51 protein-coding genes and 1 pseudogene are annotated in these 57671 nt (G+C 72.4%); 29 read left to right on the forward strand and 23 right to left on the reverse strand.

Going from position 1 to position 57671, the window contains the following annotated elements:
• The 3 genes from ABZ783_RS23800 to ABZ783_RS23810 all read left to right on the forward strand — a co-directional run.
• Positions 1-1407 (forward strand): carbohydrate-binding protein (locus ABZ783_RS23800; protein ID WP_357441848.1); only part of this gene is annotated, 1407 nt, incomplete at its 5' end.
• 13 nt (positions 1408-1420) lie between these two features.
• Positions 1421-2578, forward strand: a complete 1158-nt coding sequence (locus ABZ783_RS23805) for a ThuA domain-containing protein (protein WP_357441850.1) — start codon at positions 1421-1423, stop codon at positions 2576-2578.
• Between the two features lie 258 nt (positions 2579-2836).
• Positions 2837-4000: an IS110 family transposase gene (locus ABZ783_RS23810; protein WP_357441852.1), complete on the forward strand. Its 1164-nt coding sequence runs from the start codon at positions 2837-2839 to the stop codon at positions 3998-4000.
• Positions 4001-4106: 106 nt separating this feature from the next.
• On the opposite strand, the gene ABZ783_RS23815 is transcribed toward ABZ783_RS23810, so the two are convergent.
• Positions 4107-4502: a hypothetical protein gene (locus ABZ783_RS23815; protein WP_357441854.1), complete on the reverse strand. Its 396-nt coding sequence runs from the start codon at positions 4500-4502 to the stop codon at positions 4107-4109.
• Between the two features lie 762 nt (positions 4503-5264).
• On the opposite strand from ABZ783_RS23815, the gene ABZ783_RS23820 reads away from it, so the two are divergent.
• The 3 genes from ABZ783_RS23820 (at position 5265) to ABZ783_RS23830 (ending at position 6619) form a co-directional block, all read left to right on the forward strand.
• Positions 5265-5795 carry a hypothetical protein gene (locus ABZ783_RS23820; RefSeq protein WP_357441855.1) on the forward strand — a complete coding sequence of 177 codons (531 nt, stop codon included), beginning with the start codon at positions 5265-5267 and terminating at the stop codon, positions 5793-5795.
• Positions 5796-5810: 15 nt separating this feature from the next.
• Positions 5811-5975 carry a hypothetical protein gene (locus tag ABZ783_RS23825; protein ID WP_357441856.1) on the forward strand — a complete coding sequence of 55 codons (165 nt, stop codon included), beginning with the start codon at positions 5811-5813 and terminating at the stop codon, positions 5973-5975.
• Between the two features lie 365 nt (positions 5976-6340).
• The gene (locus ABZ783_RS23830) at positions 6341-6619 is read left to right on the forward strand and encodes a hypothetical protein (protein WP_073835706.1); all 279 of its coding nucleotides are present in this window, start codon (positions 6341-6343) and stop codon (positions 6617-6619) included.
• 326 nt (positions 6620-6945) lie between these two features.
• On the opposite strand, the gene ABZ783_RS23835 is transcribed toward ABZ783_RS23830, so the two are convergent.
• Positions 6946-7347, reverse strand: a complete 402-nt coding sequence (locus ABZ783_RS23835; protein ID WP_357441858.1) for a GntR family transcriptional regulator — start codon at positions 7345-7347, stop codon at positions 6946-6948.
• 37 nt (positions 7348-7384) lie between these two features.
• Between ABZ783_RS23835 and ABZ783_RS23840 the strand changes: the two genes are divergently transcribed.
• The 4 genes and pseudogenes from ABZ783_RS23840 (at position 7385) to ABZ783_RS23855 (ending at position 9155) form a co-directional block, all read left to right on the forward strand.
• Positions 7385-7855: a hypothetical protein gene (locus ABZ783_RS23840; RefSeq protein ID WP_357441996.1), complete on the forward strand. Its 471-nt coding sequence runs from the start codon at positions 7385-7387 to the stop codon at positions 7853-7855.
• Positions 7852-8160: a hypothetical protein gene (locus tag ABZ783_RS23845; protein WP_357441860.1), complete on the forward strand. Its 309-nt coding sequence runs from the start codon at positions 7852-7854 to the stop codon at positions 8158-8160. The genes ABZ783_RS23840 and ABZ783_RS23845 overlap by 4 nt, the downstream gene beginning before the upstream one ends.
• A 212-nt stretch (positions 8161-8372) precedes the next feature.
• Positions 8373-8834: pseudogene (locus ABZ783_RS23850) on the forward strand (hypothetical protein); the annotation flags it as partial.
• Positions 8835-8864: 30 nt separating this feature from the next.
• A complete protein-coding gene (locus ABZ783_RS23855; protein ID WP_357441861.1) occupies positions 8865-9155 on the forward strand; it encodes a hypothetical protein in 291 nt (96 codons plus the stop codon).
• Here the strand turns inward: ABZ783_RS23855 and ABZ783_RS23860 are convergent.
• Positions 9149-9949 carry an SDR family oxidoreductase gene (locus tag ABZ783_RS23860; protein ID WP_357441862.1) on the reverse strand — a complete coding sequence of 267 codons (801 nt, stop codon included), beginning with the start codon at positions 9947-9949 and terminating at the stop codon, positions 9149-9151. The genes ABZ783_RS23855 and ABZ783_RS23860 overlap by 7 nt on opposite strands.
• A 1-nt stretch (position 9950) precedes the next feature.
• Entirely contained in the window at positions 9951-10922 is a 972-nt protein-coding gene (locus ABZ783_RS23865) for an LLM class F420-dependent oxidoreductase (RefSeq protein ID WP_357441997.1), read from the reverse strand.
• 159 nt (positions 10923-11081) lie between these two features.
• Between ABZ783_RS23865 and ABZ783_RS23870 the strand changes: the two genes are divergently transcribed.
• The 3 genes from ABZ783_RS23870 (at position 11082) to ABZ783_RS23880 (ending at position 14607) form a co-directional block, all read left to right on the forward strand.
• Positions 11082-12296 carry a low temperature requirement protein A gene (locus ABZ783_RS23870; RefSeq protein ID WP_357441863.1) on the forward strand — a complete coding sequence of 405 codons (1215 nt, stop codon included), beginning with the start codon at positions 11082-11084 and terminating at the stop codon, positions 12294-12296.
• A gap of 169 nt (positions 12297-12465) precedes the next feature.
• Complete coding sequence (locus ABZ783_RS23875; RefSeq protein ID WP_357441865.1) at positions 12466-13701, forward strand: low temperature requirement protein A; 1236 nt, start codon at positions 12466-12468, stop codon at positions 13699-13701.
• Positions 13702-13761: 60 nt separating this feature from the next.
• The gene (locus tag ABZ783_RS23880) at positions 13762-14607 is read left to right on the forward strand and encodes a DUF1028 domain-containing protein (RefSeq protein WP_357441866.1); all 846 of its coding nucleotides are present in this window, start codon (positions 13762-13764) and stop codon (positions 14605-14607) included.
• A 74-nt stretch (positions 14608-14681) separates the two neighbouring features.
• Here the strand turns inward: ABZ783_RS23880 and ABZ783_RS23885 are convergent, their stop codons facing one another.
• The gene (locus tag ABZ783_RS23885; RefSeq protein WP_357441868.1) at positions 14682-15353 is read right to left on the reverse strand and encodes a maleylpyruvate isomerase N-terminal domain-containing protein; all 672 of its coding nucleotides are present in this window, start codon (positions 15351-15353) and stop codon (positions 14682-14684) included.
• Positions 15354-15463: 110 nt separating this feature from the next.
• On the opposite strand from ABZ783_RS23885, the gene ABZ783_RS23890 reads away from it, so the two are divergent.
• Positions 15464-15916 (forward strand): YbhB/YbcL family Raf kinase inhibitor-like protein, encoded by a 453-nt coding sequence (locus ABZ783_RS23890; RefSeq protein ID WP_357441870.1) that lies wholly within the window; start codon positions 15464-15466, stop codon positions 15914-15916.
• On the opposite strand, the gene ABZ783_RS23895 is transcribed toward ABZ783_RS23890, so the two are convergent.
• Positions 15917-16804, reverse strand: coding sequence for a phosphatase PAP2 family protein (locus ABZ783_RS23895; RefSeq protein WP_357441871.1), 888 nt, complete (start codon positions 16802-16804; stop codon positions 15917-15919).
• An 85-nt stretch (positions 16805-16889) separates the two neighbouring features.
• Here ABZ783_RS23895 and ABZ783_RS23900 point away from each other — a divergent pair, with 85 nt between their 5' ends.
• Positions 16890-17573: a DUF3159 domain-containing protein gene (locus ABZ783_RS23900; protein WP_357441873.1), complete on the forward strand. Its 684-nt coding sequence runs from the start codon at positions 16890-16892 to the stop codon at positions 17571-17573.
• A gap of 286 nt (positions 17574-17859) precedes the next feature.
• On the opposite strand, the gene ABZ783_RS23905 is transcribed toward ABZ783_RS23900, so the two are convergent.
• Positions 17860-20757 carry a glycoside hydrolase family 48 protein gene (locus ABZ783_RS23905; protein WP_357441998.1) on the reverse strand — a complete coding sequence of 966 codons (2898 nt, stop codon included), beginning with the start codon at positions 20755-20757 and terminating at the stop codon, positions 17860-17862.
• An 846-nt stretch (positions 20758-21603) separates the two neighbouring features.
• Here ABZ783_RS23905 and ABZ783_RS23910 point away from each other — a divergent pair.
• On the forward strand, positions 21604-23097 hold the full coding sequence (locus ABZ783_RS23910) for a GH1 family beta-glucosidase (protein ID WP_357441874.1): 1494 nt from the start codon (positions 21604-21606) through the stop codon (positions 23095-23097).
• 47 nt (positions 23098-23144) lie between these two features.
• On the opposite strand, the gene ABZ783_RS23915 is transcribed toward ABZ783_RS23910, so the two are convergent.
• The 3 genes from ABZ783_RS23915 to ABZ783_RS23925 all read right to left on the reverse strand — a co-directional run bounded on the left by ABZ783_RS23915 (position 23145) and on the right by ABZ783_RS23925 (position 27703).
• Positions 23145-23558, reverse strand: coding sequence for a roadblock/LC7 domain-containing protein (locus ABZ783_RS23915; RefSeq protein WP_218012428.1), 414 nt, complete (start codon positions 23556-23558; stop codon positions 23145-23147).
• Positions 23559-23563: 5 nt separating this feature from the next.
• Entirely contained in the window at positions 23564-26194 is a 2631-nt protein-coding gene (locus tag ABZ783_RS23920; RefSeq protein WP_357441875.1) for a nitrate- and nitrite sensing domain-containing protein, read from the reverse strand.
• A gap of 105 nt (positions 26195-26299) precedes the next feature.
• Positions 26300-27703, reverse strand: coding sequence for an FGGY family carbohydrate kinase (locus tag ABZ783_RS23925; protein ID WP_357441877.1), 1404 nt, complete (start codon positions 27701-27703; stop codon positions 26300-26302).
• Between the two features lie 263 nt (positions 27704-27966).
• Between ABZ783_RS23925 and ABZ783_RS23930 the strand changes: the two genes are divergently transcribed.
• Positions 27967-29904 carry a chorismate-binding protein gene (locus tag ABZ783_RS23930; protein ID WP_357441878.1) on the forward strand — a complete coding sequence of 646 codons (1938 nt, stop codon included), beginning with the start codon at positions 27967-27969 and terminating at the stop codon, positions 29902-29904.
• Positions 29905-29965: 61 nt separating this feature from the next.
• On the opposite strand, the gene wrbA is transcribed toward ABZ783_RS23930, so the two are convergent.
• Positions 29966-30583, reverse strand: a complete 618-nt coding sequence (gene wrbA / locus ABZ783_RS23935; RefSeq protein ID WP_357441879.1) for an NAD(P)H:quinone oxidoreductase — start codon at positions 30581-30583, stop codon at positions 29966-29968.
• Between the two features lie 371 nt (positions 30584-30954).
• Here wrbA and ABZ783_RS23940 point away from each other — a divergent pair, with 371 nt between their 5' ends.
• The gene (locus ABZ783_RS23940) at positions 30955-31680 is read left to right on the forward strand and encodes a YsnF/AvaK domain-containing protein (protein ID WP_357441880.1); all 726 of its coding nucleotides are present in this window, start codon (positions 30955-30957) and stop codon (positions 31678-31680) included.
• 109 nt (positions 31681-31789) lie between these two features.
• Complete coding sequence (locus ABZ783_RS23945; RefSeq protein WP_357441882.1) at positions 31790-32887, forward strand: winged helix DNA-binding domain-containing protein; 1098 nt, start codon at positions 31790-31792, stop codon at positions 32885-32887.
• Positions 32888-32944: 57 nt separating this feature from the next.
• On the opposite strand, the gene ABZ783_RS23950 is transcribed toward ABZ783_RS23945, so the two are convergent.
• Positions 32945-33526 carry an NTP transferase domain-containing protein gene (locus tag ABZ783_RS23950; RefSeq protein WP_357441884.1) on the reverse strand — a complete coding sequence of 194 codons (582 nt, stop codon included), beginning with the start codon at positions 33524-33526 and terminating at the stop codon, positions 32945-32947.
• Positions 33523-34626 (reverse strand): XdhC family protein, encoded by a 1104-nt coding sequence (locus ABZ783_RS23955; RefSeq protein ID WP_357441886.1) that lies wholly within the window; start codon positions 34624-34626, stop codon positions 33523-33525. Before ABZ783_RS23955 ends, ABZ783_RS23950 begins: the two co-directional genes overlap by 4 nt.
• A gap of 132 nt (positions 34627-34758) precedes the next feature.
• On the opposite strand from ABZ783_RS23955, the gene ABZ783_RS23960 reads away from it, so the two are divergent.
• The 3 genes from ABZ783_RS23960 to ABZ783_RS23970 are packed head-to-tail and all read left to right on the forward strand — an operon-like array spanning position 34759 to position 38341.
• On the forward strand, positions 34759-35256 hold the full coding sequence (locus ABZ783_RS23960; RefSeq protein ID WP_357441999.1) for a 2Fe-2S iron-sulfur cluster-binding protein: 498 nt from the start codon (positions 34759-34761) through the stop codon (positions 35254-35256).
• On the forward strand, positions 35253-36245 hold the full coding sequence (locus tag ABZ783_RS23965) for a xanthine dehydrogenase family protein subunit M (protein ID WP_357441888.1): 993 nt from the start codon (positions 35253-35255) through the stop codon (positions 36243-36245). Before ABZ783_RS23960 ends, ABZ783_RS23965 begins: the two co-directional genes overlap by 4 nt.
• Entirely contained in the window at positions 36242-38341 is a 2100-nt protein-coding gene (locus ABZ783_RS23970) for a xanthine dehydrogenase family protein molybdopterin-binding subunit (protein ID WP_357441890.1), read from the forward strand. Before ABZ783_RS23965 ends, ABZ783_RS23970 begins: the two co-directional genes overlap by 4 nt.
• 40 nt (positions 38342-38381) lie before the next feature.
• On the opposite strand, the gene ugpC is transcribed toward ABZ783_RS23970, so the two are convergent.
• From ugpC to ABZ783_RS23990, 4 genes are read right to left on the reverse strand one after another with little or no spacing between them, the layout of a single operon-like run.
• Positions 38382-39590 (reverse strand): sn-glycerol-3-phosphate ABC transporter ATP-binding protein UgpC, encoded by a 1209-nt coding sequence (gene ugpC, locus ABZ783_RS23975; RefSeq protein WP_357441892.1) that lies wholly within the window; start codon positions 39588-39590, stop codon positions 38382-38384.
• An 11-nt stretch (positions 39591-39601) separates the two neighbouring features.
• On the reverse strand, positions 39602-40438 hold the full coding sequence (locus tag ABZ783_RS23980) for a carbohydrate ABC transporter permease (protein WP_357441894.1): 837 nt from the start codon (positions 40436-40438) through the stop codon (positions 39602-39604).
• Between the two features lies 1 nt (position 40439).
• Complete coding sequence (locus ABZ783_RS23985) at positions 40440-41435, reverse strand: sugar ABC transporter permease (RefSeq protein ID WP_357441895.1); 996 nt, start codon at positions 41433-41435, stop codon at positions 40440-40442.
• 43 nt (positions 41436-41478) lie between these two features.
• Complete coding sequence (locus ABZ783_RS23990) at positions 41479-42768, reverse strand: ABC transporter substrate-binding protein (RefSeq protein ID WP_357441897.1); 1290 nt, start codon at positions 42766-42768, stop codon at positions 41479-41481.
• A 329-nt stretch (positions 42769-43097) separates the two neighbouring features.
• On the opposite strand from ABZ783_RS23990, the gene ABZ783_RS23995 reads away from it, so the two are divergent.
• The 3 genes from ABZ783_RS23995 (at position 43098) to ABZ783_RS24005 (ending at position 44741) form a co-directional block, all read left to right on the forward strand.
• Complete coding sequence (locus tag ABZ783_RS23995) at positions 43098-43802, forward strand: VOC family protein (protein WP_357441899.1); 705 nt, start codon at positions 43098-43100, stop codon at positions 43800-43802.
• A 185-nt stretch (positions 43803-43987) separates the two neighbouring features.
• Positions 43988-44422 carry a hypothetical protein gene (locus ABZ783_RS24000; RefSeq protein ID WP_357441900.1) on the forward strand — a complete coding sequence of 145 codons (435 nt, stop codon included), beginning with the start codon at positions 43988-43990 and terminating at the stop codon, positions 44420-44422.
• Positions 44423-44468: 46 nt separating this feature from the next.
• A complete protein-coding gene (locus tag ABZ783_RS24005) occupies positions 44469-44741 on the forward strand; it encodes a hypothetical protein (RefSeq protein WP_073836709.1) in 273 nt (90 codons plus the stop codon).
• Between the two features lie 60 nt (positions 44742-44801).
• On the opposite strand, the gene ABZ783_RS24010 is transcribed toward ABZ783_RS24005, so the two are convergent.
• From ABZ783_RS24010 to ABZ783_RS24035, 6 genes are all read right to left on the reverse strand, one after another.
• Positions 44802-45476 (reverse strand): hypothetical protein, encoded by a 675-nt coding sequence (locus tag ABZ783_RS24010; protein ID WP_357441902.1) that lies wholly within the window; start codon positions 45474-45476, stop codon positions 44802-44804.
• Positions 45477-45545: 69 nt separating this feature from the next.
• Entirely contained in the window at positions 45546-46478 is a 933-nt protein-coding gene (locus ABZ783_RS24015) for a rhomboid family intramembrane serine protease (RefSeq protein WP_357441903.1), read from the reverse strand.
• Positions 46479-46588: 110 nt separating this feature from the next.
• Positions 46589-47377, reverse strand: coding sequence for a L,D-transpeptidase family protein (locus ABZ783_RS24020; protein WP_357441904.1), 789 nt, complete (start codon positions 47375-47377; stop codon positions 46589-46591).
• Positions 47378-47799: 422 nt separating this feature from the next.
• Entirely contained in the window at positions 47800-48591 is a 792-nt protein-coding gene (locus ABZ783_RS24025; RefSeq protein ID WP_357441906.1) for a DUF4184 family protein, read from the reverse strand.
• 21 nt (positions 48592-48612) lie between these two features.
• On the reverse strand, positions 48613-49311 hold the full coding sequence (locus ABZ783_RS24030; RefSeq protein WP_357441908.1) for an HAD family hydrolase: 699 nt from the start codon (positions 49309-49311) through the stop codon (positions 48613-48615).
• A gap of 85 nt (positions 49312-49396) precedes the next feature.
• Positions 49397-52084 (reverse strand): glucosidase, encoded by a 2688-nt coding sequence (locus ABZ783_RS24035; RefSeq protein ID WP_357441910.1) that lies wholly within the window; start codon positions 52082-52084, stop codon positions 49397-49399.
• 87 nt (positions 52085-52171) lie between these two features.
• Here ABZ783_RS24035 and ABZ783_RS24040 point away from each other — a divergent pair, with 87 nt between their 5' ends.
• From ABZ783_RS24040 to ABZ783_RS24055, 4 genes are all read left to right on the forward strand, one after another.
• Positions 52172-54109 carry an amylo-alpha-1,6-glucosidase gene (locus tag ABZ783_RS24040; RefSeq protein ID WP_357441911.1) on the forward strand — a complete coding sequence of 646 codons (1938 nt, stop codon included), beginning with the start codon at positions 52172-52174 and terminating at the stop codon, positions 54107-54109.
• Positions 54110-54255: 146 nt separating this feature from the next.
• The gene (locus ABZ783_RS24045) at positions 54256-55581 is read left to right on the forward strand and encodes a glycosyltransferase family 4 protein (protein ID WP_357441913.1); all 1326 of its coding nucleotides are present in this window, start codon (positions 54256-54258) and stop codon (positions 55579-55581) included.
• Positions 55582-55767: 186 nt separating this feature from the next.
• Complete coding sequence (locus tag ABZ783_RS24050) at positions 55768-56577, forward strand: metal-dependent hydrolase (protein WP_357441914.1); 810 nt, start codon at positions 55768-55770, stop codon at positions 56575-56577.
• Between the two features lie 83 nt (positions 56578-56660).
• Positions 56661-57524 carry an amidohydrolase family protein gene (locus ABZ783_RS24055; RefSeq protein ID WP_357442000.1) on the forward strand — a complete coding sequence of 288 codons (864 nt, stop codon included), beginning with the start codon at positions 56661-56663 and terminating at the stop codon, positions 57522-57524.
• The last annotated feature ends 147 nt before the right edge of the window (positions 57525-57671 follow it).

The following is a 57671-nucleotide window of genomic DNA, read 5'->3' on the forward strand; positions in this document are numbered from 1 at the left end:
GGCGACGCCAACTCGGCGCTCTACCGCTACGACCACGTCGGCACCGGCGGTAACCGCGCACCGACCGCCGTGGCGAGCGCGAACCGCACCTCCGGTGCCGCGCCGCTGGCCGTGACCTTCTCCTCGGCCGGCTCATCCGACCCGGAGGGCGGGGCACTGACCTACTCGTGGGCGTTCGGCGACGGCGGCACCTCCACCACCGCCAACCCATCGCACACATACACCACCAACGGCAACTACACCGCCACCCTCACAGTGCGCGACCCGCAGGGCGCCACCGGCACGGCCAGCGTGCCAATCAGCGTCGGCAACACCGCCCCGACCGTCACCGTCAACAGCCCCACCGCCGGGCAACTGGCCGCCTTCGGCGACAGCGTCCCATGGAGCGTCACGGTCACCGACCCGGAGGACGGCACGATCGACTGCACCAAGGTCACCATGGCCTACCTGATCGGGCACGACCAGCACGCCCACCAGATCACCTCGCAGACCGGCTGCTCCGGCACGATCACCATCCCGGCGGACGGCGAGCACGACGACGCGGCGAACATCTTCCCAATCTTCGACGCGTCCTACACCGACAAGGGCGGCCTCACCACCCACGCACAGAACATCCTGGCGCCGAAGCACCGGCAGGCCGAGCACTACAAGACCTCCTCGGGCGTCAACAAGTTCGCCAAGACCACGGCCGAGGGCGGCATGACCGTCGGAGACATCAACAACGGCGACTGGATCCAGTTCGACCCGTACAAGCTCAACAACGCCACCTCGTTCACCGCCCGGGTCTCCTCCGCCGGTGCGGGCGGCACGCTGCAGTTCCGCACCGGCTCCCCGACCGGCACGATCATCGGCTCGGCCGCCGTCACACCGACCGGATCGTGGGAGACGTTCACCACCGTGAACGGCACCGTCAGCGGCGCACCGGCGGCCACCACCTCGCTGTACGTCACCTTCGCCGGCACCGGCACCGGCGCGCTGTTCGACCTGGACAGCTTCACGTTCGTCACCGGCAGCGCACCGGCGACGAACCTGGCCCTGAACAAGCCGGCCACGGCGTCCAGCGTGGAGAACGCCAGCTTCCCGGCCGCCAACGCGGTGGACGCGTCACCGACCACGCGCTGGTCGAGCGCGTTTTCCGACCCGCAGTGGATCCAGGTGGACCTGGGCGCCACCTACACCGTCAACCGGGTCCGCCTGCTGTGGGAAGCGGCGTACGGCTCCGCGTACCAGATCCAGACGTCCGCCAACGGCACCACCTGGACCACGGTCCGCTCGGTCACCGGCGGCAACGGCGGTGAGGACGACAACACCGGCCTGAACGCCTCGGCACGGTACGTGCGCATCTACGGCACGGCCCGCGGCACCGGGTACGGCTACTCGCTGTTCAGCTTCGAAGTCTACGGCTAAGGAAGTATCGATCATGTTGGGCAGACTGGCCTTCTTCTGCGTCGCCCTGGTCACCGCCGCGCTCGGCCTCGCCGCCGTGCCGGCCCAGGCGGCACCGGACTTCACCGTGCTCGTCTTCAGCAAGACCGCCGGATTCCGCCACGACTCCATCCCCACCGGCATCCAGACGATCCGCGACCTGGGCACGGCGAACAACTTCGCCGTCGAGGCCACGGAGGACGCCACCCAGTTCAACACGACCAACCTGGCCCGATTCAAGGCGGTCATCTGGCTGTCCACCACCGGCGACGTACTCAACGCGACACAGCAGACCGCGTTCGAGAACTACATCCGCGCCGGCGGCGGCTACGTCGGCGTGCACGCGGCGGCCGACACGGAGTACGACTGGGCCTGGTACGGCGGCCTCGTCGGAGCGTACTTCGCCAGCCACCCGGCGATCCAGCCCGCGACTGTCCGGATCGCCGACACCACCCACCCGTCCACGGCCGGCCTGCCGGTCGCGTGGAACCGCACCGACGAGTGGTACAACTACCGCACCAACCCCCGCCCGCAGGTGCACGTCCTCGCCACCCTCGACGAGTCCACCTACACCGGCGGCACCATGGGCAGCGACCATCCCATCTCATGGTGCCGGGCCTACGACGGCGGCCGGTCCTTCTACACCGGCATGGGCCACACCATCGGCAGCTACGGCGAAGCCAACTACCGCACCCACCTGCTCGGCGGCATCCGCTACGCCGCACAGGGCACCGGCAACTGCCCGGTCGACACCACGCCACCGCCGGCCGACCTGGCGCTGAACCACCCGGCGACGGCCTCCAGTGTGGAGAACGCCTCGTTCCCCGCCTCGAACGCCGTGGACGCGTCCACCACCACGCGGTGGTCGAGCGCGTTCTCGGACCCGCAGTGGATCCGGGTCGACCTCGGCGCCACCCACACGATCAACCGGGTGCGGCTGGTGTGGGAGGCCGCCTACGGCAAGAACTACCAGATTCAGACCTCGGCCGACGGGAACACCTGGACCACGATCCAGACCGTCACCAACGGCAACGGCGGTGAGGACGACAACACCGGCCTGAACGCCTCGGCGCGGTACGTGCGCATCTACGGCACGGCCCGCGGCACCCAGTGGGGCTACTCGCTGTATACCTTCCAGGTGTACGGCACGTGAGACCGGCCGGCCCGGGAACCTCGCGGCTCCCGGGCCGGCACTCCGGAATCCATCGGTTGCCGGGCGTCCCGGACGGTGATGCGCCGCACCCCGGCTGTGTCACAGCGCCGGTCCCAGAAGCGGTTGAAGTTGCGCGGCTCGACCGGCCGTAGCGGGTGGTGAAGACCAGGTCCGAGGGCTGCCAGGCGGGGCCGGCGGCGGTGTTCGTCGTGTCTCCTGGCACCGCCGAGAGGGCGGCCGACGCCGGAGGGCGGAATCGTGGACTTGCCACTTCCCGCCGATGGGTCATGTCCTTCACGCACGTGGACTGATGAGGGCCGGCACGCGCGGGTCGTCATGGAGTCAACCAGCGATTACTGGAAGGGCGTGTTCTACCTGCTCGAGGCGGAGGGCTTCGAGTGCTGGCTGGTCAACGCCCGCGACGTGAAGAACGTGCCCGGGCGGGCCAAGACCGACAAGGCCGACGCGGTGTGGTTGGCCAAGGTCGCCGAGCGGGGCATGTGCCGGCCGTCGCTGGTGCATCCCCAACCCATTCGGGAGCTGCGCAACCTGACTCGCTACCGGCGTTCGCTCATCCGCGACCGCACTCGTGAGATGCAGCGGGTGGAGAAACTGCTCGAGGACGCCCAGATCAAGATCACCGCTGTGGTGAGCGACGTGTTCGGGGTGTCCGGGCGGCTGATACTTCAGGCGCTCATCGACGGGCAGCGCGACCCGGTGGTTCTCGCGCAGATGGCCAGGGGCCGACTGCGTGTGAAGATCGCGCAATTGCAGGAGGCGCTGCGGGGGTTCTTCACCGATCACCACGGCGCGATCCTGGCGATGATGCTGGACAACATCGACCGGCTCAGCGCACAGGTCGCCGCTTTGGACACCGCGGTTGCCGAGGCGGTCGCCCCTTTCGCCCACCAGGTGGCCCAGCTGGCTGAGATCACCGCGGTTGGCCCCACCGCCGCACAGGAACTGATCGCCGAGTTGGGCGTGGACATGACCCGCTTCCCGTCCGACGCGCACCTGGTGTCGTGGGCCAAGTTCTGCCCCCAGACCCACGAGTCCGCTGGAAAGAAGAAGAACAAGGGCCGATCAAAAGGCAGCCCGTGGCTGGCCGCCACGTTGGGCAACATCGCCGGCAGCGCTTGCCGCACCGATACCTTCCTCGGCGCACGACACCGACGCATCGCCAAACGCCGCGGCAAACAGAAGGCGATCGTAGCCACCGGCAACGCGGTCCTGGTCATCGTCTACCACCTGCTGTCCAACCCCACGATCCGATTCCGCGATCTCGGCGCCAACCATTTCGCTACACGCATCGATAAACAGCGCCGGGCCCGCAACCTCGCCGCCCAACTCCAGGCCGTCACTGGTCAACAGATCACCATCCGCGACGGCAAAGCCGTCATCGCCGAACCCAAAGCCGCCTGACCCCACCCACCCAAACCCGGCTCCGCTGCGCTGCGCCGGGGGCTGCCGCCTGCCCACTCACCGTTGGATTTTCGGGTCTGAGGCTATGCGCCTTCCAAACTGAGGGTCAGGGCCGGCGCTGGGCTCGCCTCGCCGATACGAAGTCCGCATAGTCCTCCCCGGCAACCCCGTGGTTGACCCACCGATCCGGGGAGGCCCCAGTGTCCCGCTCCGCTAGTTCCAACGCTTCGGCCGGGTCGTGAACGTGGCCGATCACGCGGCCGTAGCCCGTGTCGTCTTCGTCTTCGGGGGCGAGGGACGGGAACACGGACAGATCGTTGTAGTGCTCGTCGTCCAGGTCCTGTACGTCATGGACGGACACGTTGTAGCCGCCCTGCCAGGGCCAGACCGAGACCCAGCGGATGCCACGGACACCCCCCAGCGTGATGGGTCCGACGAACTGCTCTACTTCCTTCCTGCGGCCGAGCGCCCCCAGGACGAACGACCGGGTGAGGTAACGCATGCCCGGAGGCTATCCCGGATGCCCAGGAGCCGAGCTGGGTGACGAACTGAGTGACAACCGGGGAGCACAGCCATGGACGGCCACGGACGCCAGCGGAAGGAGTCCGCAGCTAGACCACCCTGGCGATCCAGGTCAGCGGCCCGTGTTGGTTGCCTGGGGGTCAAGTGCTGCTGACGGTCGTAGGAGCATCGGGAGACTTTAAGTCTCGTCCCGCTGCCGCCGTTCTAGCTCCCAGAGCCTCGCGCGATCGCGGTAGTAGATCTCGTCCTGGCGATGCATCACCTCGACCAGGGCTTTGATGCCGGCGCTACGCCCGAAGCATTCTGCGTGGACGAGCCGAAGTGGGTTGGTCCGAGAGTCGTATACGTACGGCACCCACCGAGCCGGGCTCCACTCGGAGCCGCTGCCGGGTCTACGGTCCTGGCTTACTGCGGGTCCGTCGGGATCGATCGGATTGCCGCACTCGGGGCATATGAGCGACGACATTCGAACAGTATGGGCTCTGGGTCGCTTCGGGGCCGTCGCTGGGCCGTCTGGGCCGCAACCGGGCCGTCAAAGGCCGACCAATTACGACCGACAACGACCAGCAGTACCCGGAGAAACAGCAGGCCAGCCGCCATGTGACAGCGGCGACCTGGTGGGCGACGGACGAGTCGACCTGTACGCCAGATTCTGGGCTGGCTCGCGGTCCAGCCGGGCCTTGCTGCCGGTTCTGTCGGCCCGTGAGACAGAAGGGTGGCGGGCCGCTGCCATGATGGCGCGGTGAAGCTCGACCGAATCACAAGGAAGCTCCTGGTCGGCTGCCTCATCGCCGGAGCCGGAGCCATGCTCCTCTCCGTTGCCGCAATCGTCCTGGCGAAGAACGTGCCTATGCCGAACCTGAAAGCCTCCGACTTCATCGCCCTGTTCGCCCTGCTGGTCAGCGCCGCCGCGCTCGGTCGCCCGTGGTGGAACGAGCGCCTGGCATCGATCGAGGTGCGCAGCGAAGAGTATCGTCGGATTCGTGGGGACCGGGTCTCCAGTGAGTATCGATACGTGGTGAAAAACCACGGCCCAGCCCAAGCCCGCTCAGTCGAGATCACGTTCTTTCAGGCCGACAAGCCGGTGGAGATGCATGTTGTGGGCTTGAACCATCGGACCAGTACGCCGCTCCTGCATCCCGGTGAAGAGATGCACATGAACATGGTCATGACTTACGGCCAAGAGCTGCCCGAGAAGGTAGTCGTGACGTGGCGAGATCGCCGGGTCGGCCACCAGTCGCAGGAGTTCTACCCGAGCCTTCGGGACTTGTAAGCCGGAGGAGGCTGAATGGAGTACCCGATTTGCCAGAACTGCGGCGCGGCCATTGGTGACAAGAGGCTGCATGACCGGTGGCACGCGAACCTTGACCGGGAGTTGAAGAACAAGGTCGCCGAGGTCATGAGGGAGATTGACCGGCAGATTGCGCGAGCGCGGCTCGGCCGTTCGCGGTGAGCTCAGAGGGCCTTCGGTACGTCCGGGGGCCCAGGAGGCAAGATCCGGAACATACGCGGAATGATCAAGCACATCGCTGGCGAGCCGTCAAGCGTACGTCCTGGTAGGACGAGGGATCCCCCAGCAGGCGCTGCACCCTTCCTAAACCGTTTGTATGTCGACTCGGCCGGGACGGGGCCGCCTGCTCGTCCGCAGGTCCTCGTGACGGGCCATTGCGAGCTGCTGGCGCCCCTGCGCTGTTGTTCGACCTCTGCGACGATGTGGCCGTGTCTCTCCTCGCACGGACGCCGAAGCGACAGTGCGACCGCGCTGTGAAGCGAGCGCGGCGGGAGCTTGCTCGCGGCGGTACCGATCTCTTCTCGTCCGTGTTCTGGTACGGAGCTGTCGACATCGACCGCAAGCACCTCGTCGTCTGGGTCTTGCTCGCCGGTTCCCCGTCCCGTTTGCCCGCCTGGTACTTCCCGAGCAAGGACCGCGCCGACTACCGGTACGACCCGGAACTGCTGGCAGAGATCGAACGTATGCGTGACACGGTCGTCGCTTGCTTCGCTCAAGAGGGTTGGCCGGATTCTGAGCGTGTCGACGTAGGTTTCGACTCAGAGGCCCGAGTGACAGACGGCGGCGGGTGGCATTACTTCAAGTAGCACCTGGCACAGGCCCCAGGGCTCCCAGACCCGCCTACGGAGCAGGCCGGCGGGAACCGTCGACAGCAACGCCGACAGCAACCGCACCAAACGGCGGCGCACCAGCGAGTGCGGAGACGGACAGTACTCCGAGCTAGCGAGCACCCCCGGACAAGGACGGACGTGCTGCACAGAGCTTGTAAGCGAGACGTCAGGGTCCCGCCGAGCAGCCAAGCGAGCAGCCAAACCGGCGAGCATGAGCGGACGATCACGGACGGCGACACCGTGTTGGGGCACGAGGACCAGGCGGTGGACCAGGGCCGGGCCACCGACTCGTAATGCGCGGGTCAGCGGCCGACCCGGATGCGGTCGGCGGGGTACACCTCGCGGGAGCCGTCGGCGCGGAAGATCACCAGCACGGGGACACCTTCGCCGATATCCAGTTCCTTGCGTTCCGCGGGGGTGGGCATCCGGGCTGAGGCGGTGTCGCCCTTGAGTAGGGTTACCGTCTCGGTCGGTTCCATGCTGCGGACGAAGGTGCCGCGCGGGGGTTGGACGATCACGAGCCCTTCCGACCGGAGTAGGGAGATGGCCTGCCGGACGCTTGTCCGGCTCAGTCCATACTCCTGAGCCAGTCGCAGCTCGCTGGGCAGCGACGCGCCGGGCGCGAGGTCGCCGGACGTGATCAGGTTCCGCAGTAGGTCGGCGAGCTGCCGAAACACTGCGCGATCCGCGCTGGGGTCGATCACGAATGTGACGCTACGTGTCCAACAGTTCTACAGGTTATTGTATCTACAGTCCTACGTATGTACTGTGATCTGGCAGGTGCGGCGGTCGGATGACCAGCCAAGGCCCGCGTCCCCGTGCCGTCGGCCATGCCCAAGGGGGAGATCCAGTGCGGCGTGTCTCGTACGAGGACTACCTGCTCGCCGTCGCTATGGCCTTGGCGCGGCGGCATCGGCCGGTCTGGAGTTGGCGGCGTTGGCGGCGGGTGTGCCGGTGCGGAGCCGAGCTGCCGTGTCGCGCCCGGCACCGGATTCCGATCAATCGTGGCCATTGGCCGACGGAGGGGGAGCAGTGAACGACGGTCAGGAGCGGGCCATCCTCGCGGTGCATGTCCGCGGGGCCGATGGCATGTGCGCCGGCTGCCGCGCATGGTGGTCGCGGCTGACTCCGTACCCGTGCTGGCAGGTGGATTGGGCGACCAACCGGCAGGCTCGGACCATCACCGCCCGGTTCCTTGAGGGTGTGCGGTGACCACCCACGGCCCGGTCATGCCGATCTGGAGCTGCGGAGGCTGCGACCTGCCCTGGCCCTGCCCAACACGGAAGCTGGAGCTGCGGGCGGAGTACGCCGATGCTCCGGTGTCGTTGGCCCTCTACCTCGGGAGCTATCTCGTCCAGGCCGCCGAGGACATGCCCTGGACGCCGGCCGGCGTGTTGCACTGCCGCTTCCTCGGCTGGACCAGACGGGGCGAGCGATCGACGCCAGCAGTACATCAGTGGAGTACAGCAACCGCGCCAGCCGAACCGGACCGAGAAGCCCGCCAGCAGGCCGGATGACCTCGTGCCGCACCCGATCCGGCCGGCTCGCCGGCAATCCAGGCGTCCAGGCGGACCGGGCTCAACCCACCGGAACGCGGAATGCCGATCACCTTGCTCAGCCGAGCAACACTGACGACATGCACCCGCCTGTCTGGGCGGCCACCACCGCCCTCGCCGCCGTCCTCCTGGCCATCGCCGGGTGGCGGTGGCGCATGCGCCGCCGCGTCCCTCGCGAGCTGACCGACGCGCTGCGGCTGGCCGGTCACCCGGCCGGCGACGACCTGGCGGCGGCCGAGGTGGCCGCGCAGGCCCGCCGCACCCTGGCCGAGGCCCGGGCCGCGCAGAGCGGGGCGAGCGAACCGGCCGAGCAGAGGCGGTCGGATGCGGGATTCCCCGCCGCAGGGCCGGTGGCGTCGGGTCCGGCCGGTAGCCACCCGAGTTCCAGCCCCGGCAGCGTGCCGGCCGGGACACGAACCCGGTAGCCGGGCAGCGACCTGCCCGGCGGCGAGGCCGACGAGCTGGCCGGACTGCTCAACCAGGTGGCGTTCGCCCCGAGCACGGCGACCCCCGCCCAGGCGGACCGGGCGGCGACGCTGGCCGGCGGCTACGTCTCGGCGCTGCGCGCGGCCCGCCCGTGGTGGCAGCGGCTGCTGTGGACGGTGCATCCGGGCCCACTGCGCTGGCGCCGCTGACGCCTTGCCCGCCGGTCCTACCGTCAGGGCATGCCCGCACCTGTCTGGGCGATCCTTGCCACCCTCGCCACAGCTCTCCTGGTCACCGCCGGCTGGCGGTGGCGCGTGCGTACCCGTGACCGCCGCGAGCTGACCCGGGAGGAGAAGCTCGCCGCCGCCCGCAAGGCGGCCCGGCAGCTGCACCGCTCCGGCCCGCGCCCGCACCGGGACGCCTTCGATCCGGGCGCCCCGCCCACTGACCATTCCCTGCTGAGCAGCGCCGACGGCTACAGCGGCGGATCCGACAGCGGTGGCGGGAGCGACGGGGGCGCCTCCTACTGACCCGCGGCGCGCAGCTTGCGGACCAGTTTGCGCAGGCCGGCCTGCCAGCCGTCCGGGTCCTCGGCCCGGCGGCGCGCGTACGTGGCGACCTCCGGATGCGGGAGGATCAGGAACCGCTCCTCGGCCAGCCCGGCAATGGTGGCCTCGGCGACCTCGTCGGGGCTGAGCACCGCCCCGGAAGCGGCGATCACCCGGGCACCCAGGTGCCCGGCGACCAGACCGTCGGCGAGCATCGGCGTGTCCACACCCTGCGGGCAGAGCGCGCTGACCCGGATGCCGGCGTCCCGGTAGGTGACCGACAGCCACTCCGCGAAACCGACCGCCGCGTGCTTCGTCGCGGTGTACGGGGCGTCGCCGACCGCGGTCAGCACCCCCGCCGCAGAGCAGGTGAACAACAGGTACCCCTGACCGCGGCGGAGCATCGCGGGCAGCACCGCCCGGGCGGTGTGCACGTGGGCCATGACATTGACCTGCCAGGCCCGCTCCCAGTCCGAGTCCGGTGCGTCCACTCCCCCACCGGTGGCCACGCCGGCGTTGGCGCAGAACAGGTCGATCCGCCCGTACCGCTGCTCGGTCTCGTCGACCAGCGCGTGGACCTGCGCCTCGTCGGTGACGTCCAGCCCGACGGCGTGCGCGACGGGTCCGATCCCCTCGGCGACTGTGCGGGCCGCGTCGGCGTCCAGGTCGGCGAGGACAACGACGGCGGCGCCCTCGGCGGCGAACCGGCGGCCGAGCGCCGCGCCGATGCCACCCGCGCCACCGGTGATCACGGCCACCCGATCGGTCAGGTTCATCTCAGGTCACCTCCGTGCCGAGCCGGGGGATCAGCGCAGCCAGCGCCGCGGCGCCACCGGCGGCCAGCTCCGGGGTGGGCAGCAGCGCCAGCACCGGCACGTCCACCCCCTGCTCGGCGTACCGGCGGACCTGCGCGACGCAGTCCTCGGGTGAGCCGTGCAGCACCAGCGCGTCGACCACCTCGTCCGGCACGGCCGCGGCGGCGCCCCGCCGGTCGCCGGCCGCCCACGCCGCCCACATCGGCCCGAGCAGCGGATCCCGGCCCAGCCAGCGGTGGAAGGCCGCGTACGCGGGGACGGTGAGGTAGCCGGCGACCAGGCGGCGGCCCAGCGCCCGGGCGTGCGCGGCGTCCTCGGTCGGGCAGACGAAGATCCGGGCGACAACCTCGAAGCCGGGCCGGCGCTCGCCCAGCTCGGCAAGGGCGGTAGGCACGTCGGCGGCGGACAGCCAGTTGAGGATCACTCCGTCGGCCTCGGCGGCGGCGAGCCGCAGCATGCCAGGACGCAGCGCGGCCACCAGCACCGGCGGCGGCACGGCCGGAGGGCGTTCCAGGGTGAACCGGCGGACGGTGAACGTGTCGTACGCCCCGTCGACCGTCTCCCCCCGCAGCGCGGCGCGCAGGAAGCGCAGCACGTCCCGGGTCCGCTGGTACGGCTCCTCGAACCGGCCGGCGTTCCAGTCGCGGACGAGCACCGGCGAGGACGCGCCGATGCCGAGGGCGAACCGGCCAGGGGCGGCCTCGGCGAGCGCGGCGGCGCTCATCGCGAGCAGCCCGGGTCCCCGGGTGAAGACCGGGGTGATCGCCGTGCCGAGGCGCAGCCGGGGTTGCCACGCGGCGGCGAGCGCCAGCGGCGTGAACGCGTCGGTCCCGGCGACCTCCGACGACCAGACGTCGGTGAAGCCGGCCCGGTCGAGGGCCGCGTAGACCGGGGCGTGGTCGGCGAGCGGGATGCCGCTCAACGGAACCGTCATGCCCCATCTGATCGTCACTGGTCGATCGTGCCCGCTCGCCGTCCCCCTGAGCAAGATCCGAACCGGTCCCGACCCGATCGAAAAGCACGATAGACGCCAACAGAACCGGAAAGAGTGTTACGACTGCCAGATGGGCTGGACCGACGGGGGGAGGCGACCATGACGGCCGCCGAACCGCCGGGTCTGCTGCAAAGCGAGGACGCCGCGAAGCGGGCGACGTTCCTTGAACTCTTCTTCGACCTGGTGTTCGTCTTCGCGCTCGCCCGGATCGGGACCCGCGCCTTCGAGGACCTGGCGGTGGCGCCGGGGCACGGAATCGTGTGGCGGGCGGTCACCGACAGCGGCAAGACCCTGCTGCTGGGCCTCGCGCTCTGGGCGATCTGGCAGGGCACCGCCTGGACGACCAGCCAGTACGACGCGTACCACACCTCGATCCAGGCGATCGTGATCATCGCCCTGGTGGGCAGCATGGTGATGGGGGTGGCGATCCCCCGGGCGTTCGCCCAGGCCGGGCTCGCCTTCGCCGTCGCGTACGTGGTGACGCAGGTGAGCCGGCCGGTGATCCTGCTGGCGGCGCTGGGCGGGCACCCGTACCGCCGGGTGAAACAACGCATGCTGATCACGTTCGGGGTGACCGGCGTGCTCTGGTTGACCGGGGCGTTCCTGCCCACCGTGCCGCGGGTGGCGCTCTGGGCGACCGCCCTCGCCCTGGAGGGTCTGGCGATGCGGACCGGCTGGCCGGTGCCCATGATGGGCCGCTCTGCCATCTCCCGCTGGGACATCGCCGGGGAGCACCTGGCCGAGCGGTACCAGCAGTTGTTCCTGGTCGCGCTCGCCGAGTCGATCCTCGTCGCCGGCCTGGAATTCAGCGAGCGGCCCCCCGGCCTGTACCGGGCTGCCGCCTTCGCCACAGCGCTCGTCACGTCGGTGCTGCTGTGGCGGATCTACGTGCAGCGGGCCGGGCAGATCCTGGCCGAGGCGGTGACGAAGGTGGCGCATCCCGCCACCATCGGCCGGTCGGCCGCCGACACCCATCTGGTGATGGTGATCGGCGTGGTCGCCACCGCGATCGGCTTCGAGCTGGTCGCCGACCATCCGGCGGGGCACAGCCACAGCGTGTGGGTCGCGATGACCCTCGGGGGCCCGGCGCTCTTCCTGGCCGGTCGGGCCCGCTTCGAGTACGAGGTCTTCGGCCGTGTGTCGCCGTCGCGCTGGGTGGCCATTCTGGTTCTCCTGGCGTCGGCGCCGCTGCTGCTGCACGTGGTGACCCTGGCGTCCGGGGTGGCTGCCGCCGTGGTGCTGTTCGGGGTGGCGGTGGCCGACGCCCGCCGGGCTCGGGGGCGCCCACCCGAGGAGGCCGCCCCACCGTTCTGAGGGGGATGCCGCCTCCGACCGGCGTCCCTGCCACCCGGGCGAGTGGACCGCGGCGTGCCGGCGAGCCGGTACCGCCCGGTGGCGGCAATCCAGGCGATACCGGCCGGAGCGCCGGAGGCGCGTGTTACGACTGCCAGGTGGCCTGGAGCTACGGCGGGAACTGCCGACCATGACGACCGGTGACGAGACCGGTGGGCAGGTCGAACGCGAAGAGCGCACGGGCGCTGCGGCGGTGTCGACCCGCGCCACGTTCCTGGAGCTCTTCTTCGACCTGGTGTTCGTCTTCGCGCTCACCCGCATCACCGCTCGTTCCTTCGAGGATCTGGCCTTGGAGCTGGGCGGGACCACGGGGTTCACGCCGATCACCGGCGGCGGCAAGACCCTGCTGCTGCTGTTGGCGCTGTACACGGTGTGGCAGGGCACCGCCTGGACCACCAGCCGATACGACCCGTACCGACCCGGGTTGCAACTCGTCGTGATCATCGCCCTGGTGGGCAGCATGGTCATGGGCGTGGCCATCCCCCGCGCCTTCAAAGTGTCCGGCCTGGCGTTCGCGATCGCGTACGTGGTCACGCAGGTCTCCCGACCGCTGATCCTGCTCACCACCCTCGGTCACCATCAGAACCGACCACTCAAGGTCCGGATGCTGATCACATACTCCACGACCGGCGTACTCTGGCTGGTCGGGGCATTCGTGCCAACCAACCCCCGGGTGGTCCTGTGGGCGGTGGCATTGGGCATCGAGTACCTGGCAGGCCGAACGGGCTGGCCGGTGCCCGGACTGGGACGCTCCGCCGTCTCCCGGTGGGACATCGCCGGGGAGCACCTGGCCGAGCGCTACCGCCAGTTCTTCCTGGTCGCGCTCGGCGAGACGATCCTCGTCGCCGGCTTCTCCTACAGCGCGCGTCCGTTCAGCGCCAACCCCACCATCGCCTTCGCCCTCGCGCTGCTCACCTCGATCCTGCTCTGGCGGATCTACTTCCAGCGGGCCGGACAGATCCTCGGCGAGGCGGTCCTCAAGGCGAAGCATCCCGCGACGATCGGCCGGTCCGCGGCCGACACCCACGGGGTCATGCTGGTCGGCACCGCCGCCATCGCCATCGGCTACCAGCTGACCATCGAACATCCCCTTCACCGGACCGAGGCGGCCTGGGTCGTGTTGATCATCCTCGGCCCGGCAGTTTTTCTGGCCGGTCGCGCCCGGTTCGAGTACGAGGTTTTCGGCCGCGTCTCGCCGTCCCGGTGGATCGCGATGCTGGTCCTGCTCGCCTCGGTGCCGCTGCTCCTGCGCTACCCGCCGCTGATCGCCTCGGTCGTGGCCGCCGTCGTGCTTTTCGCGGTCGCGGTGGCCGACGCTCTCCGGGCGCGGGGCAAACCGCCGGAGGCGGCCAAGCCGCCGTTCTGAACCATCGCCCAGCGGCCCTCGCGGGATCGTCCGAACCGGCACCGGCGCTACCATCCGCGCGTGACCTTCTCGATCGTGGCGCGCTCCGCCGACGGGCGCCTGCACGGCGTGGCCGTGGCCAGCAAGTTCCTCGCCGCTGGTGCGCTGGTCCCGGCCGCCGAGGCCGAGGTGGGCGCCGTGGCCACCCAGGCGCACGTCAACCTGGCCTACCGGTCGCAGGGGCTGGCGCTGCTGCGCACCGGCGTGGCCCCGGCGGACGTGGTGGCCGGCCTGGTCGCCGCCGATCCTGGCCGGGACGACCGGCAGCTCGGCGTCGTCGGGACGACCGGCGACGGGGCCACCTGGACCGGACCGCGGTGCCACCCGTGGTCCGGCGGCCAGGCCGGGGACGGCTGGGCGGCACAGGGAAACATCCTGGCCGGGCCGCAGGTCATCGACGCGATCCGGGACGCGTGGCTGGGCGGGGCCGAGCTGCCCTTCCCCCGGCGGCTGCTGGCCGCGCTGCACGCCGGTGACCGGGCCGGCGGTGACCGGCGCGGCCGGCAGAGCGCCGGCCTGCTGGTGGTGCAGCACCGTGGCGGCTACGCCGGCACCGGCGACGAGCTGGTCGACCTGCGGGTGGACGACCACCCCGACCCGGTCACCGAGCTGGGCCGCCTGCTCGACACGCACACCATGCTCTTCGGCAAGCCCGATCCGGCCACCCTGCAAGACCTCGCCGGCCCGCTCGCCGACGAGGTGGCCGCGCGCCTGGCCGCCGCCGGCCACCCGGTCGACCCGGCCGGCCTGGACGACGCGCTCGCCTCCTGGGCCGGGGTGGAGAACCTTGAGGAGCGCCTCGTCCCCGGCCGGATCGATCCGATCGTCCTGGACCACCTGCGGCGCATCACCCCGGCCGCCCGCTGACCCGCCGGCCAGCGCCGCCGGCCGCCAGGCGAGCGCTGCCGCCTGACGGCGCCCGGCGTCGGCCTTGCCGAAAGTCAGCCGCCGAAGGAGAGCCAGCGGAACCCGGACCGGTCGACCAGGGTCCGCTCCCGGTCGGTGAGCGGTGCCCGGCCGGTGGCCTTGCGGACCAGGGTCAGCGGGTCCCAGCCGAGCCCGTCCGGCACCGGCCGGCCGTTGGTCAGCAGGTCCGCCACCACCTGCGCCGCCGTCGCGGTCAGCCAGGGCCGCCGGTCCAGCGCGTCGGCCAGGTCCAGGCCGTGCACCCCGACCTCCACCACCCGGGTACGCAGGAACTCCGTGAGCGTCATCGCGTCGCCGTGCCGGGTGCGGACCAGCCGCCCCGGCGGCTGCGCGGCGACCGCCGCGTCGACCGCCCGCCAGGCCCGCGCGAAGCCGTCCGCCACCTCGGGTACGCCGGCCAGCTGGCGCGCCTCCCGTCGGGCACTGTCGATCCGGGCGCCGTCCACCTCCGGGGTGAACTTGGCGGCCCCGAAGTAGCCGGCGGCGTCCACCTCCGCCCGCTCGGGTGCCGGGGCGGCGAGCATGTCAACGAGGCGTCCCGCACCGGTCGACACGTGTGCCAGCAGGTCGCGGACCGCCCAGGGCGGGCAGGGCGTGGGCCGCTCCAGGTCCGCCTCGGTCAGGCCCCGCATCACCTCCTCCAGCCGCCCGCACTCGTCCCGGAACGCCACTCGTACGGTCTCCATGCGCCCTCCCCGTCGGCTGCCTGGCCCTGCCCGGTCAGCCTGCCACCCGCCGTTTCGTCGCCCACCCGCCGGGTACGCGCGGCGGGACGACGAGGAGGAGGCGCGGAAAGATGGCCGGCATCATGCTGCGGAGCACCGCCTTCAACGACCACGACCTGCTACCGGGACGCTTCTCCCGCGAGGGCGGAAACGTCTCGCCACCCCTGGAGTGGTCCCAGGTCCCCGACGCGGCCTGCGAGCTCGTGCTGTACGTCGAGGACCCGGACGCCGGAAAGACACCTTTCCTGCACTGGCTGGTGACCGGGATCTCGCCCCGGTCCGACGGGGTCGCCGAGGGCGGCGTGCCGCTGGGCGGCCGAGAATGGCCCAACGACTTCGGCAGCACCGGGTGGGGCGGCCCGCACCCGCCGGCGCACGAGGACCCGCACCGGTACTTCTTCCGCCTCTACGCCCTCGAGCGATCGCTGGAGCTGCCGGAGACACCCCAGGTCACCGACGTGCAGCGGGCGCTGACCGACAAGGAGATCGCCAGCGGCACCATGGTCGGCACCTACTACCGCTGATCAACCCTTGTGGCGGGGCACCAGACGGTGCACCAGCGCGAGGACCAGCGCGGCCACCACCGCGATCGTCCCAGCGATGCCGGCCGCGCTGCCCGCGTACCCGATGAAGAGGGGCCGGCGGGCGAGTTCGTCGGCGGGCGTGTCGGAGAGTCGGGCCAGCCAGAGCAGGGCCAGCGCGGACGCGACGAGCGCGAGCGCGCCGCCCAGGCCGAGCACGGCGGCGGCCTTCGGGTGTGCGTCGGCCGGGGAGATCTTCGCCTGTTCCCGCTGGAAGACGAGGAGCAGCAGGCCGGCGACCGCCGCCCAGATCCCGACCAGGAGATATGCGGCGACGGCGTCGCTGGGTCGGTGCCAGCCGGCGGAGAGGGTGGCCACTCCGGCGGCGGCGGCGTAGCCGGCGCCGAGGAACGCGCCCACCGCCCGCACCTTCGGTGGCAGCACCAGGATCAGCGCGACGGCCACCGAGGCGGCCACCGTGGTGTGGCCGCTGGGCAGGCTGTTGCCGACGGCTGCCCGCGCCGGGTCGATGCCGAAGTCGGGGCGGGTCAGGCTGTGCTTGAGCAGTTGGGTGCTGAGGTTGGCGCCGGCGATCAGCAGGGTGGCGGTGACGGCGAGGGCCTTGCGGCCGCGGATCAGCGCGATGAAGCCGATCACCGCGGTCGCGGCCAGCAGGGACACCACCGACATGGCGTTGAGGATCCGGTCCACCGGGCCGTCGATGCGGCTCTGGCCGATTTGGTTGCCGGTCAACGCGACCGTGTCGATCCACTGGCCCGACAAGGTGTGCACGGCGACGCGCCACACCACCAGGAACGCGGCGGCGTGTGCCAGGGCCAGTACGACCAACCAGACCGCCGTCCCGCCCCTCGCCGTCGTGCGCACCCGCACAACTTAACGGCCGGCCGCATCCGGCGCTCGTTGGGTGGCCGTCGCGCCTCTGGTTATGTTGGGGATCGATCGGAGGGGGTGGCGGGTGACCAGCACGCCGGAGCGGGAGCGGCCGGCCCGCGAGCGGCCGGAGTCCCTGGCGGACCTGCTCGGTGGTCGGCGGGGAGCGCTCGACGCGACCCTGCCGCCGGTGGCGTTCGCGGTGGGCTGGCTGGCCGCCGGGCTGTGGGGCGGTGTGCTGGCGGCGCTGGTGGGCGGGGCGGCGGTGGCCGGCTGGCGGCTGCGGCGCGGGGACCGTCCGCGGTCGGTGTTGATCGGGCTGCTCGCCGTCTGCGTGGCCGCGCTGATCGCCCTGCGCACCGGGCGGGCCAGCGACTTCTTCCTGGTGCAGTTGGTGTCCAACGCGGCCAGCGCGCTGGCCTGGATGGTCAGCGTCGTGGTGCGTTGGCCGCTGCTCGGGGTGGTGGTGGGCGCGGCGCTCGGGCAGCGCGTCCGCTGGCGTCGCGATCCGGCGCTGCTGCGGGCGTACGGCCGGGCTAGCTGGGTGTGGGTGGCCACCTATCTGCTGCGGTTGGTGGTCTTCGTGCCGTTGTGGCTCGGCGGTCAGGTGGTCGCGCTGGTGGTGGCCCGGGTGGCGTTGACCTGGCCGCTGGTCGCGGCGGCGTTGGCGGTGAGCTGGCTGGTGATCCGGCGTTCGCTGCCGTCCGGTCATCCGGGGCTGCGGCACCCGGTCGTGCCGTCCGATGGGGACGGCGGGCGGGAGCAATAAGAGAGAGGCCGCCACGGGGGGAGCGGCCTCTCTGGTGATGTACGTTACTCCGTCCGGGGCCGTCGTGTGATCCCGTGACGGCTGGATTTTCTCGGGCGTTTTCGCGGCAAGTTCGTCTTTGGGCGTGGTGGTGGGCCGGTCCGTCCGCTGCGTCGGTCGGACGGCCGGCCCGCCCGGCCTGACCGTGGGGTGTCAGGCCGTCCGTCGGCCGGGCGATGTGGTTCCTTCCGGGCCCGGTCGACCGCCGCCACGGGTGGGCCGGGCCACCCGTGGCGGCGCCGTCACCTCATCCCGCGGGGAAGTAGGTGCCGTAGTCGGCGTACGCCATGGCGACGTCCGCCTGGGCCCAGAACCGGTGGTAGTTGAACGTGGGCGCGGGTCCGCCCTTGAGGTACGCGTCGACCTTCGGCCAGTCCGGGTCGTTCTTGTAGAACGAGCGGATGTCCAGGAAGCTCTTGCCCGCGGCGATGGCGTCGCCGTTGGGCATCTTGCCGGTCCAGCCCGGCGGGATGTAGAGGCCCTGGCCGTTGCTGGCGTTGTAGACGTCGTCGAAGCGGTTGTAGTCCTCCCGCGTCTCGGGGCGGGAGACGCCCTTGGCGTCGGCGGCGGCGGACAGGGCGTCGAGCAGACCCTTGGCGGTGTTCTTGGCGGCGGTGTTGCCGGACTTGGCCGCGTAGGCGATCAGGGTCCGGGCGTAGGCGGCGGCGATGCCGACGTCCTGGCCGCCCTTGGTCACCGTGACGTGCAGGTTGGTGTTCGGCAGCGGGTTGGTCGGGTTCCAGGTGTTGGGCTGGCCGGTCCACTGCAGGTCGGACGGGATCGACCAGTTGGTGCCCAGGGTGGTGTTGGCGATGGCCCAGGGGACCCACTTGTCCAGCAGCGCCTTGGCCTTGGTGTTGCCGGTCTGCAGGTACAGCTCGGCGATGCGCTGCATGGACCAGGCCTGCATGCCGAACCACTGGTTGGACGGCGGGTCCCGGTAGACCGGGGCGACGTCGTAGAACATGCCGTAGAAGGTGGGCGTGCCGGCCGGCGGCTGGGAGTAGCTGCCGTCCCAGCTGTTGGTGGCGCCGCCGGCGATGCCGCCCTCGGCGGACTGGAGCCAGGTGTAGAACTCCAGCTGCCGGTCGAAGCTCTGCTGCCAGTCGGCGACCGCGGTCGGCGACTGGGGTTTGAGTTCCGGCACGTTGGTCAGGGCCCAGGCGGCGAGCGGGTTCTGGTAGCCGAAGTGGTTGTGGCTGGAGCCGATGCGCCAGGACCAGTTCTGGCTGGGGTCGTATGCGCCGCCCCAGGCGTAGTACCAGGAGAGCAGGTAGTGCGCCGAGTCGCGGCCGGTGCCGGCGGGGCAGGTGGTCGGGCCGACGCAGTTGCCGATCTTCTTGAAGTACTTGTCGAACAGGGAGTACCGCAGGTAGTCGCCCATCTTGGCGGCCTTGGCCACGGTCGCTGCGACGTCGGCTTGCTTGCCCTGCGCCTTGGCCCAGGTCAGCGCCCAGTAGGCGGCCTGTACGGCGCGGGCGTCGGCGTCCGGGGCGTTGGTGTACTTCCACTGCTTGGCCGGGGCGTTGGCTTCCTTGATGAACAGGTCGAGGTAGCCGTTCGGGCCGCCGTGCTTGAACGTGTCGCAGGTCGGTTGCGGCACGGTCTCCCACACCGACTCCTGCGGGCCGCGCTGGAAGGTGTTGATGTACGCCGGGCGGGTGGTGCCGTCGCCGCAGCGGCCGTAGCCGTAGGTGTTGTCGACGTCGAGCAGCCAGTGCATGCCGTAGATGTCGCCGGTGCCGTAGGTGGACTGCAGTTCGGAGCGGAGCGGGTCCTGGCCGACCGGCACGTTCGGCTGCAGCTGCGACGGGTACTGGCTGGGTTGGTTGTACTCGGCCGCGTACTGCGGGGTGCCCGGGGCGCCGGCCGTCGGCTGATCTAAATGATTCGGAATTATGTATTTTTCCATCACGGTCCAGGCGCTGTTGAACGGCGCCCAGTTCTGGGTGACCCGGCCGTACTGCGCCTCGAGCCAGAGCCAGAAGCTGAACGCCTCCGAGGTGGTCTCGTGGCCGTGGTCGGGTGCCTCGACGATCAGCGTCTCGATCGAGTGGTACGGCACGCCCTCCGGGCTAAAGTAGCCCGAGTTTTTGATCTTTCCGTACTGGTCGAGGAACTTCTTGATGTAGGCGTTGTCCCCGCCCGGCACATCGTTGTCGACCTCGGTGACGGTGATCGTCACGGGGGTGTGGCCGGTGGCCGAGGCGGTGATGGTCGCGGTGCCGCTGACGGTGTCGGCGTCCTCCGCCGCCGCGACCGTGACGGTGACGCCGGTGTTCCAGTTGGCCGGCGTCAGCGTCACCGTGCTCGGCGAGACGGTGATGTCGGGGTCACCGCCGCGGGTCAGCGTCACCGGCACGTTGCCGCTCGGTGCGGCGCTCAGCTTCAGGTTGACCGTGGCGGTGCCGCCCTCGTTCACGCTCAGCGTGGCCGGGGTGGCCACCAGGGCCGGCCCCGTGGCCGGGTTGACCGTGAAGGACTTCTCCGCCACCGCGCTGGCGCCGAGGTTGTCGTACGCCTTGGCCTGCACCGTGTAGCTGCCAGCCGGCAGACTGTCCACCGTGTACGCGTACGGAGCGGTGGTGTCGGTGTTGACCAGCAGGCCGTTGCGGTAGAACTCGACCTTGCTGATCGTCCCGTCCGGGTCGCTGGCGGTCGCGGTCAACGGCACGGTCGCCGGCGCCGTGAAGGGCCCGGCCGGCACGTCGAGCGAGACCGTGGGTGGCTGGTTGACGGGGGTGCCGTTGCAGGCCACACCGTTGAGGGTGAACCCGGTGGGCTTCGGGTTGGCGCCGGTGTAGGAGCCGTTGAAGCCGATGTTGGCGGTGGCGCCGGTGCCGAGGCCGCCGTTCCACGTCTCGTTGGTCGCGGTGACCTCACTGCCGGTCTGGCTCCACCGGGCCGACCAGCCCTGGGTCACCCGCTGGGTGCTGTTCGGGAAGGTGAACTTGAGCGTCCAGCCGTTGATCGGGTCGCCCAGGTTCTTGACGTCGAGGTTGGCGGTGAAGCCGCCACCCCAGTCGTTCACCGTGTAGACGACGTCGCAGGCGGGGGCGGCCTGGGCGGCGCCGGCCGGTAGGGCCACCCCGCCTATGGCGAGGGCGGTGGCGGCGAACATCGCCGTGCGGCGACGTCTGGCCATGAGTCTCATGTGCGCGGTGTCTCCTCGGACCAGGCCGGAACCCGTACGGCTCCGGCGAGGCGCCTCCACGCGACGGACGTGCGCGGGGGACGGAGGCGCCCGGGAAGGTGGTCGACCCGGCTGTGCCGGGGGATCGGGCGCCGCGCCGGGCGTACCCCGGCTGCCCTCGGCGGCCCACGCTCGCACGAGCTGGCTCCACGTCGCGACTGAGAGTCTGCCATGGAAGCGCTCCCACCACAATGCCGACGAGATTTGTCCAGCCCGATGTTTCGATCTCGTTCAGGGGCTTTCACAAACCCGTGACGGGCGTTACAGTCGCAAGCATCGTCGATGGGAGCGCTTCCATCGACGGAGATCCAAGTGCCAGACCGCCGGGACCGTTCCTGCCCGGCGCCTCGACCCAGGAGGCTGACGACGGGCCAGCCCGGACGCCGCCGTCAGCCATCGCCCACCGACACATCGGAGGGAGGTGGAACCAGAGCCACTCGCGTGGCCCGGCTCCCGCGCGACACGCACGACCGGACGCCAATTCCACTCGTGCGTGTGTGCATCACAGGTGGGGACGGGGGTTGCCCTCCCCCGTCCCCACACTAAACCTCCGTTGTCGACGGGAAAAGAGGCCGACGGGCCAGGCGCGACGCGCTGCCCGGCCGGCCTCCTTCACTATCCGCCCCACCCTCGCCGCTCACCGCCCCCGAGCGACATCCCGCCCACCGAACTCCCGGCCGCCCGACCGGGGGCCCACACCCACGCGGTCCGCCCTCGGCACGCGGCCGGTCGCGCCTGACCTATGCTGGGAGCGCTCCCGGCCCGTAGGGCGGCCAGTGATCCCCGAGGAGAACGCCCATGTCGCTACTCACCCGACGGCGCCTGCTCCGGCGCGCCGCCCTCTCCGCGGCCGCCACCGGCGCGGTCCGCACCGGGCTGGCCGGCGCCGCCGCGGCCGGGGCCGTCGCATCCGCCGCCGTCGCCGGCTGCGACGACACACCCGACCCCGCCCCGGAGGGGGACGACTCGTCCGGGGCGCTGCGCTTCCCGCCCGGCTTCGGCTGGGGCGCGGCCACCTCGGCCTACCAGATCGAGGGGGCGGCCAAGGAAGACGGCCGGGGTGAGTCGGTCTGGGACACCTTCAGCCGCACCCCGGGACGGACCCGCAACGGCGACACCGGTGACGTCGCCGCCGACCACTACCACCGCTACGCCGAGGACCTGGACCTCATGCGCGACCTCGGGCTGCGCAGCTACCGGTTCTCCATCTCCTGGTCACGCATCCAGGCCGACGGTTCCGGCCGACCCAACCAGCGCGGCCTCGACTTCTACCGGCGACTGGTGGACGGGCTGCACGAGCGCAGCATCGCCCCGATGGCCACCCTGTTCCACTGGGACCTGCCGCAGGCCCTGCAGGACGCCGGCGGCTGGGAGAACCGGGACACCGCCGAACGCTTCGGCGCGTACGCGGACATCGTCTTCCGCGCCCTCGGCGACCGGGTACCGGCCTGGCTGACCATCAACGAGCCGAAGACCGTGGTGCAGAACGGCTACCTGTCGGGGCACCACGCGCCCGGCCGGCAGGACCCGGCGGCCGCCTATCTGGTCGCCCACCACCTCCAGCTCGCCCACGGCCTCGCCGTACGCGCGCTGCGCGCCGCCGGCGTCGAGGGGCGGATCGGCCCGGCGCTCAACCTGCACCCCTGCTACCCGGCCGACGACACCGCCGAGGCGGCGGCCGCGACCCGGCTCTACGACGGCTACGAGAACCGGCTCTACCTGGACTCGGTGTTCACGGGCGCCTACCCGCAGGACGTGCTGGCCGACCTGGGTGCGGACAGCCGGATGGTGCGCGGGATCCGCGACGGCGACCTCGCGGTGATCGCCAGCCCGGTGGACCTGCTCGCCGTGCAGTACTACACGCCCATCTACGTCACCGGCCAGGGCAAGACGGTGCGGAAGTGGCCGACCTCCGAGGCGGAGTGGCAGCAGATCTACCCGGAGGGGATGTACGACATCCTCACCCGGGTCACCCGCGACTACGGCCCGATCCCGCTCACCATCACCGAGAACGGGCTGCCCTGCCCGGACACGCTCGCCCCGGACGGCACGGTCGACGACACCGCCCGGATCGACTTCCTTCGCGACCACTTCGCCGCCGCCCACCGGGCCATCCGCGACGGCGTGCCGCTGGAGAGCTACCACGTCTGGTCGCTGCTGGACAACTTCGAGTGGGCCGAGGGATACGACCAGCGCTGGGGACTGGTCTACGTGGACTATCCGACGCAGCGCCGGGTGCTCAAGCGCAGCGCCCACTGGTATCGCACGGTGATCCGCAACAACGGCCTCTAACCGGTTCGCGGCTCGGCCGGACGCTCCGCCGGCCGGGCCCGCCCCGCTCAGCGGGGCAGTGCCTGCTGCAGCTCCGCCCGCAGCGCCGGGGTGAGCATCTCACCGGCCTGCTTGGCCAGCCGCGCCATCTCGTAGCCGACCACACCGATGTCGGCGTCGGCGCCGGCCAGGGTGGCCAGGATGGAGCCGTCCCGGATCTGCATGACCAGGAAGTAGCCCCGTCCCATCTCGACCACGGTCTGCTTGACGATGTCCCCGTCGAACATCTGGGCCGCGCCGGCGGTGATGCTCATCAGCCCGGAGGTGACCGCGGCGAGCTTGTCCGCGTGGTCGCGGGGCAGGTGGGCGGAGATCGCCACCAGCAGTCCGTCGGAGGAGACCACCACGGCGTGCGCCACCCCCGGGACCCGCTCGGCGAACGCGTTCACCAACCAGCTCAGGTCGCGTGCCTCCTGGCTCAACGTCGTCACGGTCGTTGTCCTCCTTCGCTGCGTACGCCGGCGGGCGGCATGTACATCTGGATGGTTTCCTCGGCCTCCGCCCGCCGCAGCCCGCCGTAGAAGCGGGACAGCATGCCGCCGACCGCGTCCGGGTCGGGCTCGTGGCGGGGCACCGGTTGCTGCGGGCGGGCGGGCTGGCTGACCGCGCCGAGCTGGGCCATCGGCACGCGTACCGGGAGGCCCCGCGCGTTGATCCCGGCCGTGACCGGGGTCGCGGCCGGCGGCGATGTCACGCCGAGCACCGAGGACGCCGGACCCTGGCGGGTGAACCAGCCGCCGCCGGGCGAGCCGGCCGCCGGGGTCAGCACGTCCTCGGCCCGGACCGGCACGGGGCGGGCCTGCCGCGGCACCGCCGGCGCGGCCGGGGCCGGTGGATCGGGGCGGATCCCCGCCGACGGCATCGCCGGGCGGCCGGCCACCGGCAGCTCGGCCGCGAAGTCGGGGAACCGGCCCGCCACCGGCAGCTCGGGCACGGGCATTTCCGGCCGGCGTCCCGCCAGCGGCAGGTCGGCCGGCGGGGCGGCGGCGTACAGCCGGGACCGGGCGGCGAGGCGGTGGGTCAGCATCCGCGGCGCGGCGGGCTGGTCCAGCTCGGGCTCGGGCGCCGGGGCCAGCAGGTCGGCGGGGATCCGGACCCGGGCCACCAGTCCCTCGTGGTCGCTGCGCAACTTCACCTCGACGCCGTGCCGGGCGCTGAGGTGGCTGACCACGAACAGGCCCATCCGCTCGGAGGCCGCCACGTCCGCGGCCGGTGGTTCGGCCAGCAGCGCGTTCGCCTCGGCCAACGCGGTCGGGCTCATCCCGAGCCCCTGGTCGACGATCTGCACCACCGCGCCGGTCCCGTCGCTCCAGGCAACGACGTGGACGACGGTGTCCGGCCGGGAGAAGGCGGTGGCGTTCTCCAGCAGCTCGGCGAAGAGGTGGACCAGGTCCCCGACCGCGTGGCCGACGAGGTGCAGGGCGGCGCTGGACCGGTGGCGGACCCGCTGGTACTGCTCGATCTCGGCGCTCGCCGCGAGCAGCACCGCGCCCAGGCCGACCGGCCGGTTCCACCGCCGGCTGGACTCCATGCCGGCGAGCACCAGCAGGCTCTCGTCGTTACGCCGCATGCGGGCGGCGAGGTGGTCGAGCTTGAACAGGTTCTCCAGCTGCTCCGGGTCGCTCTCCTCGCGTTCCAGCTCGTCGAGGAGTTCCAGTTGCCGCTCCACCAGCACCTGGCTGCGCCGGGCCAGGTTGACGAACATGGCGTTGACGTTGCGCCGCATCGTCGCCTGCTCGAGCGCGACGTCGACGGCGCTGCGGTGCACCGCCACGAACGCCTCCGCCAGCTCGCCGATCTCGTCCCGGGAGTGGACCGCCGTGGGTGGCACCTCGATCGTCGCCACTGGACGGTCGACCGCGCGCAGCCGGTGCAGGGTGTGTGGCAGCTCCACCTGCGCGATCCGCAGCGCCTCGCGGCGTAGCAGGCGCATCGACCGGGCGATGGACCGTCCGATCAGCAGGGAGATCAGCACGGCGACCAGCAGCACCGCGACGATGCCGCCCGCCACCAGTAGGGTGTCCCGCAGCTGCTGCGCGCGTGCGCCGTCGGCGTGGCGTACCGCGTCGTCGAGGACCTCACCCTCGAGTTGGCGGAGCAGTTCCAGCCGGCGTTCGCTGGCCGCCCACCACTCGGGTGCGGAGAGCACTGCCGGCTCGGCGGTGCCGGTGGGCAGGGTCTGCTCCTCCAGCCGGGCGGCCGCCGCGAACGCCGGATTCACCGACACCAGGTCATAGCGGCGGACCTGCTCGGTGCTCGCCGCCAGGCGGAACGCGCCCAGGGCGGTGAGCTGCTGGGCCCGCAGGTCGGTCAGGGTGACCTGGTCGTCGACGTCGTACCGGCCGGCCCGGGCGGCCGCGTAGAGCTCGGCCCGGATCCGGGAGGTGAACTCCTTGACCCGGGACAGCTGCACGTACCGCAGCACCGCGTCGGTGAGCGCCTGCTGGCCCTCCCCGGGCGACGGTTCGGCCAGCAGGTTGAGCAGGGCGCCGATGGCCCGGTGGTAGTTGCTCAGGATGGTGTCGCTGCTGAGCACCGCGGGCGGGATCGCGGCCCGGATGTAGACCACCTGGTCGTACGCCTCCAGGACCTCCGAGTACGCGACCCGCCAGGCGGCGTCGGTGCCGGCGAGCGGCTCAGCCGCCCGGCGCAGCTCGGACAGCGCCTGGTTGGTGGCGTCCTGCAACGGCTTCAACGCGGCGATGGCGGCGTCCCGGTCAGCGCCGGTGCCGGCGCGGCGCAGCGCGGCCAGTTCCCCGGCCGCGCGGTCCCGTTCCTGCTGCAGCCGGTCCACCACTGCGGTGATCTGCCGGCCGATGCCGACCTGCTCGGCGAAGGTGGTCAGCGCGCTGGTCTGCCCGGCCAGCCCCCGGGTCTGCACGCCGGCCAGCACCAAAAACGCCAGCGAGGGGATGACCAGCACCGTCGCGAGCTTGGTGCCGATCCGCCAGTCCCGCAACCGGAACGCCGAGCGCCGTCGGTGGGGCACCACGCGGTCGCGCCGGCTCCGGCCCGGGCGGGCGGCCGTTCCGCGAGCCGGGTCGGGACCTGCGCCCACGCTTGCCTCCTCGGTCCCTCGACTCCCGTCGCACGGGGAGCGGAGTCCATCCAACCAGGCCGGCGGGCTCTGTCAACGGGATGATCGGCCGCACGACCAGGATGGTCAGTGCGGCCGGGCACCACCTACGGTGTTCGGCGGGCCCCCCTCGTCCGTCCGGCCGATACCGCCGACGCGCGCCGCCTCCGTAACCCGGCCGAGCGCCACCAATGCGGCGCCGGTCGCCCCGACCTCCGGATTGTGTTGGAAGCGCACCGTACGTGGGGCCAGGGCGTCGGCGAACGCCCCGCGCCACCAGGCGGACGCGGCCATCGCACCACCGCCCAGCACCACCTCGACCGGATGTTCCACATCGGACTCGAGCACGGCGAGGTCGTCGGCGACCAGCCGGCACAGGCCGGTCATCAGCCCGGCGAGGACATCGACGGCGGTGGTGCCGAAGCTGAGCCCGTGCAGCTCGCCGGAGCCGGCCGCGGCGACGCCGGGCGGGCGGTCCCCACCGAAGCGGGGATTGGCCCGCACCCGCAGGTCCCGGGTGGAGCGGGCCAGCGCCGCCTCCAGTTCGGCGCCCTCGGGCAGCCGCAGCTCCCGGTTGGCCCACGCGTACAGGTTCCCGCCACTGGAGTAGGCGGCGCCGGTCACCACGTGCTCGTGGTCCACCCGGTAGCGCCAGAGCTGGTCGGGCAGCGGCGGCAGCGCCGCGTCGGCGGGGACGGCCCGGACGACGCGTACCGCCGCGGAGGTGCCGACGGTCACCGCCGCCCGGGACTCGTCGACGCAGCCGGACCCGACGTTGGACGCCGCACCGTCGCCGACCGGGGCGGTCCACCGGGCCTCGGCCAGGTCCGGCCAGCGGCGGGCGCACTCGGGGCGGAGCCGCCCGCGCCACCGCTGCGGGGCCAGCGCCGGCAGCTCCGCGGGGCGTACGCCGGCCAGCGTGCACGCCTCGGCGTCCCACGCCATCCGGCCCAGGTCGAGCATCCCGGTGCCGGAAGCCATCGACACGGACATCGGCGCCTCGGTCAGCAACGCGTCGAGGACGTACTCGACCAGCCCGACGAACCGCGTCACCCGGCTGCCGGCCCGCGCCCGCAGCCAGGGCAGCCGCACCGTCCAGTAGCAGCGGTGCCACCATCCGCCGGTGCGCTGGTGGAAGGCCGCGGGGTCGGTCGGTCCGGCGCTGCCGGCGACCGGCTCCGGCCGGGTGTCCAGCCAGGTCAGCACCGGGCCGAGCGGCTCCCCGTCGGCGCCCAGCGGCAGCACCGAGTGCCACTGCGCCGAGGCGGCGACCAGCTCGACGTCCCGCAGGTGGCCGCCCTCGGCCAGTTCGTCCAGGCACTCGACCAGGCGGGCGAGGTAGCCGGCACCGTCCAGCGTGCCGGTGCCGTCCTCGCCGGTGGTCAGCCGCACCCGCCGCCGGGCCAGCGCGCCGGGGCGCGGGACGGCGTCGGCGTCCAGCACCAGCCCGCGTACGGAGGAGGTGCCCAGGTCGAGAGCGAGAATGGTCATCGCGGGACAACCTACCCGTCGGGGACGGCCGCGAAGCCAAGATCCGCGCGGCAGGTCCGCAGCGGCGATCGGCTTCCGGGGGGCCGCCCGGGCGCGTAGAGTGATCGCCATGCCCGCGCTCCTGTCCTGCTGGTGGCCCGCCGACCCGGCGGCCCACCCCCGCGCGTAGCTTTCCCACGCGGCCGCCCGACGAGGCGGCCGCCGGTCTCTCCCCGGCATCCCGGGTCGCCCCGCAGGCGGCCACCGGCTCACGAGGAGACCCGATGACCCGCCCGCACGACCCGCTCGCCGCCGTCGCCGCCGGCCTCGACCCCGGCCCGTTCGCGCTCGTCCGCCGCGCGGGCGCCGACCATCTCGACCTGTTCACCGGCACGGTACGCACCGCCGAGCGGCTCGCCGACGTCCCGCTGCCCGACGGCGGTCCCGGGCCGCGCACGCTGGCCCTGGTCCCCTACCGGCAGATCACCGAGCGGGGGTTCGCCTGCGTCGACGACGGGATGCCGCTGGAGTGCCTGGTCATCGGGGAGCACCAGCAGATCCCCCTGGCCGACGCGCTGGCCGCGCTGCCGGACGCCCCGGTGGTCACCACCGACGCCGGCTTCGACAGCTCCGACGCCGAATACGCGGCCACGGTCGGCCGGGTGCTCGCCGAGGAGATCGGCCGCGGCGAGGGCGCGAACTTCGTCATCCACCGCACCCTGCGGGCCACCGTGCAGGGCGATCCCCAGGCGGCGGCCCTGGCCGCGCTGCGCCGGCTGCTGCTGCGCGAACGCGGCGCGTACTGGACGTTCGTCGTGCACACCGGCACCCGGACCCTGGTCGGGGCGAGCCCGGAACGGCACGTCAGCGTGGACGACGGTCTGGTCATGATGAACCCGATCAGCGGCACGTTCCGGCACACCGGCGCGGCGGCGGACCGGGACGCCCTGCTGCGTTTCCTCCACGACCCGAAGGAGGTCGAGGAGCTGTACATGGTGCTCGACGAGGAGCTGAAGATGATGGCCACCGTCGCCGAGCACGGCGGGCAGGTGGTCGGGCCGTACCTCAAGGAGATGGCGCACCTGGCACACACCGAGTACCTGCTGGCCGGACGGGGTTCCCGCGACGTCCGGGAGGTGCTGCGGGAGACCATGTTCGCGCCCACGGTCACCGGCAGCCCGATGGAGAACGCATGCCGGGTGATCGCCCGGCACGAGCGGACCGGCCGCCGCTACTACGCCGGGGTGCTCGCCCTGCTCGGCCGGGACGCCGCGGGCCGGCAGACCCTCGACGCGCCCATCCTGATCCGCACCGCGGAGCTCTCCCCCACCGGCGAGCTGCGGGTGCCGGTCGGGGCGACCCTGGTCCGGCACTCCACCGCGGCCGGTGAGGTGGCCGAGACCCACGCCAAGGCAGCCGGGGTGCTCGCCGCGCTCGGCCTCGGCCCCGACGCGCCGGCGGCCCGCCCGGCTCAGTCCGGCCCGGACGCGCCGGCCCGCGCGCTCGCCGACGACCCCGAGGTACGCGCCGCACTCGCCGCCCGCAACGCGCCGCTGGCCCGGTTCTGGCTGGACCAGCGGACCCCCGGGGCAACGCTCCTGCCCGGGCTGGCCGGCCGGCGGGCGCTGATCGTGGACGGCGAGGACACCTTCACCGGCATGCTCGCCCACCAACTCGGCGCCCTCGGCCTGGCCGTGGCGCGCCGCGGCTGGCAGCAACCCGGCCCGGTCGGGGAGTACGACCTGGTGGTGATGGGCCCCGGCCCCGGCGACCCGACCGACCTCGCCGAGCCGAAGATGGCGACGATGCGGGCGCTGCTGGCACAGCTCCTGGCGGCCGGCCGACCGACCCTCGCCGTCTGCCTCGGGCACCAGCTGCTGGCCGGGCTGCTCGGGCTGCCGCTGCACCGGCGGGACGCGCCGTACCAGGGGGTGCCGCGGGACGTGCCGGTGTTCGGCGCCACCCGCCGGGTCGGCTTCTACTCCAGCTTCACCGCCCGGGCCGGCGCGGACCGGGTCGCCACCCCGTACGGCCCGGTGGAGCTGTCCCGGGACCCGGCCGACGGAGCGGTGCACGCGCTGCGCGGGCCCGGCTTCGCCGGCGTGCAGTTCCACCCGGAGTCGGTACTCAGCCGCGACGGCATGGTCATCCTCGCCGAACTGCTCGCGCACCTGCTCGACCATCGCGCGCTCGCCGGGCATGCGCCGGCCGACCGGGGGTAGGACTGCGGCGGCCGGTGGCCGGACGGGTCCGAACCCCTGCCCGGCCACCGGTCGCCCGTGCTCAGCCGGCCATCCCCCGCTTCAGCGCGGCGCTGATCTGGATCGCCCGCTTGGCGGTCAGCGCGGTGGCCGCCAGCGCGAGGTGGTCCGGCGCGATCTCGCCGTTGTTGCTGGTGTGCGAGGCGCCGTACGGGTTGCCCGCGACGAACTGGCTGGGGTCGGTGTAGCCGGGGGTCACCACCACCCCACCCCAGTGGTAGAACACGTTGAAGAGCGCCAGCAGCGTGGACTCCTGACCGCCGTGCGAGGTGGCCGTGGAGCAGAACGCCGAGTAGACCTTGTTGGCCAGGATGCCCTGGGCCCAGAGCGGGCCGGTGGTGTCGATGAACTGCTTGAGCTGGGCGGCCACCATCCCGTAGCGGGTGGGCGAGCCGAAGATCACCACATCGGCCCAGGAGAGGTCGTCGAGCTGCGCCTCCATCACGTCCTGCGTCTCCAGGTGGTGCGCCTGCCACCCCGAGTTGGAGCGGATCGCCTCGTCGGGCGCCAGCTCCCGCACCTTGCGCAGGCGGACCTCGGCACCGGCCTCGCCCGCGGCCTCGACCGCTGACTGCGCCATCTGGTAGGTGATGCCGGTCGCGCTGTAATAGATCACCGCGACGTTGACGTGGCCGTCCATCAGACGTTTCCTCCTCGGTTCCGGGCGAACTCGGAGGACTACCCGTTGGTTGCGGCGTCAAACGACTGCCGTGGCACCCTCCGTGGCTTGATTCATCTCTGTCGATCGGTCAGCAAACCTCAATATTTGCGCAAGTTCGGACCGGAACGGCTGCCCGGAATCCGGACTCCGGGGATCCTGTTCGCACCGGTGCCGATCCGCGTCCCACCGCCCGGAGGCACCTGAACGGGGGATCGCGCTCCGCCGGCATGCCGGCTGGCGCAGCGCGATCAGGTGTTCTCCTCCTGCTCCTCCTATTCGTCCCGATTCCCCGGCATGCCGTCCCCGCCGACGGGGATCCTCTCGGTGACCCACGAGAGGGAGGACGAACCATGCGGCTCACCGAACCGCAGATCCGCTCGCTGTACGGGCAGGACGTCCAGGACCGCTCGGGCGCGACGATCGGCACCGTGGGCCAGGTCTGGGCAAACCCCGCAGGCGAGCCCACCTGGGTCAGCGTGCGCACCGCCGGCACGGGTCACCGCGAGTCGATGGCTCCGCTGCAGGCGGCCCAGTGGCAGGCGGACCGGCTGCGGGTGCCGTACGACCGGGCGACCGTCCGCACCGCCCCCGCCGTGGAGCCCGGCACCGACCAGCCGCTCGGCGCGGACCAGCTGACCCTGCTCCACCGGCACTACCAGCTGCCGCCCGAGGGCGCGGCCGGACGGCCGGAGCGGCCCGGGCCACCGGAGCTGACCCGGTTCGAGGAACAAGCCCGGTTCGACACCGAGACCGTGCCGGCCGGCACGGCCCGGCTCCGCAAGCGCGTGGTGACCGAGAACGTGCACACCACCGTGCCGGTCGCCCACGAGGAGGCGACCCTCGTCCGGGAACCGATCGCGGAGGCGGACCGGGGTACCGTGCCCGCGGGCACCGACACGGAGCAGCGCGAGATGGTGCTGCACGCCGAACGCCCGGTGGTGGTCAAGGAACGGGTCCCGGTCGAACGGGTCCGGCTGGCCAGCCACCAGGTCGTCGAGCAGCGGCCCGCCCACGCCCAGGTCCGCCGGGAAGTGGTCGAGGCGGACGTGCCCGAGGAGGCCCGGCCGCAGGAGTGAGACGAGAGCGACCCGGGCGGGTGGGCCTCTCCCACCCGCCCGGTCGCGTCCGGCGGAAACGTCGGACCCGCCGCCTATGCTGGCCGTCCACCACTGACGGGAGGCCTGCGTGCCCGTACGGCTCACCGGCGCCGAGGCGCTGGCGCTGCGGATGACCAGCCTGCTGCTGCGCCCGCACCCGGTGGCGCGCCCCGACGGGGTCGCCGGCGTGGTCGAGTGGTTCGGCGCGATGCAGGCCCAGGACAACGCGAGCGGCCTGTGGTCGCTCGGCGTACGCCTGCCCGGGCGCACGCTGGCCGACGTGCGGGCGGCGCTGGAGCGGCGGGAGGCGCTGCGGACCTGGCCGATGCGCGGTACGGTCCACCTGGTGCCGTCCCGCGACGCCCACTGGATGCTGGCGGTGACCGGCGTCCGCACGCTGGCCGGCGCCGCCACCCGCCGGGCACAGCTCGGGCTCACCGAGGCCGAGGCGGACCAGGCCGTGGACGTGCTGGGCACGGCCCTGGCCGGCGGCCGCCGCCTCACCCGTGCGCAGTGCCTGGCCGCCCTCGGCGCCGCCGGCATCGACACCACCGGGCAGCGGGGCTACCACCTGCTCTGGTACGCCGCCCAGCGCGGCGTCACCTGCATCGCCCCGCACGTCGGCACCGAGCAGACGTTCGCCCTGCTCGACGAGTGGGTGCCCGACCCGCACCGGCCGGAGCGCGACGAGGCGCTCGGCGTCCTCGCCCTGCGGTACGTGCGCAGCCACGGCCCGGTCACCCCGCACGAGCTGGCCCGGTGGACCGGCCTGACGGTCACCGACGCACGGCGGGGCTTCGCGGTGGCCGGCGACGCCCTGGCCCCGGTAGCGGTGGACGGTGTCGAGGCGATGGTCGACGCCTCCCTCCTCGACGCGCCCCGCGAGCCGGTCGACGACGTGCACACGCTGCTCGGCTTCGACGAATACCTACTCGGCTTCAAGGACCGCACGCTGATGCTCGACCCGGCGCACGCCGCCGCCGTGGTCCCCGGCAACAACGGGGTGTTCCTGCCGACGGTGGTCCGCGACGGCCGGGTGGTCGGCACGTGGAAGCGGACGGTCGGGAAGGCCTCGGTCTCGGTGACCGTGCAGCCGCTGGCGCCGTTCGACGCCGCGCTGCGCTCCCGCGTCGAGTCCGCCCTGGCCGACTACGCCCGCTACCTCGGCCTGCCCCTGCGTACCTGAGGAGCGAGCGTGGATCGGCAGAGGTTTGCGGAGTTGCTGGAGACCATCGCCCGGCGATCAGGGCAGGGACGGCCGCGGATGCACTCGGGCCAGGTCCGCCGGGGTGTCCACGTCGGCCGGTGACCCGTCGCACGGCACCACGGTCACCAGGTCGGCCCGGGCCCGCAGGAAGTCACGGGCACCCCGGTCCCCCGTCGCGTACGGCACGACCAGCGGCCAGGTGGCCCGGCTGAGCAGGACCGGATGGCCGGGCCGGCCGGCGTAGCCGGCCACGGCGACGACAGCGCCGGCCGCGTACGCCGCGCGTACCCGGCGGACCGCGGCCGGGGTCAGCCAGGGCTGGTCGACGAGCACCACCACGACCGCGTCGGCGACGTCCGGCAGTGAGTCCAGACCGCGCAGCAGCGAGCCGCCGAGGCCGTCGCGCCACTGCGGGTTGGCCACCGGGACCGCGCCGGGCAGTGCGGGAAGCCGGCCGGCGCCCGCGCCGACCACCGCGTGCACCGGGTCGCAACCGCCGAGGTGCAGCAGCCGGACCGCGCGCCGGAGCAGCGGCTCACCGTGCCAGTCGAGGAGTGCCTTCGGCTGGCCGAGCCGGCGTCCGGCCCCGGCGGCGAGCACCAGCCCGGCCACGGTCACCGCGCCGCCGCCTCGGTCAGGCCGGCCGGGTGGGCGGCGTGGATCGGGCCGGTCAGGCCGGACAGCGGCCGGCTACTGCCGTCGTGGCGCCAGGCCACCACCTCCGCGGCGATCGCCAGCGCCGTCTCGGCCGGGCTGCGCCCGCCGAGGTCCAGCCCGGCCGGTGCGCGCAGCCGGGCCAGCTGGGTCTCGGGTACCCCGTCGGCGCGCAGGCGGGTGAGGCGGGCCTCGTGCGCCGCGCGGCTGCCGAGCACGCCGAGGTAGCCGGCCGGGGTGGACAGCGCCGCGCGCAGCAGCGGGAGCTCGTAGCGAGGGTCGTGACCGAGCAGGCAGAGCACCGTGTCCAGGGTGACCGGGGTGGCGGCCAGCAGGCGGTGTGGCCAGGCCCGGTGCACCTCGTGTGCGTCGGGCACCCGGGCGACGGTGGCGAACGCGGGTCGCGGGTCGCAGGCGACGACCCGGTAGCCGAGGTCCGCGCCGATCCGGGCGAGCGCCGCGGCGACGGCGGTGGCGCCGAACAGCAGCATCCGCGGTGCGGCCGGCATCGCCTGGAACAGCACCCGCACGCCGGGGCGCTCGCCGTAGCCCAGCACCACGGCGCCGGCCGGGAGCCCGGCGGCCCGGTCGACGGCCCAGTCGTCCAGGTCCGCGGTGCCGAGCGTGCCCTCGGTCCGGTCCGGCCGGATCACCAGCTCGGCGGCGAAGGGTGCCCGGCCGCCCACCACGGTTGCCACGGCGACCGGGTCGGGCCCGGCGAGCGCGGCGAGGGAGCGGGCCGTGGGGCAGTCCGCGGTCACCCGGCGCAGCAGCACCTCGACGGTCCCGGCGCAGCCGGGCCGGGCCGGCCATGGGCCGTCCCCGCCCACCGGGTAGCGGGCGAGCCGGGTCCGGCCGGTGCGCAGGGTCTCCGCCGTCGCGTCGAGCACCGCCGACTCGACGCAGCCGGCCGGGATGCCGCCGCGCACGTCGCCGGTGGGGTCGACGGCGAGCAGGTCGCCCGGGCCGGTGACGGTGCCCGCGCTGCTGGCCACCACGGTCGCCAGGCCGAAGGGGATCCGTCGCCGCCGCCAGTCGTGGGCCGCGGCCAGGACCTCGCGCATGCCGCTCCACCGATCGCCAATTCCGGGCTTCTGCCCGTATTTGTCATTGGATGTCGTAGTCAACGGTAGTCTGGCGCGGTGCGCAGCGGGCGGGAGAGCGGGAAACCGGCGGACGACGACCGGTCGTCCCGCATCACGCTCACCGTCAACGGCGTCGACCACGACCTGACGCTGGACAACCGGACCACCCTGCTGGACGCCCTGCGCGAGCGGCTCGCCCTGATCGGCAGCAAGAAGGGCTGCGACCACGGGCAGTGCGGCTCGTGCACCGTCCTGCTCGACGGCCGGCGGGTGAAGAGCTGCCTGATCCTGGCGGTCACCCTGGACCGCCGGACGGTGGTCACCGTGGAGGGACTCGCCGGCCCGGCGGACCTGTCCCCGCTCCAGGCCGCGTTCGTCGCGCACGACGCCTTCCAGTGTGGCTACTGCACACCCGGGCAGCTCTGCTCCGCCCGCGGGATGCTCGACGAGGTGGCCCAGGACTGGCCCAGCGCGGTGACCGAGGACCTCACCGCACCGGTGGAGCTGACCGACGCGGAGGTACGGGAACGGATGAGCGGCAACCTGTGCCGCTGCGCCGCGTACCCGCACATCGTGGCCGCGATCCGGGACGTGGCGGCGGCGCGGTGAAGCCCTTCCGCTACCACCGGCCCGCCGACGTCACCGAGGCGGTCGCGCTGCTCGACGGCGAGCCGGAGGCGGCGTACCTCGGCGGCGGGACCAACCTGGTGGACCTGATGAAACTCGGGGTGCAACGCCCCGACCTGCTGGTCGACGTCACCGGGCTGCCGCTGGACACGGTGGAGGCCCTACCGGACGGCGGGCTGCGGATCGGCGCGACCGTGCGCAACAGCGACCTCGCCGCGGACCCGATGGTCCGGCGGGACCACCCGTTGCTCTCCCGGGCGCTGCTCGCCGGCGCCTCCGGGCAGCTGCGCAACATGGCCACCACCGCCGGGAACCTGCTGCAACGCACCCGCTGTGTCTACTTCCAGGACACCGGGAAGGCGTGCAACAAGCGGGAGCCCGGCACCGGCTGCGCGGCGCGCCACGGGCAGAACCGGGACCTGGCCATCCTCGGCTGGTCCGAACTGTGCGTGGCCACCCACCCGTCGGACCTGGCGGTCGCCCTGGTCGCCCTCGACGCGGTGGTGGAGGTGTACGACCCGGGCGGCGCGCGGGAGATCCCCCTGGTCGAACTGCACCGGACGCCCGGCGAGCATCCCGAGCGGGAGACCAGCCTCCCCCGCGGCGCGCTGATCACCGGGGTAAGGATCCCGCCGCTGCCCTTCGCCCGGCACTGCACCTACCTCAAGGTGCGCGACCGGGCCAGCTTCGCGTTCGCGGTCGGCTCGGTGGCCGCGGCGCTGGACCTGGCCGGGGACACGGTCCGCGACGTCCGGCTGGCGTACGGGGCGGTCGCGCACCGCCCGTGGCGGGCCTACCGGGCGGAGGAGGCGCTGCGCGGCCGTCCGTTCACCGCCGAGCTGGCCGCCCGGGCCGCGGACGCCGAACTCGCCGCCGCCCGTCCCCTGCCGCACAACGGGTTCAAGGTGCCGCTGATCCGCAACCTCACCGTCCGGGCGTTGACCGCGCTGGCCGGGGCGGCACCCCGATGAACGCGCCACCCGTCGGTGCGGTGGGCCGGGAACATCCCCGCCTGGAAGGCCGGGACAAGGTCACCGGGGTGGCCCGGTACGCGGTGGAGTACCCGGTGGACGACGTCACGTACGGCTGGGCGGTGCCGGCGGCGGCCACCCGCGGGCGGATCAGCCGGATCGACGCGGCCCCGGCGCTGGCCGTGCCGGGCGTGCTGGACGTGCTGCACCACGGCAACGCGTCCCGGCTGGCGCCCGGCGTGGACGACACGCTGTTCCTGCTGCAGGAGCCGACCGTGCACTACCGGGGGGAGTTCGTCGCCGTGGTGGTGGCGGAGACCCTCGAGGCGGCGCGGGAGGGCGCCCGGCTGGTCCGGATCGACTACGACACCGAGGCGCACAGCACCGTCCTCTCCGCACACCACCCGGGCCTGTACCGCCCGGACAAGGTCAACCCGGGCTACCCCGCGGACACCGCGGAGGGGGACTTCGACGCCGCCTTCGCGGCCGCGGAGGTCCAGCTGGACGCCACCTACCGCACCCCGGCTTACCACAACAACCCGATGGAGCCGCACGCCACCACCGCCCGCTGGCGGGACGGGCGGCTGCTGGTGCACGACTCCACCCAGGGCTCGACCCCGGTGCAGGCCACCCTGGCACAGCTGTTCGGGCTGCCTCCGGAGGCGGTCCGGGTGATCGCCGAGCACGTCGGTGGCGGCTTCGGCAGCAAGGGGGCCCCGAAGGCGCCGGTGGTGCTCGCCGCGCTCGCCGCCCGGCAGGTGGGCCGGCCCGTGCGGCTGGCGCTGACCCGGCAGCAGCTCTTCGGCCCGATCGGATACCGCACCCCCACCATCCAACGGGTCCGGCTCGGCGCGGACGCCGACGGGCGGATCGCCGCGGTCTGCCACGACGCGATCAGCCAGACCTCGAAGGTGCACGAATTCGCCGAGCAGACCGCCGTCTACACCCGCAGCATGTACGCCGGCCGCAACCGGCGCACCACGCACCGGCTGGTCCGGCTGGACGTGCCGACGCCGTTCTGGATGCGCGCCCCCGGCGAGTGCCCGGGCGCGTACGCGCTGGAGTCGGCGCTGGACGAGCTGGCCACCGCGTGCGGCGTCGACCCGGTCGAGCTGCGGGTCCGCAACGACGCGACCGTCGACCCGGACAGCGGGCAGCCGTTCAGCAGCCGCAACCTGGTCGCCTGCCTCCGCGAGGGGGCCCGCCGGTTCGACTGGGCCGACCGCGACCCGACGCCGGGGGTCCGGCGACTCGGGCGGTGGCTGATCGGCACCGGGGTGGCCGGCTCCAGCTACCCGGCCCGGTCCCGGGCCGCCGCCGCGACGGCCACCGCCGCACCCGACGGCACCTTCGAGGTACGGGTCAACGCGACCGACATCGGCACCGGCGCCCGGACGGCGCTGTGGCAGCTGGCCGCCGACGCCCTGGCGGTACCCGCCGACCGGGTCGCCATCCGGGTGGGCGACAGCGACCTGCCGCCGGCCCCGGTGGCCGGCGGTTCGATGGGCACCGCCTCGTGGGGCTGGGCGGTGATCCGGACCTGCGAGCAGCTGCGGCAGCGGCTCCGCGACACCGCGGTACCCGCCGAGGGGCTGACCGTCGAGGTGAGCACCGCCGACGAGGTCCGCGCCCAACGTCCGCTGGCCCGGTACGCCTACGGAGCCCACTTCGTGCAAGTGCGGGTGGACGCGGACACGGGCGAGGTCCGGGTGGACCGGATGCTCGGCATGTTCGCCGTCGGCCGGGTGGTGAACCCGACCACCGCCCGCAGCCAGCTCATCGGTGGCATGACCATGGGCCTGTCGATGGCGCTGCACGAGGAGGGCCTGCTCGACGAGCGGTACGGCGACTGGGTCAACCACGACCTCGCCACCTACCACATCAGCGGCTGCGCGGACGTCGAGCGGATCGAGGCGTACTGGCTGCCGGAGGAAGACCCTGACCTGAACCCGGCCGGGGTGAAGGGGATCGGCGAGATCGGCATCGTGGGCAGCGCCGCCGCCGTCGCCAACGCGGTGCACCACGCCACCGGCGTACGGGTCCGGGACCTGCCCATCCGGCTGGACAAGCTGCTGGACCGGCTGCCGGCAGACTGAAGGGCCGGCGGCGTGGCACCGGCCCTTCAGTCTGCGTCCCTCAGTCGGCGAGCGCGCCGGCCGCCCGGCCCTCGTGCAGGGTCAGGTTCCGCCCGGTGGACGGGTCGAACAGGTGGATCTTCTCCAGGTTGAACCAGACCCGACGGTGCTCCCCCTCCCGGGCCGGCGACTCGGCGGACAGCCGGGTGACCAGGCTGGAACCGGTGCCGGTGAAGTCGCCGGTGCCCGCGTCGGCGGCCAACTCCTCCAGCTCGGCGGAGTTGGCCCGCTCCCCCTCAACGGTCAGGTACACGTACTTGTCGGAGCCCATCGACTCGACGATCTCCACCGGCGCCTCGAACTCCAGACCCCGGCGGCGCGTCTCCTCGTCGAGCAACTCGGCGTCCTCGAAATGCTCGGGCCGGATACCGAGGATCAGCTCCCGCGGCGCGTCACCGCCCGCCAACTGATGGCGGACCCGGTTGCCGATCGGCACATCACCCAACGCCGTCCGCAGGTGGCCCTCCTCGACGGCGGCGGGCAGGAAGTTCATCGACGGCGAGCCGATGAACCCGGCGACGAAGAGGTTGCGTGGGTGGTCGTAGAGCTCCTGGGGCGGGCCGACCTGCTGCACCGCGCCACCCCGCATGATCACCACGCGGTCGCCGAGGGTCATCGCCTCGGTCTGGTCGTGGGTCACGTAGACGGTGGTGGTGCCGAGCTGCTTCTGCAGCCGGGACACCACCGTGCGCATCTGCACCCGCAGCTTGGCGTCCAGGTTGGACAACGGCTCGTCCATCAGGAACGCCTTGGGCTGCCGGACGATCGCCCGGCCCATCGCCACCCGCTGCCGCTGGCCGCCGGAGAGGTTGGCCGGCTTGCGGTCCAGCAGCGGGGTCAGCTCCAGGACCTTCGCCGCCTCCTCAACCTTGGTGTTGATGCTCTCCCGGTCCAGCTTCGCCAGCCGCAGCGGGAAGGCCATGTTCTCCCGGACCGTCATGTTCGGGTACAGCGCGTACGACTGGAACACCATGGCGATGTCCCGGTCCCGCGGAGCCCGGTCGTTGACCCGCTCCCCCGCGATACGCAGCTCACCGGAGCTGATGTCCTCCAACCCGGCGATCATGTTGAGCGTGGTCGACTTCCCGCAGCCGGAGGGGCCGACCAGGATCACGAACTCGCCGTCGGCAATCTCCAGGTCGACGTCCCGCACCGCCACGGTCCCGTCCGGGAACCGCTTGCTCACCTTGTCCAGCACGATGTCAGCCATGACAACACCACCTATCCCTTGACTGCGCCGGAGGTCAGGCCGGAGACGATGCGGCGCTGGAAGAAGAGCACGAACAGGATGATCGGAACGGTGATCACCACGGCGGCGGCGCAGATCGCCCCGGTGGGATCCTCGAACTGCGACGCGCCGGTGAAGAACGACAACGCGGCCGGCACCGTGCGGGACCGCTCGGTGGAGGTCAGCGAGATGGCGAACAGGAAGTCGTTCCAGCAGAAGATGAAAACCAGGATGGCCGTGGTGAACAGCCCCGGCGCGGCCAGCGGCGCGATCACCCGCCGGAACGCCTGACCCTGGGTGGCGCCGTCCATCTTCGCCGCCTTCTCCAGATCCCAAGGGATCTGCTTGAAGAACGCCGACAGCGTGTAGATCGCCAACGGCAGCGCGAAGGTGATGTACGGCAGGATCAGCCCCGGCCAGGTGTCGAAGAGGCCGAGCTGCCGCTCGATCTCGAACAGCGGCGAGACCAGCGACACCTGCGGGAACATCGCGATCAGCAGAGACACCCCGATCAGCAGCCGCTTGCCGGGGAAGTCCAGCCGGGAGACCGCGTACGCGGCCATCGCCCCCAGCACCACCGCGATCAGGGTGGCGATCAGCGCGATGCCGATCGAGTTGACCAGAGCCCGGACGAACTGGTCGGTGGCGAAGATCGTCCGGTAGTTGTCCAGCGTCCACTCCCGCGGGATGAACTTCCCGTCGGTGAGCGTCGCCGGGGTCTTGAACGACAGCGAGGCGATCCAGAGCACCGGGATCAACGCGAAGACGACGACGAGGACGTCCAGCAGACCCCAGCGCAGCCTCGCCCGCATGGTGGTTTCGGTGGCCATGTCAACGCCTCTCCCCGTCGTCGCTGCCCGGGGCAGCGGTGCCGAACAACTTCACGAAGACGAACGCGATGATCGCCACGGTGATGAAGATCAGCACCGACATCGTCGAGCCGATGCCCAGGTTCAACCCCCGGATCAGGTTGTTGTAGGCGAGCATCGACACCGACGACGTCTCGTTACCGCCCGCGGTCAGGATGAAGATGTTGTCGAAGACCCGGAACGCGTCCAGGGTGCGGAACAGCAGGGCGACCAGGATCGCCGGCTTCATCACCGGCAGCATCACCTTGGTGAACCGCTGCCAGGCCGTCGCACCGTCGGTGGACGCGGCCTTGAGCAGGTCCTCCGGCACCAGCGCCAGGCCGGCCATCAGCAGCAGCGCCATGAACGGCGTGGTCTTCCAGATCTCCGCCAGCATGATGATCGCCAGCGAGCTGGCCCGCTCGGTCAGCGGCGCGCTGCCGTCGAACAGGTTCGCCAGGTAGCCGGTGCCCGGCGTCCAGGCGTACCGCCAGGAGAACGCCGCGACCACCGTGACGATCCCGTACGGGATCAGCGCCGCGGTGCGGACGATGCCCCGGCCGACCAGCGTCCGGTGCATGATCAACGCGAGGCCCATGCCGAGCACCAGTTCCACCGCGACGGTCACCACGGTGATCAGGGCGGTCACCCCGAACGCGGTCCACCAGAACTGGTTGCCCAGCACGGTCACGTAGTTGTCCAGCCCGACAAACTCGCGCTGGTCGGGGAAGCGCAGGTCGAAGCGCTGCAGGGACAACCAGACCGAGTAGAGGATCGGGTAGGCGGTGACCAGCAGCATGACCAGCGCGGCCGGCGCGCAGAGCAGCCAGCCAAGGCGCCGCTCGGCCCGCTTGTTCTCGCTCAGCGGGGCCTTCGTCCCGCGCCGGGTCCGCTGCGCCGGCACCGCGGCGTGCCGCCCGGGGCCGCGTTCGGCCTCGGCGGCGACGTCCGCGCCGGTGGGAGTGGCGTTCACACTCATGCCGTCACCTCCGGACGGTCGGCCCGCTGCGGGTGGATCTCGCTCACGGCAGTACCCCCTTCGACTCGAGGGCGTCGGCGATGGCCTTGCGCAACTCGTCGGCGGTCTGCTCGGGCCGGATCCCCGACGGCGGCGACAGCATCGCCGACATCACCGTGGAGATGCTCTGGTACGCCGGGGTCAGCGGCCGGACCGCCGGCTCCTTCAGCTCCTCCAGGATGGTCTCCTTCATCGGGTACGCCTTGTCCATCTCCGGGTCCTCGTAGACCTTCTCGATGGTCGGCGGCACGCCGTCGTTGACCGCGGAGAACTTCTGGTGCTCCGGATTGCGGATGCACCTGGCGGCCTCGAAGGACTCCTTCGGGTGCTTCGAGTAGGTGCTGACCGCCATGTTGACGCCGCCGATGGTGACCTTGCTCGGGGTGTTCGCCTCGATGCCCGGCACCCGCGCCCACTTCACCTTCTTCGCCATGTCCGGCGCCGCCTCCTGCATCGCCGGATAGACGAAGGGCCAGTTGACCTCGAAGGCGCCACCGCCGGACTGGAACTCCAGCCGTACCGGGTCCTCCGTGGCGTTGGTGAACGACGGCGACGTCACCCCCGACGTGGCCAGCTTCCGCAGCTGGTCGAGGGCCCTGACGGTGCCCTCGTCCATCACCGCCCGCTTGCCGTCGTCGCTGAGAATCTTCCCGCCGGCGCTCTCCGCGAGGGTGTTGTAGAGGACGACCAGACCCTCGTACTGGGCGCCCATGGTGAGCACCTGGTACGGCTGGCCCTGCTCCTTCAGCCGCTGCGCGGCGGAGATCATCTCGTCCCACGTCTTCGGCGGCTCCGGCACCAGATCGGTGCGATACCACAGCAGCTGCACGTTGGTGTTCTTCGGCGCCGCGTAGAGCTTGCCCTCGTAGCGGGCGGTGTCCAGCGGGCCGGCCAGGGTGCCCTGCTCCGCCTCCGCCTTGTCCTGGCCGGTCCACTCCCGGATCCAGTGCGCGCTGGCGAACTCCTGGGTCCAGGTGACGTCGAGGCCGAGCACGTCCATCCCGCTGTCCTGCGCGGCCAGCCGACGCACCATCTGCACCCGCTGGTCGTCGGCCTGCCGCGGCAGCACCCGGTAGACGATCCGGTAACGCCCCTGCGCCTGGGCGTTGCAGTCGTCGACCACCTTCTGCAGGTTCTGCTCCGGCGGGTAGTACAGGTTGATCGTCGGCGTACCGCCGTCACCACCGGAACTGCAGGCGGCCAACGGCGCCACCAACGCCAGCGCGGCGGCTGCCGCCGCCGCACGCCTGCGTGGCCGCCGCCGGTCCGCGGCGTCGCCGGGGTGTGTCGTCATCGCCCTCCCCCTTTCGTCGGCGAAGGCCGGGGAAGTCGCCCGTGCCCCGGCGCACGGCGAGACGGTCGGGGGCGCGGTCGGCGGCAGATCCGCCCCGGCCCCAGGCGTTTCGTGCGCCTGACAGTGCCCGACCTGCCACGGCGCGAAACCTGACCGTCACGCGACGCCCACCACAGGGCTGGGCTGTGGGCCAGGTCACGTCACCGGGCCCCGGTCCGATCCGATGGACGCAAGTCCGGCCGTCCGACGCGCACTTCCCGGCAATCTGGGCGGACCGCCGGAGCACGCGCGAGCAGCCGGGTGTCGGAGCCGGGCGGCATAGTGGAGGCATGATCGCGCGCTTCAAGGACCTCTGCATGGACGCCGCGGACGCCCACCGGCTCGGTGCCTTCTGGGCCGGCGTCCTCGACGCGGACCTGATCGACACCGGCGACGGCGACACCCGGATCGACCCCCGGGCAGCCGCCTCGAAGGCCGAGTCGATCTGGGTCAACACCGTGCCCGAGCCGCGTACCGGCAAGACCCGGGTCCACCTGGACCTGCGCCTCGCCGAGCCGGAGCCGACCGCGCTGCTGGCCGCCGGCGCACGGCTGGTCCGTGAGCCGGACGCCGAGATCAGCTGGTGGGTGCTGGCCGACCCGGAAGGCAACCAGTTCTGCGCCTTCCGGCCCCGCGAGGGCGCCCGGCCCGGCGTCTTCGAGCTGGTGGTCGACAGCGCCGACCCGGCGGCCCAGGCCGGCTGGTGGGCCGGCGTGGTCGGCGGCCGGGTGGCCACCACCGAGGAGGGCGCCACCTCGGTGGTGGGGGCGGCCGGCTTCCCCTGGGACCACTGGGTCTTCGACCCGGTGCCCGAGCGCAAGCGGGTGAAGAACCGGGTGCACTGGGACGTCGACCTGACCGGCCCGGACCCCACCGCGCTGATCGCGGCCGGCGCCACCCTGCTGCGCGAGCCCACCGACACCACCCGGTGGTGGGTTCTGGCGGACCCGGAGGGGAACGAGTTCTGTGCCTTCGCCCCGCGTCCCAACCAGTGAGCGGCGAGCTACCCAGCGTTCGCCCGGTCGACTAGCGTTCTCATAGCTCCGCAGCCAGCGCGTTCGCCGTCGACGTCGATACGCCTCCGGCCGACCCCAGCCCGCCCTTTCGGTTGGTTCTCGCGCGAACTCGCCTCTGCGGCACCACCGGTTGGGCAGGATCGTCCCAACCGAGGAGGTCCGTCGTGCAGGACACCACCCGCGCTCTCGCCCTGACGTTCGAGGTGAGCGGCCTGCCCCCGGTCAAGACCGAGGCCCTGTCCATCTTCGCCGCCGGGCACCGGCAGGCGGCGAGAGTCCGCGCTCTGCTCCAGGCCGCCTGCGAGGCGGCCCAGCACACCGGTTGGACGCCGCTCGCCGGCCCGGTCGAGGTGGACCTGACCCTGCGCTGCCCGCCCGGGCACCGCACCTCCGACGCCAGCACACTGTTGGGCGGGGTCTGCGCGGTGCTGCAGGACAAGAAGCGGGTGGCGAACATCGGCCTGGCCCACCTCGGGGTGCTGGTCGACGTCGCCCTCTACGCCGACGACCGGCAGATCCGCCGGCTGTCGTACGCGGAGGAGCCGGCCGAGGACTTCTCGTACCAGGTCCGGGTGGCCGCCGTACCGGCGGTGGTTTGACCGACGACCGCGGCGGGGTACCGCGGACGCCGACGAAGGGAGCAGCATGTCGGAGCCACACGTCACGCTCGACCCGAGCGGGCTCGACCCGGTGCAGCAGAAGCTGCGTGGCCCGCTGGAGGATCAGCTGACCTCGGCCCTGCAGGCGGCCACCGAGCGGGTCCGCGCCGGCTACGCGGGCGAACCCGTCGAGGAGGTGTGCCGCCGGCTGCTCGACGAGACCCGCGCCGGCCTGCACCCGGACATCGCGGCCGGCTTCCAGCCCGACATGGACGAGTTCTGCCGGGTGGCCGTGGCCATCGTCCGCGGCGCGGCCTGAGGCACCCGGCAGCCGACCGGGTCGCCCTCCGGCCCGCGCGGGCGGTGCCGCCCACCGCGGTCAACCGCGCCGCACGTCCACTGAGACGACGTGGGTGCCGTCGGGCCGGGTCGACTCGCCCAGTCGCACCGGCAGCGGCTCGCTCGAGGTCCGCACCCCGAGGCCGAAGCTCAGGTGCCCCTCGAAGTCTCCGGCGGCCGCCCAGCCGCGCAGCGTCGGGTAGCCGATGGCCGGCGGCGGCGCGTGCACCGTGCTCCGGCCACTGCGGTCATGTGCCTGGGCCGGGTCGAAGCGCACGGAGAGGAAGGTGTCGCCGGGCAGGCTCACCGGTGTGCCGGTGCCGTCGGACTCCACCTGTGCGACGTATCCGGCCTGGTAGGACGGCGTGGGGCCGCGGAAGGCGAAGCTGATCCGGCTGAACCCCTCGGCCGGGTGGTCACCGACCTGGATCTGCACCAGCACGGGCAGCGGCTCCCCCGGCGCGGGGGTGACCGGCACCTTGACGGTGTGTGCCACCCGGGCCGGCGCGGAGGGCACCGCCCACCCGTACGTCACCCGCCAACCTCCGGCTGCGGATGGCGCGGCGGTGGCGGGGGCCGTCGTGGCCGGCGTGGTGACGGCGGTCATGGGGGCCGTCGAGGTCGGCGGGGCCGCGCCGTCGTGGTCGGTCGTCGAGCAGGCCGCCGCGAGCAGCACGACCACGCTGGCAAGCAGTGGTACGCGCTGAAGTCTCATGGCTCAGTGTCACTCCGGCCGGTGGTGTCCCACCAGAGCCGATCGCCCTGACCTCAGCCCGAGCTGCCGTCAGGTGGTGAGGGCGAGCGACTTCATGACGACCAGCGCGACGAGCAGCACGGCGAGCCCGACGGCCACCGACACCTGCACGACGGCTCGCCGCTTCGCCGGCGCGTACGCCAGCCCGACGGCGGCGACCCCGCCGGCCAGTAGGCCACCAAGGTGCCCCTCCCAGGAGGTCCAGCCGGCGGAGACCACCATCCAGATCAGGAACGGGATGATCACCCGGTTGGGGTCGATCGGGTGGTGGTGCAGCCGCCGGGTCAGGACGAAGTAGCAGCCGGCCAGCCCGTACACCGCGCCGGAGGCGCCGACGGCGGCCTGGTGCGGGGAGACCAGGAAGCCCAGGACCGATCCGCCGAGCGCGGCGAGCAGGTAGACGGCGAGGAAGCGCACGGCGCCCAGCCGCTCCTCGATGACCCGGCCGAGCACCCAGAGCCAGTACATGTTGAACACGATGTGCAGGATGCCGAGGATGCCCTGGGTGGGCAGCTGGTGCAGGAAGGCGGAGGTGATCAGGCGGTACCACTCGCCGTGCGCGATGCCGATCAGCTGGTATCCGTCGTAGGCGCCGCCGTCGTCGACGTACCGCTGGCCGGCGTCGTCGACCAGCCCGGTGCCCAGGCTGTCGAACTGGTCGAGGATCGCCGGGTGGACCAGCTCGGCCAGGTAGGCCAGCACGTTGAGCCCGATGAGCACGTACGTCACCACGGGTCGGGCGGCCACCCGGCCGCCGAAGACCGTGCGGGCCCGGCGGACTGTGCGGTTCTCGTCGCGTACGCACTCCGGGCAGCGGTGCCCCACCGGCGCCTCGCGCAGGCAGTCGGGGCAGATGGGGCGGTCGCAGCGGGTGCAGCTCAGCAGCGTCTCCCGCTTGGGGTGCCGGTAGCAGGTGGTGGTCGCCTCGCCGCCGGAGGGCTGGCCGGTGCTGATCGTGTCCATGAGCTGGGTGGTCCCCCGGGTGGTTCGTGGGCCGGCGTGCCGCAAAGCCTCCGGCCGCGTGCGGCCGGAGGCTCTGGGTGGACGGTCAGCGTAGCCGTCCGCGGGGCGGTTCAGTATTGGCTGAGGTTCTGCGCGGGGCAGAGCACGATGCGGGGCATGAGTTCGGGCTTCAGCCAGGTGAGCACGCTCACCAGGTCGCCGTGCGAGAGGCTGACGCAGCCGGCGGTGGGGCCGGACGGTGTCTTGCTGAACTCGTGCAGGAAGATCCCGCTGCCGGCGCCGGGCACGGGCGTGGCGACGTTCGGGGCCATGTTGTACGTGATCACGGCGAAGTGCGTGTAGGCCGGCGTCTCCCGCCAGAGGGCCTCGCTGTAGCCGCCGGGGTTGGTGGCCGTGTGCTGGAAAGTGTTGTAGGCCGGCGAATCCGGGTTCTCGTTCCACCAGTCGTTGGTGACCAGCCGGTGGTAGGGGTAGCTGACGCCCGGGTTGGCCGCGATGCCGTACATCGTCGGGCCGATGGAGTAGACGCCGGTCGGCGTGTTGGGCACGCCCTCGAGGTGGTTGTCGCTGAAGCCGTTGCTGCCGATCCGGGCGGCCAGCGGCGCGGAGATCGGGGTCCAGACGCCGCGGATCCGCTGGAACGTCTCCAACGTGGCGTAGGTGGTGGTGTAGCTGTTCCCCGTGACGATGATGACCTGCTGCGTGGTGGACGGCAGGGTGGTCAGGCGGGCGGCCTTGTTGTCCGGGGCGACCGGCCACTGGCGCTTCGGACCGGGCACGGCGGTGCCGCTGGTGGCCGTGGCAGCCCGGGGGCGGGCGGCCGCGGGGGTCGCGCCGGCGGCGAGCACGGGTGCCGTCACGCCGGCCGCCGCACCGATGAACAGAGATCTCCGCTTCATTCGGGGGATCATCGCACTTCGCGCTTATCCGCACAGTCCCGTGAAGCGCGACTTTTCGCACAATCTGCTAGCGGGGCGCCGGAGACGGGAGACGCGCGGGGAGAGGCCGGGGTGGGTCAGGACCGGGTCCGCAACTCCCCGGTCCTGACCCCCAGCCGTCCGGCGTGGTAGCGGAATTCGCCGTTGCGAGCGCGGCGGGCGTGGCACGACGCCCACGCCGGGCTCAACACGGCGAGCCGGCCCGCCTGCACTCAGCTCCACGGTGCCCAACTACCGGACTTCGGTGCGTCCCCGACTCACCCCGAAGAGTCGTGAACGCGGGCTCAGGTTAGGCACCTTCTCGCAGGGCGAACAAGGTTCCCCAGCGCCGGGAGAATGTGATTGATGCCAATGTCGAAATACGGCATGTTCGTGTAACAGGGTCAGCTGGGCTGGCGCTGTTTGTCCGCGTGGTGCCCGTCGCGCGTCGCGGGCGGCGGGACCGGACGTAGGCCGCCGGCCGCGGCGGCTCCGGCGATCAACGCGAGCGCCCCCAGGTGCAGCAGCCGCACCCCGGCCGGCGCCGGTACGGCGGCTGCGGGCAGGCCGGGCAGCAGCAGCGCCCCGAGCGCGGCCACCGGCAGCGCGACCGCCCAGAACCGGCCGGGCCGGGCCGGCGGCGCGGGTGGTCGTACGCCGTCGAAGATCTCCTGCCGGCGGGCGGCCCGCACCGCCAGGGCGACCACGACGACGGCGCCCGCCGCCGTGCCGAGCACGTCGGAGAACTGCCACCAGTAGAGCCCGGTCAGCGCGTGGAAGTCCGCGATGCCCAGCAGCCGCGGCCAGCGGTCACTGTGGGTCATCCGGTCCCAGCCGACGTGGCTGAACGCACCGATCAGCGCCGAGCAGACGGTGACCTGCCAGGGATGCCGGACCCCGCCCAGCGCGGCGTAATCCCGCCAGGCGAAGAGGCGCTCGCCGGGCAGGTGCACCGCGATGCCGGCGATCACCCGGCGGACGATCCAGGCGTACGCGAGCGCGACCGGCAGGCACCACCACAGCAGCCCGCCGAGGGTGTGCGTACGCTGACCGAGCTCGAACCTAGTGCCGGTGAACAGGTAGCCGACGTCCGGCGCGACGGCGCCGGTGGCCAGGGCGACCCCGTCGAACCAGCGCGGTCGCCACAGCTTCAGCGGCAGCACGGGCGCCAGGTGCGAGGGAAAGGTCAACGGCACAGGCGGGACGTTACCCGCCGATCAGAAGTGCTGGCGCAGGTCGGGGAAAGCGGCCAACCGGATCACCCCATGGTCGCCCGGGTCGAGCTCGTCGTGCTCCAGCACCCAGGTGTTCTCGTTCGGGATGAAGACCGCGTTCATGCCGGCGGCCCGGGCGGGCAGGATGTCCGAGCGCGGGGAGTTGCCGATCATCCACGCCCCGGCCGGGTCGAAGCCGTACTCGCAGGCCAACCAACGATAGGTGTCCGCGTCCTTCTCCCGCACGATGTGCGCGGCCCGGAAGTGGTGCAGCAGCCCGGAGGCGTCGAGCTTGCGCTGCTGCTCCTCCCGCTCCCCCTTGGTGAGCAGCAGCAGCTCGTGCCGGGTGGCCAGGTCGTCCAGGGTCTCCGCCACGCCGGGCATCAGCTCCACCTGGTGACCCACCAGCGCCGCCGCGAGGCTCTCGATCTCGGCGCGCTCCCGCTCCGTCGCCGGGCGCTCCCGCAGCTTCTCCAGGCACTCGCCCAGGCTGCGCAGGAAGACCTTGCTGCCGTAGCCGTGCGCGACGGCGTTGGCCCGCTCGATGTCGTCGAGGACGGCCCGGATCTCCGCCCGGTCCAGCGTCGGGTGGTCCAGCCAGGCGAGGAAGTCGTCGATCACCCGCTCGAAGAGGACGTTGTTCTCCCAGAGCGTGTCGTCAGCGTCGAAGACGAGCACCTTGGCTTCCCGGCGCTGTCGCATCGCGTACCCCTTCCCCTGAACGGACCGGGACACGCTACTGCGCCGGGGCAGCCGCGACATCCGGGTTTCCGACCGCGCCGGCCCGTCAGCGGCGCAGGGTGAGGATCAGGTCGGCGACCAGCGCGGTCCACCCGGTCTGGTGCCACGCCCCGAGCCCGGCGCCGTTGTCGCCGTGGAAGTACTCCGGGAAGGCGATCAGGTCCCGCCAGTCGGGGTGGGTCTGGAAGAGCTGGCAGGCGCCGTAGATCGGCCGCCGACCCCAGCCGTCCCGGGTGAACAGCGCGATCAGCCGAGCGGAGAGATCGTCGGCGATCTCGTCCAGAGTCCGCTTCTGCCCGGACCGGGTCGGATACTCCACCTGCAGGTCGTCGCCGAAAAAGGCGGCGTAGTCGCGCAGCGCGCTGATCAGCAGGAAGTTGGTCGGCATCCAGATCGGGCCGCGCCAGTTGGAGTTGCCGCCGAACAGTCCGCTGGTCGACTCGGCCGGCTCGTAACCGACGCTGAACTCCTGCCCGCCGAGGGTGACGGTGAACGGCTTGTCCAGGTGGGCGCGGGACAGCGTCCGCAGGCCGTACTCGGAGAGGAACTCGTCGGTGTCCAGCATCCGGGCGAGCAGCCGGACCATCTGCTCGGGACCGACCATGGACAGCAGCCGCTGCTGCCGCCCGTCGGGGCCGAGCCGGCGGGCGCCGACCACATCGGCGAACTCGGGACGGTTGGTGAGGAACCAGCGCAGCCGGGCACCCAGCTCGGGCAGCCGGCGCAGGGTACGCGCGGTGAGCCGGGTGACCGCCGCGAGCGGCAGCAACCCCACCACCGAGCGGACCTTCAGCGGCACCTGACTGCCATCGGCCAGCCGCAGCACGTCGTAGAAGAAGGCGTCCTCGTCGTCCCAGAGCCCCTGCTGGTACGCCGCCGCCGCGATGTACGCGAAGTGCTCGAAGAACTTGGTCGCGGTGTCCACGTACGCCCGGTCGTGCTCGGCCAGCACGATGGCCATGTCGAGCAGGTTGAGCGCGTACATGCCCATCCAGCCGGTGCCGTCGGACTGCTCCAGCACTCCGGCCACCGGCAGCGCGGCCGACCGGTCGAACGGGCCGACGTTGTCCAGCCCGAGGAAGCCGCCCTCGAACACGTTGTTGCCGCCGGTGTCCTTGCGGTTGACCCACCAGGTGAAGTTGAGCAGCAGCTTGTGCATCACCCGGGCGAGGAACTCGTGGTCCCGGGAACCGTCGATCTCGAAGACCTTCAGCGCCGCCCAGGCGTGCACCGGCGGGTTCACGTCCCCGAACGCCCACTCGTACGCCGGGATCTGCCCATTGGGGTGCAGGTACCACTCGCGGAGCAGGAGCAGCACCTGCTCCTTGGCGAAGCCGGGGTCGACCCGGGCGATGGTGACGCAGTGGAAGGCCAGGTCCCAGGCCGCGTACCAGGGGTACTCCCACGGATCGGGCATGGAGATCACGTCGAAGCTGTTCATGTGCCACCAGGCGCTGTTGCGCCCGTGCCGACGCCCGGCCGGAGGTGGCGCGGAGCCCGGATCGCCCTCCAGCCACCGCTTCACGTCGAAGTGGTAGAACTGCTTGCCCCACATCAGCCCGGCGATCGCCTGCCGCGCCACGAGCGCCTCGTCGGCGGTCGCCGCGGCGGGGATGACCCCGGCGAAGAAACGGTTGGCCTCGGCGCGCCGCGCCCACACCACGCTGTCGAAGTCGTCCCCGAGATCCGCCGGGGGCGGCGGCGGGCTCGCCGGCGGCGGGGCGGTCCGGGTCAGCCGCAACCGGATCTGCCGCTGCCCACCGGCCGGCACGTCGAGCACGTAGTGCAGGGCGCCCTTGGTGCCCTCCCGGTCCGGATTGACGGTGGCCGCGCCGGCCACCACGTGGTCGTTGATCCCGTCCTTCGGGTACGGCGACCGCCCGGGCAGCCCCCAGAGCCGCTCGGCGTTGGTGTCGTTGTCGCAGAGCAGCGGGACGGGCGCGCCGTCGCCCTCCAGCAGGATCTGCCCGAGCACCCAGTGCTCACCGACCAGCCGCGCCCCGGCCACCGGGCCCAGCCCCGCGCCGGCTTCGAAGCCGACCATCCGCGGCACCCGGTCGCCACCGGGAAGTCCCCACCCCCAGGTGTTGCGGAACCACAGGGTGGGCAGCACGTGCAGGGTGTCGTCCCGGTCCCCCCGGTTGGCGACCGTCACCAGGATGCACATGTCCGTGGGGGACGCCTTGGCGTAGTCGACGGTCACCGCCCAGTACCGGTCGTCGTCGAAGATCCCCGTGTCGACCAGCTCGTACTCGGTGTCGTCCCGGCCGCGCAGCGCGTTCACCGCGACCAGCTCGTCGTACGGAAAGGCGGCCTGCGGGTAGTGGTAGCGCCAGCGCATCCAGGAGTGGGTGGGGGTGGAGTCCTCGTACCACCAGTACTCCTTGACGTCCTCCCCGTGGTTGCCGCCGTCGCCGCCCAGGCCGAACATCCGCTCCTTGAGGATCGGGTCCCGGCCGTTCCACAGCGCCAGCGCGAAGCAGAAGGTCTGCCGGTCGTCGCACACGCCCGCCATCCCGTCCTCGTTCCACCGGTAGGCTCGGGAGCGCGCATGATCGTGGGGGAAGTAGTCCCACGCCGTGCCGTGTTCGCTGTAGTCCTCCCGAACCGTCCCCCACGCCCGCTCGGACAGATAGGGACCCCATGCGCGCCAGTCCTGCGCCCCGGCGTCGGCCTGGGCGAGCCGGTGCCGCTCGGGGTCGGGGGTCGCGGAGGTCGGGCGGTCGGTGAGCATTTGCACATCTTCGACGCCGCCTGGGTACTTCACCACAGCGGCCATTGTCGTCGTGGCGTGGAGCACCTCGCCGCCGGTGGAGGAAAGTTGATCGAGATTCGCTTCGGCCCGCAGGTCTGCGGGGACCTCGCCGCCGGGTCGGCCCGGGAGTGGCTGGTCACCGACGGCCGGGGCGGCTACGCCATGGGCACGGTCAGCGGCCTGCGCACCCGCCGCTACCACGGCCTGCTGGTGGTGGCCGGGGAAACCCCCGCCTCCCGGAAGGTGGGCCTGGTCAGCCTGGACCCGGCGGTGACCCTGCCCTCCGGGCAGCGGGTCCGGCTGGGCGCCCACGAGTGGTCCTCCGGGGTGATCGACCCGCGCGGCTACGAACTGCTCGAGCGGTTCGACCTGGTCGACGGGGTGCCGCGCTGGCGGTGGCGGATCGGCGACGTGGTGATCGAGCGGGAGATCGCCATGGCCTACGGCCGGCCCTGCGTGGCGGTGGTGCACCGGCTGGTCTCCGGCGGCCCGGTGCGGCTGGACCTGGCGGCGGCCTGCACCTGGCGGGACGCGCACGGCGAGCGCCGGGCGGACGGGCCGGCCCCGAGCCTGGAGCCGACGGCCGGCGGGGCGCTGGTCGAGGGCGCCTTCCGGCTGGCCGGGCCGGACTGGGCACCCGAGGGGCAGTGGTGGCTCGGCGTACGCCACCGGGAGGAGGCGGCCCGCGGCCTCAACCCGGACGAGGACCTCTGGTACGCGGGCCGCTTCTCCGGCACCCTGGACTCCCCCAGCGACACGGTCCCGGTGCTGGCCTGGGCGGATGACCTGGCCGAGGAGCCGCCGCCGGCGACCGCGCTGGTCGAGGCGGCGCGACGGCGCAACCGGGCGGTGGTGGCCGCGGCGAAACCGGACGACCCGGTCGCGGCGACCCTGGCCCTGGCCGCGGACGCGTTCGTGGTCAGCACCGGCACCGGACCCGACGTGGTGGCCGGCTACCCGTGGTTCGGCGCCTGGTCACGGGACACCATGACCTCCTACGAGGGCCTGTTCCTGGCCACCAACCGGGCGGACGAGGGGCGGGCGCTGCTGCGCGCCTACGCGGCGACCCTGTCGGAGGGGATGCTATCCAACACCGCCGACACGGGGCGGGTGGAGTACAACACGGTCGACGCCACGCTGTGGTTCCTGCACGCGGTGACCCGGCACGTCACCGTCACCGGCGACACCGACCTCGGCGACGAACTGCTGCCCGCGCTGCACGCGGTGGTGCAGGCGCACCTGGCCGGCACCCGCTACGGCATCCGGGCCGACCCGACGGACGGGCTGATCACCCAGGGCGGCACCCCCGGCACCGCGCTGACCTGGATGGATGCCCGGGTGCACGGAGTGCCGGTGACGCCGCGTACCGGCAAGCCGGTGGAGGTCAACGCGCTCTGGGTCAACGGACTGGCCGGGGTCGCCGAGCTGACCGAGCTGGTCGGGCGGGACGCCACCGCGCTGTGGGGGCTGCACACCCGGGCGTCGGCCGGGTTCCGGGCGCGGTTCCCCGCTCCGGTGGGCTGGCTGCACGACGCGGTGGACGCGCCCGCCCCGGCGTACCCCCTCGGTGGGGCGGCGCACCACGACGACGACCTGCTCCGCCCCAACCAACTGCTCGCCTGGTCGCTGCCGTACGCCCCCCTCGAACCGGACCCGGCGGCGCTGCGCCGCATCACCGAGGCGCTGCTCACCCCGCTCGGCCCGCGCAGCCTCGCCCCCGACTCCCCCGGCTACGTGGGCCGGCATCGGGGCGGACCGGCGGAGCGGGACGCCGCCTATCACCAGGGGACCGTCTGGCCGTGGCTGATCGGGCCGTTCGCCGACGCGTACCGCCGGGCGGGGCTGCCCACCGACGACCTGTTCGTGGGTCTTGACGGGCATCTGACGGAGTTCGGCCTGGGCTCGGTGAGCGAGACCGCCGACGGCGACCCGCCGCACACCGCCACCGGCTGCCCGTTCCAGGCCTGGTCGGTCGCCGAGTTGCTCCGCGTCCGCCAGCGCTGACCACGCGTTACATCCCGGCAATCAGCGCGTCTCCGCCGGTTATCGACCGCTCGGCAGGATGGGCTGCGACCCCGGGCACGGACGGCGGCCCCCGGTGCGGTGGGCGGCCGTGGCGTGCTGCGGGAGACACAACTCAAGGGGGCCGCATGTCCGCTGACGCCGAAGTGATCGACCTCCAGCCCGCCCGGCGCCTGCGGGTACTGATGCTCTCCTGGGAATATCCGCCCGTGCTGGTCGGTGGACTCGGCCGCCACGTACACGCCCTCTCCGTCGCGCTGGCCGCCGCCGGCCACGAGGTCACCGTCGTCACCCGCCACGCCGAGGGCGCACCCCTGGAGGAGTACGCCGACGGCGTGCGGATCCTGCGGGCGGCCGAGGACCCGGTCCGGTTCCCGCTCGCCACCGACTCGCTGCTGGCCTGGACCATGGCGTTCAACCACACCCTCACCCGGGCCGCGCTGCGCGCCGCCACGACCGGCCGGTACGACGTCATCCACGCCCACGACTGGCTGGTCGCGCACACCGCGGTCACCCTGGCCGAACACCTCGATCTACCCCTGGTCACCACGATCCACGCCACCGAGGCCGGCCGGCACCAGGGCTGGCTGCCCGAGGAGATGAACCGCACCATCCACGGCGTCGAGCACTGGCTGAGCAACGCCTCGGCCCGGGTGATCGCCTGCTCCGGCTACATGCGCGAGCAGGTGACGCGGCTGTTCGACGTGCCGATCGGGTCGATCGACGTGGTGCCCAACGGGGTCGACGACCAGGCCTGGCGGGCCCGCCCCCGGGCGGTCGCCTCCGCCCGCGCCCGCTTCGCCGGCACCGGTCCCCTGGTCGGGTACGCGGGCCGGCTGGTCTACGAGAAGGGCGTGCAGCACCTGGTGCACGCGGTGCCGTACCTGCGGGACCGACACCCGGGGCTGCGCGTGGTGATCGCCGGCGACGGGCCGTACCGGGAGGAGTTGGTGGACCAGGCGCGGCGGCTGCACCTCGGGGAGACCGTCCGGTTCGCCGGCTTCATGGACACCACCCAACTGCCCGCGGTGCTCGCCGCCACCGACGCCACCGTCGTCCCGAGCCTCTACGAGCCGTTCGGCATGGTCGCCCTGGAGGCGGCCGCCGCTGGAGCGCCGCTCGCGGTGGCGCGCACCGGCGGGCTCGCCGAGATCGTCGAGCCCGGCATCACCGGGCTCACCTTCCCGCACAGCGACCCGGACGCCCTGGCCGGCGCGGTCGACCGGCTCCTCGGCGACGAGGTCTTCGCCCGCCGGGTGGCCCGCCGCGCCCGCACCATGGTCGCCGAGCGGTACGGGTGGGCCACCGTCGCCGCCCGGACCGCCGGCAGCTACGCCGCCGCCCGCCGCGAGCACGACACGTTCCAGACCGGCCGGACGGCCACCCTGCTGACCGGCGGCCGAGCCGCCATCACCATCCCGGACGGAAATCTGCTGGCCGAGGCCGCGAGCTGACGCGCGTCGCATCGCCGACAGATCCGCCCCGCCCGTGGCGGCATACTGCCTGGTGATCCGGCTGGTCCGCGGGGCCGGTCCCGCCCCTCTCCTCTGTGGACCGTCCGGGTGATGCCCCTCACCAGGCGACGAAACTACAGTGACGTAGTTTTGTCGATCAAGACCTCTGGGGAAGGGCGAACCGAGATGATGGGACCGTCTCACGCGCTGTCCGGCGCAGCGGTGTGGCTGACCGGCTCCTGGGCGCTGGACCAGTTCGCCGACTACCACCAGACACCGCTGGCGCTCGCGGTGGGCACGGCGGTCTGCGCGGGCGGGGCGCTCTTCCCCGACCTCGACCTCTCCGGCAAGGTGACCCGCAACCAGGGCGGTGCCACCGTGGCCCGCACCTTCGGCGTGGTCAGCCTGTTCATCGCCGAGGTGGTGGAGAAACTCTCGCTGGGCGTCTACTACGCCACGAAGCTGAGCAAGGATCCGAAGCGCAACAACGGGCACCGGACGTTGACCCACACCATCCCGTTCACCGTGCTGGTCGGTTGGGGCACCACCGCGCTCTGCGCCCACTACGGCAAGTGGGCGGTGGTCAGCATCCTCTTCTTCATGATCGGGCTGGCGCTGCGCGGCCTCTTCGACGGGTGGGCCGAGCGGGCCGGCTGGGTGATCGTCACCCTCGTGTCGGCCGGGGCCGCCTGGTTCACCTTCGCCAACCTCCCCGGCGACCGGGGCTATCCGCTCATCGGCATGGCGGTCGGCGTGGGCTGCTTCGTGCACATCCTCGGCGACATGATCACCCGGGCCGGGGTGCCGATCCTCTGGCCGATCCCGATCAAGCGGCGGATGTGGACGATGATCGGCCTGCCCAACAGCATCGCGCTGCGGACCGGGAGCAAGGCCGAGACCATCGTGCTGCGGGCGGCGATGACCATCCTCGCGGTGCTCGCCGCGGTGGGGCTGGTCGCCCCGTCGGTGCTGCAACGGTTCAACATCCAGGTGTGACCTCATTCGACGGGCCGGCCGCCGCGCCGCCGGCGACGGCCGGGCCGGCGGACCACACCCGTCCGCCGGCCGAGGACGCCGCAGTGCCGGCGTTCTGGCGGCGGCTGGGCCTGCCCGGGCTCGCCGACGTGCACACCCACTTCCTGCCGCCCCGGCTGCTGCGCAAGGTGTGGGCGTACTTCGACGCGGCCGGCCCGCTGGTCGGCACCGAGTGGCCGATCCGGTACCGGTGGAGCGACGCCGAGCGAGTGGCCCACCTGCGCCGGCTCGGCGTCCGGGCGTTCACCGCGCTGGCGTACCCGCACCGGCCCGGGATGGCGGAGTCGCTGAACCGGTGGACGCTGGACTTCGCCGCCCGCACCCCCGGCTGCCTCCCCTCGGCCACCGTCTTCCCGGAACCCGACGCGGTCCGCTACGTCGCGGAGGCGCTGCACGCCGGCGCCCGGGTGTTCAAGGTGCACATCCAGGTAGGCGCGTTCCGGCCGACCGACCCGGCGCTCGATCCCGTATGGGGGTTGCTGGCCGAGGCCGGGGTGCCGGCGGTGGTGCACGCCGGGCACGCGCCCGTGGCCACCGTCCACACCGGACCGGAACCGTTCGCCGCGTTGCTCGCCCGGCATCCCCGGCTGGCCGCGATCGTGGCGCACCTGGGTGCGCCGGACTACGACGCCTTCCTCGATCTCGCGGAGCAGTATGAGCGGGTGTGCCTGGACACCACCATGGCGTTCACCTCGTTCTTCGACCGCTTCGAGCCGTTCCCGGCGGCGGACCTGCCCCGGCTGCGTGAGCTGGGGCTGGCTGGGAAGGTGCTGCTGGGCAGCGACTACCCAAACATTCCGTACCCGTACGCCGAGCAGCTCGCCGGGCTGGCCCGGCTCGACCTCGGCAACGACTGGCTGCGCGCGGTCTGCTGGGGCAACGCGGCCGCGCTCTTCAACCTGTCCTGAGAAGCGTCGATCGAGGCGGGCGGTCACGCTCCCCGCGCCGACGGCTCCTCACCGAGGCCGGGATCGTCACCGCGGACACCGCCATCGCCACCACCATCCACCAGGCTCAACTTTTCGACGGGGAACTACCTCACGCAGGCCACGACT

Source organism: Micromonospora sp. NPDC047738 (genome assembly GCF_040642675.1).
Lineage (GTDB): Bacteria > Actinomycetota > Actinomycetes > Mycobacteriales > Micromonosporaceae > Micromonospora.

Coding starts and splice junctions, on each gene's coding strand:
- ABZ783_RS23805 (WP_357441850.1), top strand. CDS start 1,421: ATGTTGGGCAGACTGGCCTTCTTCTGCGTCGCCCTGGTCACCGCCGCG.
- ABZ783_RS23815 (WP_357441854.1), bottom strand. CDS start 4,502: ATGCGTTACCTCACCCGGTCGTTCGTCCTGGGGGCGCTCGGCCGCAGG.
- ABZ783_RS23825 (WP_357441856.1), top strand. CDS start 5,811: ATGGAGTACCCGATTTGCCAGAACTGCGGCGCGGCCATTGGTGACAAG.
- ABZ783_RS23855 (WP_357441861.1), top strand. CDS start 8,865: ATGCCCGCACCTGTCTGGGCGATCCTTGCCACCCTCGCCACAGCTCTC.
- ABZ783_RS23860 (WP_357441862.1), bottom strand. CDS start 9,949: ATGAACCTGACCGATCGGGTGGCCGTGATCACCGGTGGCGCGGGTGGC.
- ABZ783_RS23865 (WP_357441997.1), bottom strand. CDS start 10,922: ATGACGGTTCCGTTGAGCGGCATCCCGCTCGCCGACCACGCCCCGGTC.
- ABZ783_RS23870 (WP_357441863.1), top strand. CDS start 11,082: ATGACGGCCGCCGAACCGCCGGGTCTGCTGCAAAGCGAGGACGCCGCG.
- ABZ783_RS23875 (WP_357441865.1), top strand. CDS start 12,466: ATGACGACCGGTGACGAGACCGGTGGGCAGGTCGAACGCGAAGAGCGC.
- ABZ783_RS23885 (WP_357441868.1), bottom strand. CDS start 15,353: ATGGAGACCGTACGAGTGGCGTTCCGGGACGAGTGCGGGCGGCTGGAG.
- ABZ783_RS23890 (WP_357441870.1), top strand. CDS start 15,464: ATGGCCGGCATCATGCTGCGGAGCACCGCCTTCAACGACCACGACCTG.
- ABZ783_RS23905 (WP_357441998.1), bottom strand. CDS start 20,757: ATGGCCAGACGTCGCCGCACGGCGATGTTCGCCGCCACCGCCCTCGCC.
- ABZ783_RS23910 (WP_357441874.1), top strand. CDS start 21,604: ATGTCGCTACTCACCCGACGGCGCCTGCTCCGGCGCGCCGCCCTCTCC.
- ABZ783_RS23925 (WP_357441877.1), bottom strand. CDS start 27,703: ATGACCATTCTCGCTCTCGACCTGGGCACCTCCTCCGTACGCGGGCTG.
- ABZ783_RS23930 (WP_357441878.1), top strand. CDS start 27,967: ATGACCCGCCCGCACGACCCGCTCGCCGCCGTCGCCGCCGGCCTCGAC.
- wrbA (WP_357441879.1), bottom strand. CDS start 30,583: ATGGACGGCCACGTCAACGTCGCGGTGATCTATTACAGCGCGACCGGC.
- ABZ783_RS23940 (WP_357441880.1), top strand. CDS start 30,955: ATGCGGCTCACCGAACCGCAGATCCGCTCGCTGTACGGGCAGGACGTC.
- ABZ783_RS23955 (WP_357441886.1), bottom strand. CDS start 34,626: ATGCGCGAGGTCCTGGCCGCGGCCCACGACTGGCGGCGGCGACGGATC.
- ABZ783_RS23970 (WP_357441890.1), top strand. CDS start 36,242: ATGAACGCGCCACCCGTCGGTGCGGTGGGCCGGGAACATCCCCGCCTG.
- ugpC (WP_357441892.1), bottom strand. CDS start 39,590: ATGGCTGACATCGTGCTGGACAAGGTGAGCAAGCGGTTCCCGGACGGG.
- ABZ783_RS23980 (WP_357441894.1), bottom strand. CDS start 40,438: ATGGCCACCGAAACCACCATGCGGGCGAGGCTGCGCTGGGGTCTGCTG.
- ABZ783_RS23985 (WP_357441895.1), bottom strand. CDS start 41,435: ATGAGTGTGAACGCCACTCCCACCGGCGCGGACGTCGCCGCCGAGGCC.
- ABZ783_RS23990 (WP_357441897.1), bottom strand. CDS start 42,768: ATGACGACACACCCCGGCGACGCCGCGGACCGGCGGCGGCCACGCAGG.
- ABZ783_RS23995 (WP_357441899.1), top strand. CDS start 43,098: ATGATCGCGCGCTTCAAGGACCTCTGCATGGACGCCGCGGACGCCCAC.
- ABZ783_RS24005 (WP_073836709.1), top strand. CDS start 44,469: ATGTCGGAGCCACACGTCACGCTCGACCCGAGCGGGCTCGACCCGGTG.
- ABZ783_RS24010 (WP_357441902.1), bottom strand. CDS start 45,476: ATGAGACTTCAGCGCGTACCACTGCTTGCCAGCGTGGTCGTGCTGCTC.
- ABZ783_RS24015 (WP_357441903.1), bottom strand. CDS start 46,478: ATGGACACGATCAGCACCGGCCAGCCCTCCGGCGGCGAGGCGACCACC.
- ABZ783_RS24020 (WP_357441904.1), bottom strand. CDS start 47,377: ATGAAGCGGAGATCTCTGTTCATCGGTGCGGCGGCCGGCGTGACGGCA.
- ABZ783_RS24030 (WP_357441908.1), bottom strand. CDS start 49,311: ATGCGACAGCGCCGGGAAGCCAAGGTGCTCGTCTTCGACGCTGACGAC.
- ABZ783_RS24035 (WP_357441910.1), bottom strand. CDS start 52,084: ATGCTCACCGACCGCCCGACCTCCGCGACCCCCGACCCCGAGCGGCAC.
- ABZ783_RS24045 (WP_357441913.1), top strand. CDS start 54,256: ATGTCCGCTGACGCCGAAGTGATCGACCTCCAGCCCGCCCGGCGCCTG.
- ABZ783_RS24050 (WP_357441914.1), top strand. CDS start 55,768: ATGATGGGACCGTCTCACGCGCTGTCCGGCGCAGCGGTGTGGCTGACC.